The 55117-nt window shown below is 70.9% G+C and carries 59 protein-coding genes and 1 riboswitch (2 of these 60 cut by a window edge); of the genes, 31 read left to right on the top strand and 28 right to left on the bottom strand.

Annotated features, from left to right (window positions below; genetic code table 11):
- The 3 genes from BCF44_RS28505 to BCF44_RS28495 form a co-directional block, all read right to left on the bottom strand.
- Positions 1-681, bottom strand: the 5' portion of a protein-coding gene (locus BCF44_RS28505) for a G1 family glutamic endopeptidase (RefSeq protein ID WP_116177483.1). The gene continues 39 nt to the left of window position 1, outside the view; only the first 681 of its 720 coding nucleotides appear in the window; the start codon lies at positions 679-681; its stop codon lies off the left edge, out of view.
- 221 nt (positions 682-902) lie between these two features.
- Complete coding sequence (locus tag BCF44_RS28500; RefSeq protein WP_246015657.1) at positions 903-1934, bottom strand: DUF2891 domain-containing protein; 1032 nt, start codon at positions 1932-1934, stop codon at positions 903-905.
- A gap of 62 nt (positions 1935-1996) precedes the next feature.
- Positions 1997-4084: a RecQ family ATP-dependent DNA helicase gene (locus tag BCF44_RS28495; protein ID WP_116177482.1), complete on the bottom strand. Its 2088-nt coding sequence runs from the start codon at positions 4082-4084 to the stop codon at positions 1997-1999.
- Between the two features lie 211 nt (positions 4085-4295).
- Between BCF44_RS28495 and BCF44_RS28490 the strand changes: the two genes are divergently transcribed.
- The 12 genes from BCF44_RS28490 (at position 4296) to BCF44_RS28435 (ending at position 15054) form a co-directional block, all read left to right on the top strand.
- On the top strand, positions 4296-5561 hold the full coding sequence (locus tag BCF44_RS28490) for a glutamate-5-semialdehyde dehydrogenase (protein ID WP_116177481.1): 1266 nt from the start codon (positions 4296-4298) through the stop codon (positions 5559-5561).
- Positions 5562-5583: 22 nt separating this feature from the next.
- Positions 5584-6174: a TetR/AcrR family transcriptional regulator gene (locus BCF44_RS28485; protein WP_116177480.1), complete on the top strand. Its 591-nt coding sequence runs from the start codon at positions 5584-5586 to the stop codon at positions 6172-6174.
- A gap of 77 nt (positions 6175-6251) precedes the next feature.
- Positions 6252-7454 (top strand): cytochrome P450, encoded by a 1203-nt coding sequence (locus BCF44_RS28480; protein WP_116177479.1) that lies wholly within the window; start codon positions 6252-6254, stop codon positions 7452-7454.
- Positions 7455-7496: 42 nt separating this feature from the next.
- Entirely contained in the window at positions 7497-7727 is a 231-nt protein-coding gene (locus BCF44_RS28475) for a ferredoxin (RefSeq protein WP_116177478.1), read from the top strand.
- A 124-nt stretch (positions 7728-7851) separates the two neighbouring features.
- A complete protein-coding gene (gene nadD / locus BCF44_RS28470; RefSeq protein ID WP_116177477.1) occupies positions 7852-8442 on the top strand; it encodes a nicotinate-nucleotide adenylyltransferase in 591 nt (196 codons plus the stop codon).
- Positions 8443-8709: 267 nt separating this feature from the next.
- The gene (rsfS, locus tag BCF44_RS28465; RefSeq protein WP_116177476.1) at positions 8710-9090 is read left to right on the top strand and encodes a ribosome silencing factor; all 381 of its coding nucleotides are present in this window, start codon (positions 8710-8712) and stop codon (positions 9088-9090) included.
- On the top strand, positions 9087-9695 hold the full coding sequence (locus BCF44_RS28460) for a histidine phosphatase family protein (RefSeq protein ID WP_116177475.1): 609 nt from the start codon (positions 9087-9089) through the stop codon (positions 9693-9695). The genes rsfS and BCF44_RS28460 overlap by 4 nt, the downstream gene beginning before the upstream one ends.
- On the top strand, positions 9692-10408 hold the full coding sequence (gene octT / locus BCF44_RS28455; RefSeq protein ID WP_116177474.1) for a diglucosylglycerate octanoyltransferase: 717 nt from the start codon (positions 9692-9694) through the stop codon (positions 10406-10408). The genes BCF44_RS28460 and octT overlap by 4 nt, the downstream gene beginning before the upstream one ends.
- 11 nt (positions 10409-10419) lie before the next feature.
- Positions 10420-11280 carry a DegV family protein gene (locus BCF44_RS28450; protein WP_116177473.1) on the top strand — a complete coding sequence of 287 codons (861 nt, stop codon included), beginning with the start codon at positions 10420-10422 and terminating at the stop codon, positions 11278-11280.
- A gap of 561 nt (positions 11281-11841) precedes the next feature.
- A complete protein-coding gene (locus BCF44_RS28445; protein WP_246015655.1) occupies positions 11842-12576 on the top strand; it encodes a ComEA family DNA-binding protein in 735 nt (244 codons plus the stop codon).
- Complete coding sequence (locus BCF44_RS28440; protein WP_116177472.1) at positions 12573-12767, top strand: hypothetical protein; 195 nt, start codon at positions 12573-12575, stop codon at positions 12765-12767. Before BCF44_RS28445 ends, BCF44_RS28440 begins: the two co-directional genes overlap by 4 nt.
- Positions 12760-15054, top strand: a complete 2295-nt coding sequence (locus BCF44_RS28435; protein WP_116177471.1) for a DNA internalization-related competence protein ComEC/Rec2 — start codon at positions 12760-12762, stop codon at positions 15052-15054. Before BCF44_RS28440 ends, BCF44_RS28435 begins: the two co-directional genes overlap by 8 nt.
- Before the next feature lie 7 nt (positions 15055-15061).
- Here BCF44_RS28435 and BCF44_RS28430 read toward each other — a convergent pair whose 3' ends face one another.
- Both BCF44_RS28430 and thrC read right to left on the bottom strand, forming a co-directional pair.
- Positions 15062-16300: an ABC transporter substrate-binding protein gene (locus BCF44_RS28430; protein WP_246015653.1), complete on the bottom strand. Its 1239-nt coding sequence runs from the start codon at positions 16298-16300 to the stop codon at positions 15062-15064.
- A 131-nt stretch (positions 16301-16431) separates the two neighbouring features.
- The gene (thrC, locus tag BCF44_RS28425) at positions 16432-17694 is read right to left on the bottom strand and encodes a threonine synthase (protein ID WP_116177470.1); all 1263 of its coding nucleotides are present in this window, start codon (positions 17692-17694) and stop codon (positions 16432-16434) included.
- A 10-nt stretch (positions 17695-17704) separates the two neighbouring features.
- Positions 17705-17819: riboswitch (SAM riboswitch) on the bottom strand.
- A gap of 109 nt (positions 17820-17928) precedes the next feature.
- On the opposite strand from thrC, the gene holA reads away from it, so the two are divergent.
- A complete protein-coding gene (gene holA, locus BCF44_RS28420; RefSeq protein ID WP_116177469.1) occupies positions 17929-18900 on the top strand; it encodes a DNA polymerase III subunit delta in 972 nt (323 codons plus the stop codon).
- Positions 18901-18951: 51 nt separating this feature from the next.
- On the opposite strand, the gene rpsT is transcribed toward holA, so the two are convergent.
- Positions 18952-19215, bottom strand: coding sequence for a 30S ribosomal protein S20 (rpsT, locus tag BCF44_RS28415; RefSeq protein WP_116177468.1), 264 nt, complete (start codon positions 19213-19215; stop codon positions 18952-18954).
- Between the two features lie 117 nt (positions 19216-19332).
- Positions 19333-21654 (bottom strand): glycoside hydrolase family 3 N-terminal domain-containing protein, encoded by a 2322-nt coding sequence (locus BCF44_RS28410; protein ID WP_147328664.1) that lies wholly within the window; start codon positions 21652-21654, stop codon positions 19333-19335.
- A gap of 390 nt (positions 21655-22044) precedes the next feature.
- Here BCF44_RS28410 and BCF44_RS28405 point away from each other — a divergent pair, with 390 nt between their 5' ends.
- Complete coding sequence (locus tag BCF44_RS28405) at positions 22045-23655, top strand: peptide-N4-asparagine amidase (protein WP_116177466.1); 1611 nt, start codon at positions 22045-22047, stop codon at positions 23653-23655.
- Positions 23656-23724: 69 nt separating this feature from the next.
- On the opposite strand, the gene BCF44_RS28400 is transcribed toward BCF44_RS28405, so the two are convergent.
- Entirely contained in the window at positions 23725-24600 is an 876-nt protein-coding gene (locus BCF44_RS28400; RefSeq protein ID WP_116177465.1) for an SPFH domain-containing protein, read from the bottom strand.
- A gap of 85 nt (positions 24601-24685) precedes the next feature.
- Between BCF44_RS28400 and BCF44_RS28395 the strand changes: the two genes are divergently transcribed.
- From BCF44_RS28395 to BCF44_RS28375, 5 genes are all read left to right on the top strand, one after another.
- Positions 24686-25528, top strand: a complete 843-nt coding sequence (locus BCF44_RS28395) for an ABC transporter ATP-binding protein (RefSeq protein ID WP_246015651.1) — start codon at positions 24686-24688, stop codon at positions 25526-25528.
- 5 nt (positions 25529-25533) lie between these two features.
- Positions 25534-27108, top strand: coding sequence for a V-type ATP synthase subunit I domain-containing protein (locus BCF44_RS28390; RefSeq protein ID WP_147328663.1), 1575 nt, complete (start codon positions 25534-25536; stop codon positions 27106-27108).
- Positions 27109-27204: 96 nt separating this feature from the next.
- Complete coding sequence (locus BCF44_RS28385; protein WP_246015650.1) at positions 27205-28812, top strand: circularly permuted type 2 ATP-grasp protein; 1608 nt, start codon at positions 27205-27207, stop codon at positions 28810-28812.
- A gap of 10 nt (positions 28813-28822) precedes the next feature.
- Complete coding sequence (locus tag BCF44_RS28380; protein ID WP_116177463.1) at positions 28823-29770, top strand: alpha-E domain-containing protein; 948 nt, start codon at positions 28823-28825, stop codon at positions 29768-29770.
- Positions 29767-30609: a transglutaminase family protein gene (locus BCF44_RS28375; RefSeq protein ID WP_116177462.1), complete on the top strand. Its 843-nt coding sequence runs from the start codon at positions 29767-29769 to the stop codon at positions 30607-30609. The genes BCF44_RS28380 and BCF44_RS28375 overlap by 4 nt, the downstream gene beginning before the upstream one ends.
- Positions 30610-30625: 16 nt before the next feature.
- Here the strand turns inward: BCF44_RS28375 and BCF44_RS28370 are convergent, their stop codons facing one another.
- Positions 30626-31051 (bottom strand): type II toxin-antitoxin system PemK/MazF family toxin, encoded by a 426-nt coding sequence (locus BCF44_RS28370; RefSeq protein ID WP_116177461.1) that lies wholly within the window; start codon positions 31049-31051, stop codon positions 30626-30628.
- 87 nt (positions 31052-31138) lie between these two features.
- Between BCF44_RS28370 and lepA the strand changes: the two genes are divergently transcribed.
- Together lepA and BCF44_RS28360 are read left to right on the top strand one after the other, a co-directional pair.
- The gene (gene lepA / locus BCF44_RS28365; protein ID WP_116177460.1) at positions 31139-32980 is read left to right on the top strand and encodes a translation elongation factor 4; all 1842 of its coding nucleotides are present in this window, start codon (positions 31139-31141) and stop codon (positions 32978-32980) included.
- A 169-nt stretch (positions 32981-33149) separates the two neighbouring features.
- A complete protein-coding gene (locus BCF44_RS28360; protein WP_116177459.1) occupies positions 33150-33692 on the top strand; it encodes a Uma2 family endonuclease in 543 nt (180 codons plus the stop codon).
- Here the strand turns inward: BCF44_RS28360 and BCF44_RS28355 are convergent.
- The 3 genes from BCF44_RS28355 to BCF44_RS28345 all read right to left on the bottom strand — a co-directional run bounded on the left by BCF44_RS28355 (position 33680) and on the right by BCF44_RS28345 (position 35119).
- Entirely contained in the window at positions 33680-34159 is a 480-nt protein-coding gene (locus BCF44_RS28355) for a hypothetical protein (protein ID WP_116177458.1), read from the bottom strand. The two genes, BCF44_RS28360 and BCF44_RS28355, sit on opposite strands and share 13 nt — an antisense overlap.
- A 94-nt stretch (positions 34160-34253) precedes the next feature.
- Positions 34254-34646, bottom strand: a complete 393-nt coding sequence (locus BCF44_RS28350) for a DUF3224 domain-containing protein (RefSeq protein ID WP_116177457.1) — start codon at positions 34644-34646, stop codon at positions 34254-34256.
- 35 nt (positions 34647-34681) lie between these two features.
- A complete protein-coding gene (locus tag BCF44_RS28345; protein WP_116177456.1) occupies positions 34682-35119 on the bottom strand; it encodes a bifunctional (p)ppGpp synthetase/guanosine-3',5'-bis(diphosphate) 3'-pyrophosphohydrolase in 438 nt (145 codons plus the stop codon).
- Between the two features lie 13 nt (positions 35120-35132).
- On the opposite strand from BCF44_RS28345, the gene BCF44_RS28340 reads away from it, so the two are divergent.
- Positions 35133-35873, top strand: coding sequence for a M50 family metallopeptidase (locus BCF44_RS28340; protein WP_246015648.1), 741 nt, complete (start codon positions 35133-35135; stop codon positions 35871-35873).
- A gap of 5 nt (positions 35874-35878) precedes the next feature.
- Positions 35879-36931, top strand: a complete 1053-nt coding sequence (locus tag BCF44_RS28335) for an NAD(P)H-dependent flavin oxidoreductase (protein WP_116177715.1) — start codon at positions 35879-35881, stop codon at positions 36929-36931.
- Here the strand turns inward: BCF44_RS28335 and BCF44_RS28330 are convergent.
- A complete protein-coding gene (locus BCF44_RS28330) occupies positions 36912-37886 on the bottom strand; it encodes a zinc-binding dehydrogenase (RefSeq protein ID WP_116177455.1) in 975 nt (324 codons plus the stop codon). The genes BCF44_RS28335 and BCF44_RS28330 overlap by 20 nt on opposite strands.
- A 24-nt stretch (positions 37887-37910) precedes the next feature.
- Here BCF44_RS28330 and BCF44_RS28325 point away from each other — a divergent pair, with 24 nt between their 5' ends.
- From BCF44_RS28325 to BCF44_RS28315, 3 genes are read left to right on the top strand one after another with little or no spacing between them, the layout of a single operon-like run.
- Positions 37911-38159, top strand: coding sequence for a hypothetical protein (locus BCF44_RS28325; RefSeq protein WP_147328662.1), 249 nt, complete (start codon positions 37911-37913; stop codon positions 38157-38159).
- Between the two features lie 9 nt (positions 38160-38168).
- Positions 38169-38615 (top strand): guanyl-specific ribonuclease, encoded by a 447-nt coding sequence (locus tag BCF44_RS28320; RefSeq protein WP_116177453.1) that lies wholly within the window; start codon positions 38169-38171, stop codon positions 38613-38615.
- 5 nt (positions 38616-38620) lie between these two features.
- Entirely contained in the window at positions 38621-38899 is a 279-nt protein-coding gene (locus tag BCF44_RS28315) for a barstar family protein (RefSeq protein ID WP_116177452.1), read from the top strand.
- Between the two features lie 5 nt (positions 38900-38904).
- Here BCF44_RS28315 and BCF44_RS28310 read toward each other — a convergent pair whose 3' ends face one another.
- The 12 genes from BCF44_RS28310 to BCF44_RS58985 form a co-directional block, all read right to left on the bottom strand.
- Positions 38905-39678: an enoyl-CoA hydratase family protein gene (locus BCF44_RS28310; protein WP_116177451.1), complete on the bottom strand. Its 774-nt coding sequence runs from the start codon at positions 39676-39678 to the stop codon at positions 38905-38907.
- A 79-nt stretch (positions 39679-39757) separates the two neighbouring features.
- Positions 39758-40384, bottom strand: a complete 627-nt coding sequence (locus BCF44_RS28305; protein WP_116177450.1) for a cyclase — start codon at positions 40382-40384, stop codon at positions 39758-39760.
- Positions 40385-40544: 160 nt separating this feature from the next.
- Positions 40545-41279: a sirohydrochlorin chelatase gene (locus BCF44_RS28300; protein WP_116177449.1), complete on the bottom strand. Its 735-nt coding sequence runs from the start codon at positions 41277-41279 to the stop codon at positions 40545-40547.
- A gap of 1 nt (position 41280) precedes the next feature.
- Positions 41281-42165, bottom strand: a complete 885-nt coding sequence (locus BCF44_RS28295) for an ABC transporter permease (protein WP_116177448.1) — start codon at positions 42163-42165, stop codon at positions 41281-41283.
- Positions 42152-42937: an ABC transporter ATP-binding protein gene (locus BCF44_RS28290; protein WP_116177447.1), complete on the bottom strand. Its 786-nt coding sequence runs from the start codon at positions 42935-42937 to the stop codon at positions 42152-42154. The genes BCF44_RS28295 and BCF44_RS28290 overlap by 14 nt, the downstream gene beginning before the upstream one ends.
- A gap of 45 nt (positions 42938-42982) precedes the next feature.
- On the bottom strand, positions 42983-44053 hold the full coding sequence (locus BCF44_RS28285) for an ABC transporter substrate-binding protein (RefSeq protein ID WP_116177446.1): 1071 nt from the start codon (positions 44051-44053) through the stop codon (positions 42983-42985).
- Positions 44054-44069: 16 nt separating this feature from the next.
- Positions 44070-45398 carry a sulfate adenylyltransferase subunit 1 gene (locus BCF44_RS28280; RefSeq protein ID WP_116177445.1) on the bottom strand — a complete coding sequence of 443 codons (1329 nt, stop codon included), beginning with the start codon at positions 45396-45398 and terminating at the stop codon, positions 44070-44072.
- A complete protein-coding gene (gene cysD / locus BCF44_RS28275; protein ID WP_246015646.1) occupies positions 45399-46340 on the bottom strand; it encodes a sulfate adenylyltransferase subunit CysD in 942 nt (313 codons plus the stop codon).
- Complete coding sequence (locus BCF44_RS28270) at positions 46333-47019, bottom strand: phosphoadenylyl-sulfate reductase (RefSeq protein ID WP_116177444.1); 687 nt, start codon at positions 47017-47019, stop codon at positions 46333-46335. Before BCF44_RS28270 ends, cysD begins: the two co-directional genes overlap by 8 nt.
- Positions 47016-47162: an Insertion element protein gene (locus BCF44_RS28265; protein WP_116177443.1), complete on the bottom strand. Its 147-nt coding sequence runs from the start codon at positions 47160-47162 to the stop codon at positions 47016-47018. Before BCF44_RS28265 ends, BCF44_RS28270 begins: the two co-directional genes overlap by 4 nt.
- On the bottom strand, positions 47159-48841 hold the full coding sequence (locus BCF44_RS28260) for a nitrite/sulfite reductase (RefSeq protein ID WP_116177442.1): 1683 nt from the start codon (positions 48839-48841) through the stop codon (positions 47159-47161). The genes BCF44_RS28265 and BCF44_RS28260 overlap by 4 nt, the downstream gene beginning before the upstream one ends.
- Positions 48842-48956: 115 nt before the next feature.
- Positions 48957-49046 (bottom strand): putative leader peptide, encoded by a 90-nt coding sequence (locus BCF44_RS58985; protein ID WP_342775651.1) that lies wholly within the window; start codon positions 49044-49046, stop codon positions 48957-48959.
- A 157-nt stretch (positions 49047-49203) separates the two neighbouring features.
- On the opposite strand from BCF44_RS58985, the gene hemW reads away from it, so the two are divergent.
- Entirely contained in the window at positions 49204-50418 is a 1215-nt protein-coding gene (gene hemW, locus BCF44_RS28255; RefSeq protein ID WP_116177441.1) for a radical SAM family heme chaperone HemW, read from the top strand.
- A gap of 61 nt (positions 50419-50479) precedes the next feature.
- Here hemW and BCF44_RS28250 read toward each other — a convergent pair whose 3' ends face one another.
- Positions 50480-50818: a type II toxin-antitoxin system PemK/MazF family toxin gene (locus tag BCF44_RS28250; RefSeq protein ID WP_211353265.1), complete on the bottom strand. Its 339-nt coding sequence runs from the start codon at positions 50816-50818 to the stop codon at positions 50480-50482.
- Complete coding sequence (locus BCF44_RS28245; protein ID WP_116177439.1) at positions 50815-51111, bottom strand: hypothetical protein; 297 nt, start codon at positions 51109-51111, stop codon at positions 50815-50817. Before BCF44_RS28245 ends, BCF44_RS28250 begins: the two co-directional genes overlap by 4 nt.
- Before the next feature lie 145 nt (positions 51112-51256).
- On the opposite strand from BCF44_RS28245, the gene hrcA reads away from it, so the two are divergent.
- The 3 genes from hrcA to BCF44_RS28230 are packed head-to-tail and all read left to right on the top strand — an operon-like array spanning position 51257 to position 54231.
- A complete protein-coding gene (gene hrcA, locus BCF44_RS28240; RefSeq protein ID WP_116177438.1) occupies positions 51257-52279 on the top strand; it encodes a heat-inducible transcriptional repressor HrcA in 1023 nt (340 codons plus the stop codon).
- Positions 52280-52333: 54 nt separating this feature from the next.
- Complete coding sequence (gene dnaJ / locus BCF44_RS28235) at positions 52334-53503, top strand: molecular chaperone DnaJ (RefSeq protein WP_116177437.1); 1170 nt, start codon at positions 52334-52336, stop codon at positions 53501-53503.
- Positions 53500-54231 (top strand): 16S rRNA (uracil(1498)-N(3))-methyltransferase, encoded by a 732-nt coding sequence (locus BCF44_RS28230; protein ID WP_116177436.1) that lies wholly within the window; start codon positions 53500-53502, stop codon positions 54229-54231. Before dnaJ ends, BCF44_RS28230 begins: the two co-directional genes overlap by 4 nt.
- Positions 54232-54443: 212 nt before the next feature.
- Here the strand turns inward: BCF44_RS28230 and BCF44_RS28225 are convergent, their stop codons facing one another.
- A complete protein-coding gene (locus BCF44_RS28225) occupies positions 54444-54971 on the bottom strand; it encodes a hypothetical protein (protein ID WP_116177435.1) in 528 nt (175 codons plus the stop codon).
- A 71-nt stretch (positions 54972-55042) separates the two neighbouring features.
- Between BCF44_RS28225 and BCF44_RS28220 the strand changes: the two genes are divergently transcribed.
- Positions 55043-55117: the start of a TetR/AcrR family transcriptional regulator gene (locus BCF44_RS28220; RefSeq protein WP_116177434.1), read on the top strand. The gene runs 534 nt beyond the window's last position; the window shows 75 of its 609 coding nt (coding positions 1-75); the start codon lies at positions 55043-55045; the stop codon falls past the right edge of the window.

Below are 55117 nucleotides of genomic sequence, written 5' to 3'. Positions count from 1 at the left end.
GATCGCGCCGGGGATCCAGGTGTTGGTGCCGCGGTCGTCCGCGTCCAGCGCGGACGGGTTGGTGGCCTTCAGCGTCTTGCCGTCGAACTTCACGCCGGTGAACGAGATGGTGTTGCCGGCGATCGACGGGTACGAGTCGGTGGGCGACTCGATGATCGCCTCGGCCGAGGAGTGCTTGGCGTTCAGCGACTTGGTGGTGGTCTTGGTCCAGCCCTTGGTGGTGTCGCTGATGGTCAGCTTGTAGCTGTTGCTGGAGCGGGTCACCGTGGCGGTGAAGTGGTCGCCGGCGCTGACGGCGTTGCTGTAGTACACCGGCGCGGCCGGGTACATCTCGTACCACGCCTGGTAGACCGCGTGGCCGCTGGAGCAGTCGGTGGCGACACCGGTCTGCTCGACCGTCGAGGAGCCGTCGCCGTCGATGCCCACCCACGGCGCGAACAGGTCGTTGGTGGACCGGCAGGTGACCGAGGGTTCGGTCCAGCTGGCGGTCGCCGTCGTCCAGCTGCCGAAGCTGGCGTAGCCGCCCCAGTTGCCGCCGGAGAAGGCACTGCCCGCGCCGTGGCCGAACTTCAGCTGGGGGCCGAAGGAGGCCGGGCCGGTGGCGGCGACAGCCGTGCCGGCGAGGCTGGCGGCCGCCAGGGCCGCCGCGACCAGGGCACGGGTGAGACGAGTGGCGTGCATTTCCGATCCTTTCACCGGCGCCTCCCGTTCGCTGATCGGCGATGCGGGGAGCGCCTTGCAGGGGTGGTGGAGGGACAGGCGTCAATTCCCGGAATTCCGCCGGGGAACTGATCAGATTCCCCGGCGGAACCCGTACTGATCTTTCAACGGGGCAACAGCGCGGCGGTAGCTACTTTCGGGGGGTTCCCGCCGGTGATTGATCCCTTTTGCACGGCTTGTCGTCAGGTGAGCAGCAGCACCGCGTAGGTCGCGAGCCAGTGCTCGACCATGTAGTCGGTGCCGCTGGTCAGGTCCAGTTCCGGCACCGCGTGGGCGGCCGCGGCCTCGCGCATCGCGGGGATGCGGACATCGGTCGGCGGAAGGGCTGCGGCCAGTCGGAGCAGGCACCACGCGCGGCTCAGATTCAATCCGTGCAGATGTGCGATCTGGCCGTCGGAGTCGTCGGAAACGACGGCCGGCGTAAACAGCCCGCTGTTCGTGATGTCCGGCAGGAATCGATCGAACCATCGGGTGAACTCGGTTGGACCGAACAGGTTCGCCATCAGTTCCGCCTCGCAGAGCGCGGCCGACAGGAAATCGGCGCCGCCCGGCTCGTACCGGGCCGGATAGTCGGTGTCGTCGTCGAACCAGCGGTGTGCGGCGTCGATGACGGCGGCCAGCAGCGCCGGCTCGCCCCGGTCGGCCAGCGCGCGGGCGTGCGGCAACGCCCGGGACAGCCCGAACGCGCCGTTGTAGTGCATGCCCTGCCGGTCCGGGTAGGTGGCCTTGGGCAGCCAGCTGAGAAACGCGTCCGTGATCGTCTCCGTCAGCGGCGTCAGATTCGCCGCCCAGCGCCGCGCGTCCGGGTCGTCCCAGGTGGACAACTCGTGGTGCAGCATGTGCTCCCAGGCCCACGCGTAGGGCCGGGAGTGCCGGTCGAACTCGTGGAAACTGCGGGTCTCCACGGCGATGTTGTCGGCTGTCAGGTGCTCGTCGAGCACCGCTCGGATCTCGTCCGCCGGGACGCTGTCGGGCACCGTGCGCAGCAGGCGCACGACCGCCCAGTGCATCTCCACGCACGAGTGCCAGTCGAGACAGCCGTAGAACGCCGGAAACACGTCCTTGGGCCGGTTCGGCAGCTCACCGGGCCCCTTCATCATGTGCCTGATGTCGTTCGGGAACTCCCGGCGCACGTTGACCAGAATGACCTTCGCGAATTGCTCGGCCCGGACCAGCAGGAGCTCCTGCCGGTCGGCCTTCCCCAGAGTGCTCACGACTCTCCTCCGTGATGAGCGGATTGTGGTGAGATCGCTCCCGGGGGTTCCTCGCGTTACACCTAGTTCGTGACCGCCAGGGCGAACGGCAGCACCGCGGGCGCGCCTCCTTCCCGGAGCAGTCGTGCGGCGAGCGTCATCGTCCAGCCGCTGTCCACCAGATCGTCCACCAGCAACACCGGCCCGTCGGCGGCGAGCGACTCCGGCGCGCGCAGCCCCTGCCACAGACCGGCCAGCCGCTGCGCGCTGTTGCTGCGCCGGCTGCCCTCGCCGGCCGAGGTGACCTCGCCGAGGTAGGTCAGCCGGCCGATCGACGCCAGCCTCTCACCCAGGCTGGCGACGAGTTTCGGCCGCCGGCGCGAGCCGATCGTCACCACGCCCGACGGCCGTTGCGACCACTTCCAGGCGGCGAGCACCTGCACGCACGCCTGGAACACGTCGTCCGGCACCGGCTGATCCGGGGTGTTCTCCGCGAGCAGGTCGCGCAGGCGATTGCCCCAGCCGATGTCGGTCAGCCGGCCCAGGGCCCGACCCTCCTCGGCCTGCTGGCCCGCCGGGATCTTTCCCGACAGCGGAACGCCCAGGCCCGACATGCCGCTCGGCCACATCCGGCGCGGCGCGATCTCCACGCCCGGCCGGTTGAGCCGGTCCTGCGCCGCCGTCGATGCCTGCCCGGACACCTCGACGCTCCACCGCCGGCCCGTGCAGTTGTCGCACCGCCCGCACGGCGCCGCCGTCGGATCGTCCAGCTGCCGCAACAGGAATTCCATGCGGCAGCCGTCGGTCGCCTGATAGTCGAGCATCGCCTGCTGCTCGGCCCGCCGCGCTTCGCCGAGCCGGCCGTAGCGCTCCCCGTCGTAGTGCCACGGCCCGCCCGTCGACACCCAGCCGCCGCGCACCCGGTGCACCGCGCCGTCCACATCCAACACCTTGAGCACGACTTCGAGCCGGCTCCGCGACAGCTCCACCATCGGTTCCAGTGCCGCTGTCGACAGTGGACGGTCGCTGCCCGCGAGGGCGTCCAACACTTGCCGCACAATGTGTTCCGGCGGGAAGGCCAGCGACGCGAAGTACTGCCAGATGTCCCGGTCCTCGCGTCCCGGCAGCAGCAGCACCTCCGCGCGCTGCACGCCCCGGCCGGCGCGGCCGATCTGCTGGTAGTACGCGATCGGCGACTGCGGCGCGCCCAGGTGCACCACGAATCCCAGGTCCGGCTTGTCGAAACCCATGCCCAGCGCCGAGGTCGCCACCAGCGCCTTCACCCGGTTCGCCAGCAGGTCCGCCTCGGCACGTTCGCGTTCGGCCGGGTCGGTCTTGCCGGAGTACGCCGCCACCTCGAAGCCGCGCTCGCGCAGGAACGAGGCCACGTCCTCGGCCGCTGACACCGTCAGCGTGTAGATGATGCCGGAGCCGGGGAGCTCCGTCAGCTTCTCCGCCAGCCACCCCAGCCGGGCCGCCGGGCTCGGCAGCGTGACGACGGCCAGGTGCAGGCTCTCCCGGTCCAGCGGGCCGCGCAGCACCAACGTCTGCGTGCCGCCGATGCCCAACTGGTCGGCGACGTCCCGGACCACGCGGTCGTTCGCGGTCGCCGTCGTCGCCAACACCGGCACACCTTCCGGCAGTTCACCCAGAAGTGTGCGGAGGCGGCGGTAGTCGGGACGGAAGTCGTGGCCCCAGTCGGAGATGCAGTGGGCCTCGTCCACCACGAGCAGGCCGGCGCTCGCGGTCAGACTCGGCAGCACGTTGTCGCGGAAGTCCGGGTTGTTCAGCCGTTCCGGGCTGACCAGCAGCACGTCCACGTCGCCGGCCGTGACGGCGTCCTGGACCTCCTGCCACTTGCCGAGGTTGGCGGAGTTGATGGTCGCCGCCCGGACCCCCGCGCGGGCCGCCGCCTCCACCTGGTTGCGCATCAGGGCCAGCAACGGCGAGACGATCACCGTCGGGCCCTCGCCGAGGGAACGCAGCAGCGCCGTCGCGATGAAGTACACCGCCGACTTGCCCCACCCCGTGCGCTGCACGACCAGCGCGCGCCGACGCTGCGACACCAGTGCGCTGATCGCCGTCCACTGGTCGTCACGGAGTTTCGCCTCCGGTCCGGCGAGGGATCGGAGGTGCTCCTCTGCCTGCTCGCGCAAGGCCAGGTCGTCCATGCCCCCATGCCTACACCAGCACCCTGACAGTATCTTCGCCGCCCATGCCGGGCGGGCATCGGCCGCCCACGAGGCCGATGCCTTCCCTTGTCAGTTGTCGATCGATGGACAGACTCGATCGACAACTGCCGCGGTCCAGGCATCGGCGGCGGCCGAGCGCTTCGGGGCACCAGCTGTTCTCTGTCGAGCGAGATTGTTCTACAATCCGACAATGACCGACGACCTGCGGGAACAGGTTCACGAGGCCGCCAGGCGGGCCCGAGTCGCTGCCAAGGTACTGGCCACGGCCAACACCCAGCGCAAGAACACCTTGCTGCTGGCCATGGCCGACGCCCTCGAAGCCAACGCCGACGACATCATGGCCGCCAACGAGCGCGACCTGGCCGCCGGCCGCGAGGCGAACATCGGCGACGCGCTGCTCGACCGGCTCGCCCTGAACGAGAAGCGCATCGGCGGCATCGCCGACGGCCTGCGCTCGGTCGCCGGCCTGCCGGACCCGGTCGGCGACGTCCGCCGCGGCTCGACCCTGCCCAACGGTCTTGAGCTGCGCCAGGTCCAGGTCCCGCTGGGCGTCGTCGGCATGATCTACGAGGGGCGTCCCAACGTCACGGTCGACGCCGCCGGCCTCGCGCTCAAGTCCGGCAACGCGGTCCTGCTGCGGGGCTCCTCCAGCGCTGAGCAGTCCAACATCGCGCTGGTGAAGGTGCTCCGCGAAGTGTTGGCGGACAACGACTTCCCGGCCGACGCCGTGCAGCTGCTGCCGTGTCACGACCGTGCCTCCGTGCAGTACCTCATCACCGCTCGCGGCCTGGTCGACCTGGTCATTCCGCGCGGTGGCGCCGGCCTGATCTCGGCGGTCGTGCAGCAGGCGACGGTGCCGACGATCGAGACCGGTGTCGGCAACTGCCACGTCTACGTGGACCGCAACGCCGACCTCGACATGGCGCACCGGATTCTGATCAACTCCAAGGCGCGGCGGCCGAGTGTGTGCAACGCGGCTGAGACGGTGCTGGTGCACGCGGACGTCGCCGAGAACTTCGTGCCGGAGGCGGTCCGTCAGCTCGCGGCCCACGGCGTCACCGTGCACGGCGACAAGCGTGCGGCGGAGCTGGCCGACGTGGTGCCGGCCGTCGACGCCGACTGGGACACCGAGTACCTGTCGCTGGACATCGCCATGCGGGTCGTGGACTCGCTGGACGAGGCCGTGGAGCACATCGGCCAGCACGGCAGCGGTCACACCGAGGCCATCGTCTCCGACGACGTGCGCGCGGCCCGGGACTTCGTCGCCCGTGTGGACGCGGCGGCGGTCATGGTGAACGCGGCGACCTCCTTCACCGACGGCGGCGAGTTCGGCCTCGGCGCGGAGATCGGCATCTCCACGCAGAAGCTGCACGCGCGCGGGCCGATGGGGCTGGCCGAGCTGACCTCGACCAAGTGGGTGGTGTGGGGCGACGGCCACGTCCGCCCCTCCTCCTGACACCGCCGGTACGTTCACGGGCGTGACTTCAGAAGCGCCCGAACACCGCAGACGCGACGCGTCCGCCACCAAGGCGGCCTTGCTGCGCGCGGCACAGGAGCTGTTCACCGAGCGCGGCTACGAGCGGACGACCGTCCGCGACATCGCCGACCGCGCGGGCGTGAACCAGGCGCTGTTGTTCCGCTACTTCGGCACCAAGGAAGAGCTCTTCCACGTCGTGCTGGCCACCGAGAGCCGGGTGCTGATCGCCGAGTCGCCGGCCGAGCAAGTGCTGGCCCGGACACTGGCGAAGATGCTCAGCCGGGACATGGACGCGGCCCAGGACGGTGTGTGGCTGGCCGCGCTGCGCTCCAGCGGTCACGACAGCGCGGCCGACGCCATCCGTAAACAGCTGGGGGAGGACTACACCCGGGTGCTGGGCTCGCTGACCGACGCCGAGGACGCCGACCTGCGCGTCGACCTGGTGCTGGCCTGGATCGTCGGCCTCGGCATGCTGCGCACCGTCGTCCGCAAGGAGCCGCTGGTCAGCGCCGATCCCGGGGCCGTGGCGCGGCTCGTGCTGCGCGCGATGTCCGTGCTGCTCGAACGGGCCGAGACCGAACCGGACTGTTGACGCCTGATAACCAACTGCCTATCGTTCGGTGATGTAAGCGGAGGCTTACATCTCAGTTCGGCTTTGGGGAGCCCGACATGACGACAGTCGACCGCGGCGCGTGTCCGTACCCGTTCAGCGAGGCCCAGGGGCTGGAGCTCGACCCGGAGTACGGCCGGCTGCGTGACAACGGCGAGCTGGCCCGGGTGCGGATGCCCTACGGCGGCGAGGCCTGGATGGCCACCAGCTACGAGGACGTCAAGACCGTGCTGGGCGACCCGCGGTTCAGCCGCGCCGCCACGCTCGGCGCCGACGTGCCGCGGATGATGCCGCTCATCCAGAACGAGACCAACCTGCTCACCATGGATCCGCCGGACCACAGCCGCCTGCGCAAGCTGGTGGCCAAGGCGTTCACCATGCGGCGCATCGAGATGCTGCGGCCGCGGGCGCAGGAGGTCGTGGACGGCCTGCTCGACGACATCGAGGCCCAGGGCCCGCCGGCCGACCTGGTCGAGGGCCTCGCGCTGCCGCTGCCGATCACCATGATCTGCGAGCTGCTCGGCGTGCCCTACGAGGACCGCGACAAGTTCCGCGCCTGGTCGGACGCGGCGCTGGCGTTCAACGCGTTCACCCTTGAGGAGATCCAGGCCGGCCGCGACGGCCTGCGGGAGTATCTGGCCGGCCTGGTCGCCCAGCGCCGCGAGCAGCCCACCGACGACCTGCTCGGCGTGCTGGTGCAGGCCCGTGACGAGGAGGACCGGCTGTCGGAGGCCGAGCTGGTCCAGTTCGGCGTCACCCTGCTGGTCGCCGGGCACGAGACGACCGCCAACCAGACCGGCAACTTCCTCTTCACGCTGCTCAGCACCCCGCACCTGCTGCGCGACCTGCGGGAGAACCCGGAGCTGCTGAACCCGGCGATCGAGGAGATGCTGCGGATGACCCCGCTGGGCACCGCCGCCGGCTTCCCGCGCATCGCCACCGAGGACGTCGTGCTCAGCGGCACCCTGGTCCGGGCGGGCGAGGCCGTGATGACACAGCTGGCGTCGGCCAACCGCGACGGCGGGGTGTTCGACCACGGCGACGAGATCGACTTCCACCGCGAGAACAACCCGCACATCGCCTTCGGCCACGGCGTCCACCACTGCCTCGGCGCCCAGCTGGCTCGGCTGGAGCTCCAGGTCGCCGTCGGCTCGGTGCTGAACCGCTTCCCCGACCTGCGGTTCGCCGTGCCGGTCGAGGAGGTGCCGTTCAAGACCGGGCGGCTCATCCGCGGCCTGCGGGCACTGCCCGTCACCTGGTGATGGAAGATTGAGGCGTTCCTGAACTGGCTGGAGGAGGACACGGTGGCAGACGGCCGCTGGAATGTTGCGATCGACTCGGGCACGTGCATCGGCTCCGGCGTGTGCGCCGGCACCTCGCCGAAGTACTTCAAGCTCGACGGCGGCTACGGCACGCCGGTCGCCGACGAGGTCGACGCCGACGACGAGGTGGTCACCGCCGCCGAGTCGTGCCCGATGGAGGCGATCCTGGTGCGCGAGGTCGGCACCGACAAGGTGATCGCGCCGCTGGACTGAGAGTCGCCCGGGGCGCCCGCTGCCGGCGGGCGCCCCGGTTCACCTCGGCCGCGGGATTAGCCGTTCCTCACACTTCGGCGCGCGCGGCGGCCGTCCGGGTGATGGCTGCCTACGCTGGACCGTTATGACCGACAAGCGCCGGATCGGGGTCATGGGCGGCACCTTCGACCCGATCCACCACGGCCACCTGGTGGCGGCCAGCGAGGTCCAGGCCAAGTTCGAGCTGGACGAAGTCATCTTCGTGCCGACCGGCCAGCCCTGGCAGAAGTCGGGCAGCGGCGTCAGCCCGGCCGAGGACCGCTACCTGATGACCGTGATCGCGACGGCGTCCAACCCGCGCTTCTCGGTCAGCCGCGTGGACATCGACCGCGGCGGCCCCACCTACACCGCCGACACGCTCAGCGACCTGGCCGACCGGTTCCCCGACGACGACCTGTTCTTCATCACCGGCGCGGACGCGCTGTCGCAGATCGTGTCCTGGAAGCGGGTCGACGAGCTGTTCACCAAGGCGCACTTCATCGGCGTCACCCGGCCGGGATTCCGGCTCGACGGCCACCACCTGCCGCAGGGCTCGGTGAGCCTGATCGAGGTGCCGGCCATGGCGATCTCGTCCACCGCCTGCCGCGACCGCGTGTGCGCGGGCCTGCCGGTCTGGTACCTGGTGCCGGACGGGGTGGTGCAGTACATCTCCAAGCGCGGCCTCTACCAGTGCTGAAGACGGGAATCCCCCGATCCGGCGCCTGGATCGGGGGACCCGTACTCGTCAGTCCTGGCGCGCTATCGCGTACGCCCGACGGGACGAAGCGCGAGCGCGCCGAGAGACTTCCCGAGCATTCGCACACCTCCCTTCGGTTGGGCCACCCCTTGCGGCCGTGTGCCGATATCTGATCGCGACGGCGCCCGCCTGGTCAACGGGTTTTTCGCGAGACCGGGGACGGTACCCTTTGCACCCGACCCTCTGGACAAAACCGCAAGGAGTGACGTGGCAGCCACCGACGAGGCACGACGGCTGGCGCTGGTGGCCGCGAGCGCGGCCGCCGACAAGAAGGCGCACGACATCAAGGTGCTGGACGTCTCCGGCCAGCTGGTGATCACGGACTGCTTCGTGATCGCGTCGGCGCCCAACGAGCGTCAGGTCGGCGCCATCGTGGACGCCGTCGAGGAGAAGATGCGCGAGGCCGGCACCAAGCCGGTGCGCCGCGAGGGCGCCCGCGAGGGGCGCTGGGTGCTGCTCGACTTCGTCGACGTCGTGGTGCACGTCCAGCACACCGAGGAGCGGGTCTTCTACGGCCTGGAGCGGCTGTGGAAGGACTGCCCGGAGATCCCCTTCGACGACGGTTCGTCCAGTGAGGACGGTTCATGACCCTGAGCAGAATCCTGCTGTGGCGGCACGGGCAGACCGAGCACAACGCCAGCGGCCACTGGCAGGGACACCTCGACTCCCCGCTCACGGAGATGGGCCGGGAGCAGGCGCGGGCCGCCGTGCCGGCGCTGCTCGCGTACGAGCCGCACCTGGTGGTCGCCTCCGACCTGCGGCGCGCCACCGACACCGCGAAGATCCTCACCGAGGCGAGCGGGCTGCCGCTGCGGCTGGACAAGCGGCTGCGGGAGACCGACATCGGCGACTGGCAGGGACTCACCTCCGCCGAGGTGGACGTCCGCTACCCCGGCGGCATCCGCACCTGGCAGGCCGACCCCACGTGGGCGCCGCCGAGCGGCGAGTCCCGGGTCGAGGTGGCGACACGGGCCCATGAGCTCGTGAACGAGCTGGACGAGGAGCAGTCCGGCACCGTGCTGCTGTGCGCGCACGGCGGCCTGATCACGGCGCTGACCGCGCAGCTGCTGACCATGCCGGTGCCGATCTGGCCGCAGCTGGGCGGCCTGAGCAACTGCCACTGGGCGGTGCTGGCGCGGCGTCCCGGCGGCGACGGCCGCTGGCGGCTGCTCACGTACAACGCCGGCGCGTGAACCTGCTCGTCGTCGGCGACTCGCTCTGTTTCCACGGGCCGGTCGGGCCGCTGGCCGCCGACGATCCGCGGCTGTGGCCGTCGGTGGCGGCCTCGTCGCTGGGTGGCGTACCGGAGCTCATTGCCGGCTTCGGGTGGACGGCGCGCGACGCATGGTGGGCGGTGACGGGGGATCCTCGGTTCTGGGCGGCGCTGGCCCGTGCCGACGTGCTGGTGCTGGCAGTCGGGGGCATGGACACGCTGCCGTCGCCGCTGCCGACGTACCTGCGGGAGGGGCTGCGGTTCCTGCGCCCGGACGGTCTGCGTCGGCGTGTGCGCGGGGCGTATCTGGCGGCCCAGCCGTACCTGTCCCGGCTGCTCGATGGACGGCCCGTGGCGCTGCCCCCGCGGCTGACCGAGCGCTATCTGGGCGACTGTGTCCGGGCCGTGCGTGCGTTGCGGCCGGGGCTGCCCGTGGTCGGCTTCGTACCGCCCGTGCACCGTGCCGCTGTGTACGGCTACGTCCACACCGGCCGTGCGGCGGGGGAGGCGGCGGTGCGGCGGTGGGCGGCGCGGTACGACGTGCCGCTGCTGGACGTGCCAGCGCTGACCGGTGATCATGTGCGCGGCGGGCATGGCAACCCGGACGGCATCCACTGGGGATTCGAGGCGCACCGGGCCGTGGGGCAGGCGTTGGCGGACATGGTCCGCCACGTGGACCGCGTGAACACGTAGGCTGGGCGGCCGTGTCCGTCGCAGTCGTCACCGACTCCACCGCGTACCTGCCGGAAGGCTTCGCCGAGCGTCGCTCGGTACGGGTGATCCCGCTGCACGTCCTGGTCGACGGCACCGAGCGGCTCGACGGCGTGGACTTCGGACCGGTGGAGCTGGCCGGTGCCCTCGGTGACCGGCGAACCGTCACCACCTCTCGGGCCAACCCCGCCGAGTTGGCCGCCGAGTACCGCAAGGCCCTGGACGGCGGCGCCGAGGCAGTGGTGGCCGTACACCTGTCCGGTGAGCTTTCCGGCACGTGGAACGCGGCGTGGATGGCCGCCGAGGAGGTCGGGCCGGACCGGGTGCGGATCGTCGACTCGCGGTCCACCGCCATGGGCCTCGGCTTCGCCGTCCTGGCCGCCGCCGACGCCGCGGCCGCCGGCGCGCCGCCCGCCGAGGTCGAGCGGGCCGCGACCAGGGTGGCCGCGCGGACCCGGGCGTTCTTCTCCGTGGAAACGCTGGAGCACCTGCGGCGGGGCGGCCGGATCGGCACGACTGCGGCCCTCGTCGGCACCGCGCTGTCCGTCAAACCCCTCCTGCACGTCGAAGACGGCCGGATCGTGCCGCTGGAGAAGGTTCGCACCACCAGTCGGGCCATTGCCCGGCTCGTTGATCTCGCCGCGAACGCCGCCGGGCGCGGGCCGGTGGAGCTCGCCGTGCACCACCTCGCTGCCCCCGAACGCGCTGCCGAGCTGGCCGCGAAGCTGGAGTCCCGACTGCCCAACTCGCCCGGCTGCCTGATCTCGGAGGTCGGCGCGGTGATTGGTGCCCACACCGGCACCGGCGTGCTCGGTGTGGTGGTGGTTCCGGGCGGGATGAACCCACCCGCCTGAGATTCGGCCGCGGACCAGCCTCGGCCCCGACCCGGTTGCGCGGCCTGACCGGCCTTGCCGCCTGCCGGGCTCGCGACCTTCTCTGCCGAGCCACCTGCCCCGGCCTGGAACCTGTCCAGGCATTGTCACCTGCTCGGCCGCAGGCCGGCCTGGCCAATTGGCCGGCCTTGCCACGTTGCCGGGCTTGCGACCTGCTCGGCCGCGGACCAGCCTCGCGATCTGGCCAGCCTCGCGATCTGGCCAGCCTCGCGATCTGGCCAGCCTCGCGACCTGGTCGGCCAGGCCGCTGCCGCAACCTGCCAGGCATTGCCACCCGCCCGGACGCGGACCGACCTCGCCACCTGCCCCGGCTCGCCATCTGCCCTGCCCCGGACCAGCCCCGCCGCCTGCTCGGCCGCGCCACCGCCGTGCCGCGGCCCAACCTTCCAGCATGACACCTCGACCACACCACCGGGCCGCCCGAAGATCATCACCGGCCGAGTTGTCCACAGCCCCCGACTTGTCCACATCTCGATCTTGACGCGGCCTCGGGCGCGGCCGCCGCGCCCTAGCGTCGACGGCGTGCTCGATCGACTGCGCCCAGGCGCCTCCAACCACGCGGAACAGGTGCGGCGACGCCTGGCCGAGGTGCTCGGCGGCGCCGTGCCCGAACCGCAGGAGCAGGATCCGCCCGCGAGCCGGGAGGGACCGTCGGTCGAGCGCTGGCTGCCCGGAGGCGCCCGGGTCCGCCGTCCCCGAACGGTGGTACTCGCCCTTGCCGGCGTGGCGTTGCTCGCCGCGCTGGCCGCTGCCCTGGGCATGTGGCTGAGCCGGCCCGTGCTGGAACAGCCACCCGCCCTGCCCGTCTCCGCGTCCCCAACCACCGCGCACACCGCGGGGACGGGCAAGGCCGGGCCGCTGGTGGTCAGCGTCGTCGGCAAGGTCGCCAAGCCGGGCCTGGTGACGCTGCCGGACGGCTCACGTGTGGCGGACGCCCTGCGCGCCGCCGGCGGCGCGCTGCCCGACGCCGACCTGACCCAACTCAACCTGGCCCGCAAGCTGTCCGACGGCGAGCAGGTCGCCGTCGGCGTGCCGCAGCCCGCGCCCGTGCCGGGCCAGCCGCCGGGCAAGGTCAACCTCAACACCGCCGCCGAGACGGACCTGGAGACGCTGCCCGGCGTCGGACCCACGATGGCGCAACGGATTCTCCAGTGGCGGGCCAAGAACGGCCGCTTCCAGTCGGTGGACCAGCTCCGCGAGGTGGACGGCATCGGCGCCACCAGATTCGACCGCTTGAAGGACTTGGTGCAGACATGACCAAAGCTCGGTTCCCGCGTTCGTGCCGGCCGCATCCCGCGCTGCCGGCCGGCTCGCTGGCCTTCGTGTGCGGACAGCGCTTCTGGTGGCCGCTGTGCGCCGCCGCCGTGCTGGCGGCGTTCGAGGTGATCCGCTTCAGACGGGCGCTGCCACGGGCGTTCGAGAAGGAACTCAGACGCCGCCATGACTGACACACGGATGCTGCCGGTCGCCCTCGTGGTGTGGGCGGTCGCGACCGTCGGCCTCGCCTGGGGCTGGCAGTTCAGCTGGCTGCTCGGTGTCCTCGCCGTCGCCACGGCGTTGGTTCTGGCGTTCCGGTCCCTCCGCTGGCGTCCGCACGCGGTGCTGGTGGTGGCGCTCGGGTCGCTGGCGACCTGTTGGATCGCCATGGTGATTCACGCCTCGGCGTCGGATCCGCTGCGGCAGCAGGCCGAGCACGGGGCGATCGTCACGCTGCGCGTCGAGGTGTCGGAACGGCCGAAACCCTTGCGAACACAGGGGTTCGGCAGTCGGCAGGGCGGCGCGGACCGGGTCCTCGTGCCGGCGGGCGACATCGTCGTGCTGGCCCAGGCGTCCGGCTGGGCCGACCTGCTGCCGGGCCAGTCTGCGACCGTCACCGGACGGGCGGCCCCCGCACGTGGCGGCGACCTCACGGTCGCGGTGGTGCAGGCGCGAGGATCGCCTTCCGAGGTGACGCCGGCCCCGGTGTGGCAATGGGTCGCTGCGGCGTTGCGAAGCGGCCTGCGTCGGGCGTCGGCGGTGCTGCCGGAGGAACAGGCCGGGCTGGTGCCGGGGCTGGTCGTCGGTGACACGACGAATCTGTCGCCACGGGTGTCGGACGAGTTCACGGTCGCCGGCATGACGCACTTGCTCGCCGTCAGCGGTGCCAACCTGGCGATCGTCGCGGGTGCGGTGCTGTTCACGATCCGGTTGCTGGGCTGGGGACCTCGTGTCGCCGGCGTCGGCGCGGGCCTGGCGGTGATCGGCTTTGTCATCCTCGCCGGGCCGCAGCCGAGCGTGCTGCGGGCGGCGGTGATGGGCGGCCTTGCGCTGCTGGCCCTGGTCATGGGCCGGGAGAGATCGCTGCTGCCGGCGCTGGCCTGGTCGGTGCTGGTGTTGATGCCGATCGACCCCTCACTCGGCATGAACGCCGGATTCGCGCTGTCGGTGCTTGCGACCGGGGCCCTGGTGCTGGTCGCGCCGAACTGGGCGGCCAAGCTGCGGGCAAAGGGAGTGCCGCCGGGCGTCGCGGAGGCGGTGGCAGCGCCGCTCGCCGCGCACCTGGTGACCGCGCCGGTGATCGCCGGCCTGTCCGGCAAGGTCAGCGTGGTCGCGGTGGTCGCCAACGTCGTCGCCGAGCCGGTCGTCGCGCCCGCCACCGTGATCGGAGTGCTCGCCACCGTGGCCACGCCCGCCAGCCAGTGGCTGGGGGAGTGGTTGGCGCGGGCGACGAGTCCGGAGGCGTGGTGGCTGATTCACGTCGCCCGCTACACGTCGTCGATGCCGTTGGCGACCGTGCGGTGGCCGAGCGGGCTGCTCGGCGCGGTGCTGCTAGCAGCGGTACTTGTCGCCGGATGGGCGGTGCTGCGTTCACGGTGGCTGCGAGTGGTCGCCGGGGTTGTCGTGGTCGGCGCGGTGCTGGTGTTCATACCGGCACGGCTGACCGGATCCGGCTGGCCGCCGACAGGGTGGGCGATGGTGAGTTGCGATGTGGGGCAGGGCGACGCGCACGTGCTGTCGACGTCCCAGCCCGGCCGGGTGGTGTTGATCGACACCGGGCCGGACCTCAGCTCGATCGTGGGCTGCCTGCACCGGCTCGACGTGGTCAGCATCCCGCTGATCCTGCTCAGCCACCTGCACGCGGATCACGTCGGCGGGTTGGCCTCGGTGCTCGACGACTACCCGGTCGGCGCGGTCGGTGTCGGGCCGCTGCACGAGCCGGCGTGGGCGTGGGACCAGGTCCGCCGGCTCACCGCCGCCGCCAACGTCCAGGAGGTGGATGTCGTTGCGGGACAACGGTTCGAGTTACCGGGGCTGAGCCTGGACGTGATCGCGCCGAGGGATGTGCCCAGTCACCTGGGCCCGGACGCCGAGGGCACGCCGGTGAACGACGCCTCGCTGGTGCTGCGCGCCGACACCGCCGCCGGACGGATCCTGCTGACCGGCGATATCGAGTTGGAGGGGCAGGCCGATCTGCTGAGCACCAACCAGGATCTCGCCGCCGACGTGCTCAAGGTGCCGCACCACGGCAGCCGGTACTCGCTGCCGCGCTTCCTGGAACGGGTGCGTCCGCGGGTGGCGCTGGTCAGCGTCGGCGCGGGCAATCCGTTCGGGCATCCCAGTTCGATGATCCTGGACGCGCTGAGACAGGAAGGGGCAACGGTGTTGCGTACCGATGAGGACGGCGACTCGGCGGTCGTGGCGAGCCGGGACGGTCCGCTGATCGCCCGGCGGGGTTCGCCACGGACCGTCCACTAGCGACGGATCACCCCTTGATGTCGGCCCACGCCTGAGTCCACGCGCCGTAGTCCTCGCACTTGACGTCGGTGCGGCCGTCCAGGCACTGGGAGATCGGCGTCGTCCAGTAGGCGATCTTCGACGCGTACGCGGCATCGGCGGCGTGGTAGGTGGCGCAGTGCGTGGGGTCCACGGTCGCCGCACACGCCTTGGCGTTGGCCGGGGCCTCGCCGAAGTACTCGGCGACCTGGGCGTTGACCTTGGGGCTGACGATGTAGTTCAGCCACAGGTAGGCGCAGGTCTTGTGTTGGGATCGGGAGGCCACCATCCAGGTGTCCGACCAGCCGGTGGCGCCCTCGGACGGCACCGTCGACTCCAGCGGTACGCCGTCGTCCTTGGTGACGTTGACCGTCATCTGCCACGCGGTGCCGACGACGGCGCCGGCGGTGGTCAGCGACCGGCTCTCGGTGAGGTAGTCCGACCAGTAGTCGCTGACCAGGGGGCGCTGCTTCTTGAGCAGGTCGACGGCCGCCTGGAACTGGGTGCTGTCCAGCGCATAGGGGTTCTTGATGCCCAGGTCGGGCCGGTGCGCCCGCAGGTACAGGGCGGCGTCGGCGATGTAGATCGGCGAGTCGTAGGCGGTGATCCTGCCCTTGTACTTCGAGTTCGGGTCGAACAGGACCGACCACGAGGTCGGCGCCGGGCTCACCTTGTCGGTGCGCCAGGTGAGCAGGTTCGCACCCCAGCCGTGCGGGATGCCGTAGGGAGTGCCGTCGACGCTGTTCCACGGTTGGTTCTTGAGGAAGCCGAAAACGTCCGCGTAGTTCGGCACGAGGGAGGTGTTCACCGGTTCCACGTCGCCGGCGGCGATCAACCGCAGGGAGGCGTCGCCGGAGGCCGAGACCACGTCGTACTGCCCGGTCTTCATCAGGCTGATCGCGTCGTCGGAGGTGCCGAACGCCTTGACGTCGACCTTGCAGCCGGACTGCTGCTCGAACGGCGTCACCCAGTCGACCTTGGGGTCGTCGGAGCCGTCCTCCGCGTAGCCGGGCCAGGCCAGCACCGACAGCCGGCCCTCCGGTTGTCCGAGCCGGCCCAGCGCGGGCAGCGAGGGCGGGGTGAAGCCCTGGTAGCCGACGGAGGGCACCGGGTTGCCGCCGGCGGTGCCGCACGCGGTGAGCGCCAGTGTGGCCGCGAGCAGGCCGGTCAGCAGAGCCTTGTTTCGTCGACCATGGAACCTGGAGTTCCGGTCGTGAGTGACGATCACCAAGGGGTTGTCGTCACCACCGGGTAGCCGCTTGAGCGCTCTCCGTTACACGAAAGGAGGAAGAGCTACCACACAGCAGAGCGGACAGGCCGGGAAAGGCCTGCCCACTCCGAGAGGACTGGAAGCTCCGGTCAGAGGCCGAGGGCCTCGGTGACGGCGGCGGCGTTCGGGGGCACGACCGCCTTCGGGCCGATGCGATCGGACACGGCGTCCAGCGTCTTCAGGCCGTCGCCGGTGATCAGCAGCACCGTGTCGGCGTCCGGGTCGAGCTGGCCGGTCTCGATGAGCTTCTTCGCGGTCGCGACGGTCACGCCGCCGGCGGTCTCGGCGAAGATGCCCTCGGTGCGGGCGAGCAGCCGGATGCCCTCGACGACCTCCTCGTCGGTGACGTCCTCGACGGCGCCGCCGGTGCGGCGCACGGTGTCCAGCACGTACGGGCCGTCGGCGGGGGCGCCGATGGCCAGCGAGCGGGCGATGGTGTCCGGGCGGACCGGCGTCACCACGTCGGTGCCTCCCTTGTACGCGGTGGCCACCGGCGAGCAGCCGGTGGCCTGGGCGCCGAACACCCGGTAGGGCGTGGCGTCGACCAGGCCGAGCTCGCCGAGTTCGCGGAAGCCCTTGTCCACCTTGGTCAGCTGGGAGCCGGAGGCGACCGGCACCACGATCTGGTCGGGCAGCCGCCAGCCGAGCTGCTCGGCGACCTCGTAGGCCAGGGTCTTGGAGCCCTCCGCGTAGTACGGGCGGACGTTGACGTTCACGAACGCCCAGTCCTCGTGCTCGGCGGCGAGCTGGGTGGCCAGGCGGTTCACGTCGTCGTAGTTGCCCTCGACGGCGATCAGCGCGCCGTCGTAGACCGCGGTGGTGAGGATCTTGGCCTGCTCCAGCGACGACGGGATCAGCACCACCGACTCCCAACCGGCGCGGGCGGCCGCGGCGGCGACGGCGTTGGCCAGGTTGCCGGTGGACGGGCAGGCCAGCACCTTGAAGCCGAGCTGGCGGGCGGCGGCCAGGGCGACGGCGACGACGCGGTCCTTGAACGAGTGCGTGGGGTTGCCGGTGTCGTCCTTCACCCACAGGCTGCGCACACCCAGCGCGGCGGCGAGGCGGTCGGCCTTGACCAGGCGGGTCAGGCCCGGCTCGGTGTTGGGGTGGGACTGCACGTCGGTGGGCACCGGCAGCAGGTTCCGGTAGCGCCAGATGGACTTGGGGCCGGCCTCGATGTCCTCGCGACGGACCGGGCCGAAGTCGTAGGCGACCTCGAGGGGGCCGAAACACTCGCTACAGGCGAATTCCGCGGCGAGCGGGATCTGGTGTCCGCACTCCCGACAGGACAGGGCGCGCGCGGGCCCCAGGTCGAAGGCGGCGGAGGTACGGGCGTCGACGGTCGTCGTCATGGGAGGTGTCTCCTCATCTTTCCCACGTGTGGGTCGGAATTGGCACCGTGATCGACGCACGAAAAAGTGCGTCGCCGGTTGCCGGGGCTTCAACGGGCCGTTCCCTCTGCCCCTCTGGATGAGCGGTGTTCAGTTGTGACAAGCACGGTACGGCACCCCGAGCGGCCGTGGCCAGTTGGCCGCCCACCATGCGGGACCGCATGGGCTGTCAGGGGGACGTGGAAGGATGACGGCGTGAGTGCCGCCCCCGAACCGCTGCTGCTCGTGCTCGGCGACGAGGAACTGCTGGTCGAACGGGCCGTGCGGACCGCGCTGGAGACGGCGCGCAAGGCGGATCCGTCGGCCGACCTGACGCGCGTGCGGGTGACTGACCTCACCCCTCCGGAGCTGGCCGAACTGCTGAGCCCGTCGCTGTTCGCGGAGGGCCGGGTGGTGGTGCTGGAGGGCGCGCAGGAGGTCGGCAAGGAGGTCGCCGACGCGGTGCTGTCCTACGCCAAGGAACCGGCCGACGGCATCGTGCTGATCGTGCTGCACACCGGCGGCGGCCGGGCCAAGGTGGCCAAGGACCTGCCGGGCGCGCTGAAGAAGGCCGGCGCGGCGGTGGTGGAGTGCTCGAAGATCACCAAGCCGGCCGACCGGGACGCGTTCGTGAAGGACGAGGTGCGGCGGGCCGGCGGCAAGATCGACCCGGCCGGGCTGGCCGCGCTGATCGAAACGGTCGGCAACGACCTGCGGGAGCTGGCAGCGGCCGCCTCGCAGCTGGTCACCGACAACGACGGCAAGGTCGACGAGGCGGCGGTGCGCCGCTACCACCAGGGCAAGGCCGAGGTGACCGGGTTCGCGGTGGCGGACCTGGCCGTCGTGGGCGACCGGGCCGGCGCGATGGAGGCGCTGCGCTGGGCGATGCAGCTCGGGGTGCCGCACGTGCTCGTCGCCGACGCGCTGGCCGAGGGCGTGCGCACGGTGGCCAAGGTGGCCTCGGCCGGCCGGGGCGACCCCTTCCGGATGGCCGGCGACCTGGGCATGCCGCCGTGGAAGGTGAAGCGGGCGCAGGGCCAGGCCCGCGGCTGGTCGCCGACCGGGCTGGCCGAGGCGATGCAGGTCGTGGCGGCGCTGAACGCCGACGTGAAGGGCGTGGCCGCCGACGCCGACTACGCGTTGGAGCGGGCCGTGCTCAAGGTCGTCGCCGCGCACCAGATGGGCTGAACGAGAAAAGGCCCCCGGCGGCGCCGGGGGCCTTTCCGAGACGAAGCGTGCTCAGCCGATCTTGTTCACGGCCACGGCGAGCGCGGACTTCTTGTTGGCCGCCTGGTTGGCGTGGATGACGCCCTTGCTGGCGGCCTTGTCCAGGCTGCGAGAGGCGGCACGGGCCAGCTCGAGGGCCTTGTCCTTGTCACCGGCGGCGACGGCCTCGCGGACCTTGCGGATGGCGGTCTTCACACCGGACTTGACCGCCTTGTTGCGCAGCCTGGCGGCCTCGTTGGTCTTGATCCGCTTCTGCTGCGACTTGATGTTCGCCACGCGTGTCTACCTCTCAGTTCACTACGGCTTTGTCGTGTCGCACTTCACACGGCACCCGACCGGACGAGCATCGGGTCTTCCTCCACGACGGAACGCCGCACGACACGAGCAACCAGTCTAACGCACCGTGAACGGCGTCTGTGCGGTGCCCACGACCACGGCGTACGCGCCCTTCTCCACCTCGCGCCGGCCGCTGGCGTCCACGTCGCCGACGGTCACCGCGAGCTTGCCGACGTCGAAGGTCACCTGCACGGTCCGCGCCTCGCCCGGCTTCAGCCCCGCCACCCGGGTGAAGCCGACCAGCCGTTTGTCCGGCACGAGCACCTGGCTCACCGGCTGGTGCACGTACACCGGCACCACCTGGTCGCCTGCGACCGTGCCGGTGTTGGTGACCGTCACGGACACCGTCTCCTTGCCGTCGGCCCGCACGGTGGCGGCGCTCACGGTCGGCGTGGAGGTGGTGAACGTCGAGTAGGACAGGCCGAAGCCGAACGGGAACAGCGGGTCGTAGTTGGAGCTGGTGCCGCCGTTGGTGCCGGGCAGCTGGTCGTAGGACATCGGCTCGTCGCCGACGGTCTTCGGCCAGGACACCGGCAGCCGACCGCTGGGGTTGGCCTTGCCGAACAGGATGTCGGCCAGCGCGGTGCCGCCCTGCGAGCCGGGCAGCCAGTCGGCGAGCAGGGTGGGCGCGCTCGCCACGGAGCCCAGCACCAGCGGCCGGCCGGTCATCAGCACCACGACCACGGGCTTGCCGGTCGCCTTGAGCGAGTCCACCAGGGACTGCTGCGCGGCGGTCAGCGCCGGGTTCTCGTTGTCGTTGGGGCCTTCGGCGCCGGCCTTCTCGCCCAGCACCACCACAACCGCGTCGGCGTCGGCCGCCTGGGCGACGGCGCTCGCCTGGTCGGGCGCGGCGACCACGGTCGCGTTCGGCACGGCCTGCTGGATGCCCTGCAACGGCGTGACGACCGGCGGCGTGGGGCCGCCCGGCGTGACGCCCTGCCAGTTCACGGTCCAGCCGCCGAACTGCTGGGCCGGGTTGTTCGCGCTGTCACCGGCGAGCACGATCTTGTGCACGCCGGTGGACAGCGGCAGCGTCTTGTTGTCGTTGCGCAGCAACACGGTCGACTCGGTGGCGGCCTGCCGCGCGAGGTCGGTGCCGGCGCCGTTGACGATGCCGTCGGCCGCGTTCTCGTCCACGAACGGCTTCTCGAACAGGCCCAGGTCGAACTTGAGCTTGAGGATCCGGCCCACGGCCTCGTCGATCCGTCGCTGGCTGATCAGTCCGTTCTGGACGTCCGCGAGCAGGGCATTGGTGTAGCCGGCGGCGTCGCTGGGCTCCATGGCCATGTCCACGCCGGCGTTCACGCTCATCGCGATCGCGGTCGGGTAGTCCGGGGCCATGTGGTACTTGGTGACCAGGCTGGCCATGTCCGACCAGTCGCTGACGGTCACGCCGGTGAAGCCCATGCGCTGCCGCAGCTCGGTGGTGAGCATGAACTTCGAGGCGTGCACAGGAACGCCGTTGATCGCGCCGGAATTCGCCATCGCCGTCCTGGCGCCGGCGTCGATCTGCGGCTGGAAGGCGGGCAGGAACACGTCCTGGAGTTCGCGGACGGGGATCTGCGCCGGCACGCGGTCGTGGCCGTTGATCGGCTCGGAGTATCCAGCGAAGTGCTTGGCGGTGGCGGTCAGCTTCGCGGTGGCACCCTTGCCGTCGTAGGCCTGCAGACCCGTGACCAGCGACCCGGCCAGGGTGCCGGCCAGCGTCGGGTCCTCGCTCAGCGTCTCGTAGTACCGGCCCCAGCGGGTGTCGCGGGAGATGTCGGAGACGGGCGCGAAGTCCCAGAACACGCCGGTGGCGCGCATCGTCGAGGAGGTGGACTCGCCCATCTTCTCGGCCAGCGCCGGGTCCCAGGTGGCGCCGACGCCGATCTGCTGGGGGAACATCGTCGCCGTCACGAGGTTGTTGTCGCCGTGCACGCCGTCGGCGCCGTACAGCACGGGGATCTTGAGGCGGCTGTTGTCCAGCGTGTAGTGCTGGATGCCGTTGGTGATCTGGGCCCAGCCCTTGGCAGTGTTGTCGACCGGGTAGTCGCCGCCGCCGGACAGGATGGAGCCGACGTGGGCGTCCACCAGCACCTGCTGCTCGCAGGACGCGACCAGCGGGCCGTTGGCGAAGTTGCAGTCCCCGCGGAGCTTGCCGACCCGGATCTGCGCCATCTGGCCGACCTTCTCGGCCAGCGTCATCCGGCGCAGCAGGTCGTTGACGCGGTACTGGGTGGGCACCGCCGGGTTGAGGTAGATGGGTCTGCCGTAGTCGTCGGAGCCGGCCGGGCCGCTGGGGGACGCCTGGCCGCTGGACTGGACCAGGCCGGTGGTGAGCGCGATGGCCGCGCCCACCGCGAGGGCAGCGCGTAAACCGGGGCGGATTCGGGCCACAGTGCCTCCTGTTCTCGCAGGTAACGCAGTTGTCACCTTTGTCCGGGAGAGGCCGTGACCAGTAGCCCCGATCGGGCGATTTGGAAGCGCTCTCATCCCGGGATCTGGGCACGCACAGTGACGTGTTTCAGCGTTTTTTCAGTGCTGCCAACGTCTTCGCTCGTTCGTCGCTGGTCCGGACAACACGTGTGATCGTCACGTGGGAGCCCGTGAGCGGTGCCGGAAGGGGGCGGATCTCCGCAGCTCGAAGCGGGTTCGGCCACGATGCCTGGACGTCCCAGCATCTGGTCACGGATGTGAATCCGCCTCGGCTGAGACGTCCACGGTTGTGAACGATTACCGCCGTCCGGGGGGTCACGCCGACACCCGCTCGGGCGCTAGCGTCCGGAGGTGCGCCGATACCTGATCGCCCTGTTCGCCGCCGTCGCGGCGCTGAGCGTGGTGACCGCCGCGCCCGCGAGCGCCGACACGGTCGTCACCGACTACCAGGATCCGCTGACCGCCCTGCCGCCGGTCAGCAGACCGCCGACCCAGCACTGCACCGTCACCGCGATGCAGCACGTGTTCGCCAACTCCTACGGCCAGCCCTTCGTCGGCACGCTCACGCCGCCGGCCGCGTGCGCCGGGCCGTGGAACAAGGTGGTGCTGAGCTGGACCGGCAAGAGCCGGGGCCGCCAGTTCGACCGGCTGGCCGGGCTGTGGATCGGCGGCGCGGAGGTGCTGCGGACGTCCACGCCGGAGCCGGACCCGTCCGGCATCACGTGGAGCTTCGACCGCGACATCACCGAGTTCTCGCCGCTGCTGCACCAGGCCCAGCCGTTCGTGGTGGACCTCGGCAACATCGTCAACGACACCTACACCGGGCCGTACGACATCACCGTCACGGTCACCTACTACCAGGCCGACCGGGCGCATCCCGCGCCGAAGCAGGCCGACACCGTGCTGCCGCTGGCCTCCGACGCGACCAAGCCGGGCTGGCAGGACCTGTCCGACGGCAAGAACTACACCGCGCAGGTCACCGTGCCGGCCAACACCGCGAAGCTGACCGCCGAGATCTACGCGCGGGGCGGCGGGTGCGAGGAGTTCTGGTGGTCGAACGTGCCGACCGCGCTGGCGCAGGCCAATCCCAACGCCGGCCTGTGCGGCGGCGGCACCTACCGTGAGGTCGAGGTGACCGTCGACGGCAAGCCGGCGGGCGTGGTGTCGCCGTACTCGGTGATCTACACCGGCGGTGTGGCGCCGATGCTGTGGCGGCCGATCACCGCGATCGACTCGATCGTCACGCTGCCGTACACGATCGACCTGAGCCCGTTCATCGGGCTGCTCACCGACGGCAAGCCGCACACCGTGCAGCTGATCCCGCCGAAGGGCATCGTCGACCTCTGGACGCTCGGCGGGAACCTCTTCGCCACCACCGATCCGCACGCCAAGCGGGTCACCGGCAGCCTGCTGTCCGACGACGTCCCCGCGGCCGACGTGCACACGACCACCACCGGCAGCGGCCTGGACGACAAGATCGTCACGCAGGTGAACCGCTCCTGGCACACCTCGGGCGTGCTGCGGACCTCGGCCGGGATCGTGCCGGTGAGCTCGTCCGGGCAGTGGACCTTCGACAACACCACGACGCTGGCCGACTCGGCGAACAAGCAGAACACCGACCAGCGCGTGCTCGGCAGCTACGGCTCGAACGGCCGTGTGGACGGCTTCGACTTCGCGCTGAAGGCCGACGTCACCCAGAACATCGTGGACGACAACAACTACCGGATCACCGCGACCGTCCACCAGGGACGTCGCTTGTGGACGGTCGGCGGCGGTGCGCCGGCGCTGAGCGACGACAGCATCGACACCAGCGGCGGCTTCGGCCGTACGAACGGCGTGCTGACGTTCGCCGACGGTCAGTCGACCGAGAAGTGGCACGGGTTGGCCGACACCGGCCGGTTCTACTTCCGGGACATCGACACCGCGCACGGCTACGTGACGCGGGACGTGCACTCCAGCTAGTAGTAGTTGCCACATGCGCTTCCTATTTGTCGCCTGGACGCAAATAGGAAGCGCATGTGGCAGAAAAGCTCAGTAGATGGTGCCGGCGTTGACGACAGGTTGGGTGGCCCGGTCGCCGCAGAGCACCACCAGCAGGTTGCTCACCATGGCGGCCTTGCGCTCCTCGTCCAGCTCGACCACGTCGCGCTCGGCCAGCCGCGCCAGGGCCAGCTCCACCATGCCCACCGCGCCCTCGACGATGCGCTGCCGGGCCGCTACCACCGCGCCGGCCTGCTGCCGCTGGAGCATCGCGCCGGCGATCTCCGGCGCGTACGCCAGGTGCGTCAGCCGGGACTCGACCACCTTCACGCCGGCCGACTGCACCCGCTCGGCGATCTCCGCCGACAGCTTGCCGGTGATCTCCTCGGCGTTCTCCCGCAGTGACAGACGCTCGTCCTCGCTGTGGTTGTCGTACGGGTAGGTGGTGGCGATGTGCCGCACCGCCGTCTCGGTCTGGATGCCGACGAACCGGACGAAGTCGTCCACCTCGAACACCGCGCGGGCGGTGTCCTCGATCTGCCAGACGACGACCACCGCCATCTCGATCGGGTTGCCCTCGGCGTCGTTGACCTTGGCGACGGCGGTCTCGTGGTTGCGGATCCGCACGGACAGCTTGGTCCGGGTGGTCAGCGGGTTGATCCAGTGCAGGCCCGGCGCCCGGACGGTGCCGGCGTACCGCCCGAAGAACTGCACCACCCGCGCCTCGCCCGGCGCGAGGATGATCAGGCCCCGCAGCAGGATCAGGCCGAGCAGCGCGACCAGCAGCCACAGCGGCTGTTGGCGGCCGGCGGTCACGATCACACCGCCGACCAACAGGACCAGCCCGAGCAGCAGCATCAGGCCGCCCGGCATCCGGCCGGCGGCGCGTTCGCTGATCGTGGGCTGCGGTGTGACGACGGTGGTCATGGCCCCCTCCTTGCCTATCAATGTGATATCAGAACTCTACCACGGTGAAGTGCCCACGCGGCGGCGTTCCGAGGAGCATGATGGGGTGGTTCCAAGTGGCCGGGAGGGGTACGAGTTGGACACGGGAGGGCTGCCCGGGTACGGGCAGCAGTACGGGGCGCAGCCGTCCGAGCAGGCGCCCGCGTTGCAGATGTACGGACTGCGCAAGACCTTCGGCACGACGGTCGCCGTCGACGACGTCCAGCTGGTGGTGCCGCGCGGCTCGTTCTTCGGGCTGGTCGGCCCCAACGGCGCCGGCAAGACCACGTCCCTGTCCATGGCCGTCGGGCTGCTCCGCCCGGACGCCGGCATGGTCCGCATCTTCGGCGTGGACGTGTGGGAGTCGCCCGAACGGGCCAAGGCGCTGGTCGGCGTGCTGCCGGACGGCATGGCGCTGCCCGAGCGGCTGACCGGCCGCGAGCTGCTCACCTACACCGGCCTGCTGCGCGGCCTGGACGCCGCCACGGTCGCCGACCGGGCCAACGAGCTGCTGGGCGTGCTGGAGCTGACCAACGCCGAGCGGACGCTGGTCATCGACTACTCGGCCGGCATGCGCAAGAAGATCGGCCTGGCGACGGCGCTGCTGCACGCCCCGAAGCTGCTGGTGCTGGACGAGCCGTTCGAGGCGGTGGACCCGGTGTCCGCCTCCACGATCCGCACGATCCTCCAGCGGTTCGTGGCCTCCGGCGGCGCGGTGGTGCTCTCCAGCCACGTCATGGACCTGGTGGAGAAGCTCTGCGACCACGTCGCGGTGATCACCCAGGGCCGGGTCGTGGCCAGCGGGCCGGTCGCGCAGGTCCGCGGCGACCAGACGCTGGAGCAGGCGTTCGTGCACCTGGTCGGCGGCCGCACCGGCGGCGGGGAAGGGCTGTCGTGGTTGGCGTCCTGATCCGCATGAAACTGCGGGTGCTCTCGCACTCGCTGGGCGGGGCCAGGGCGGCGAGCTTCGCCGTCGGCGCGTTGGTCGGACTGGCCGCCGGCGCGCTGTCGCTGTTCTTCGTCGCCGCCGGCTTCCACCAGGGGCTGTCGCTCGGCACGACCATCGCGTCGGCGATGTTCCTGCTGTGGACGATCGGTTGGCTCATCGGACCGATCATCATGGGCGGCGGCGACGAGACGCTGCGGCCGGAGAACTTCGCGCTGTTGCCGCTGTCCCCGACCAAGCTCGCGTTCGGCCTGCTGGGGGCGTCCATCGCGGGCGTGCCGCCGGTCGCCACGGTCATCGCGTTCGTGGGTCTGGTGGTCGGCGCGGCCCTGCTGGGCCCGCTGCCGGTGATCGTCGCCGTGATCACGGTCCTGCCGGCGCTGGCGTTCACAGTGCTGCTCTCGCGAGTGGTCATCAGCCTGATCGGCGCGGTGCTGGGTTCCCGCCGCGGCAAGGACCTCGGCGTGCTGCTCGCGGCGCTGGCCGGCCTGTCGTACCTGCCGCTGCGGTACGTGGCGACGGCGCTCGTGCCCGTGCTGCTGGAGAACAACCCCGGCCTCGGGGACACGCTGCGGTGGCTGCCGACCGGCTGGGCCCCGTCGGCGGTCGAGGGCGCCGCGAGCGGCAACTGGCTCGTGGTGATCGGAGCCGTGCTCGGTTTGGCCGTTGTGGACGGTGGGCTGCTCTACGCCTGGGCGCGGCTGCTCCAGTACCGGCTGACCACACCGCAGACCAATGTCGGCCCGGCGAAGGCGCGCAAGAACAAGGCCGTCGGCGTCCGGCGCGGACTGCTGCCGGCGACGCCGACTGGCGCCGTGCTCGGCAAGGAGTTGCGGCTGTGGTGGCGGGATGCCCGCCGCCGCGCGATGCTGCTGACGTCGATGCTGATCGGCATCTTCATCCCGGTGTTCTCGGCCGCCGGCGGTCGGAGCGGCACCGGCGGCGCGGTGATGCTGCCGTTCGCGGCGCTGTGGATCGTCGGCTTCTCCATGCTCCAGGTCAGCAACCTGTACGGCTTCGACGGCACCTCGGTCTGGCAGACCATCGTCACCCCCGGCGCCGCTCGGGCGGACGTGCGCGGGCGGCAGTGGGCGTGGGGGCTCATCGTCGGGCCGATCGCGATTCTGGCCGCGCTGGTCCTGCCCGCCGTCGTCGGCGCCTGGTGGACGTATCCGTGGGTGCTGGGCGTGCTGCCGGCGATTCTCGGCGGCGGCGCCGGTTTCATGCTGCTGCTGTCCGTGTACTGGGCGTTCCCGATGCCGGTGCAGCGCGGCGGCAACCCGTTCAACTCGGGCAACCGGCCGGGCTGCACCCGGGGCCTGGTCCGGCTGGCGTCGATGGTGTTTCTGCTGGTCATCGCCCTGCCGTCGCTGGCGCTGCTGATCTTCGGGCAGGTCGAGAAACTGCCGGTGCTCAGCTGGCTCGCGGTGCCCGTCGGCGTGCTCACGGGGGCCGCGACGGCGTGGTGGCTGGGCCGACTCGCCGAGCACCGCCTGCTGGATCGGGGCCCGGAGCTGCTGGCGCAGGTGAAGGCCTCGTCGTAGAAAACGCTCTCCGTAGCGTTCAGCTGGTGTTTCGTTGAGGTAACCAGTGGTTTGGAGTAGTGCCTTTCGCCACCCCACTGGGTGAAGATGTCGACCATGAGTCCCGCGAGGAACGCGCGAAGCAACGGCCATGTGCCGGGCGAGTTGTTCCGCGGCTACCTCGACCCGGCGCGGCCGCACGCCGGCGCGTACGACGAGATGTTCTCGTCCGATGCGTCCGTGCGGTCCGCCTACCGGGCGCTGCACGAGGTGCTGGCGCCGTCCGATGTGGCCGATCTGAGCGCCCGCTCCGACGCGCTCGGGCGGGCGTTCGTCGACCAGGGCATCACGTTCTCGCTGTCCGGCCAGGAGCGGCCGTTCCCGCTGGACCTGGTGCCGCGGGTGATCACCGCGTCCGAGTGGTCCAAGCTGGAGCGCGGCATCGTGCAGCGGGTGCGGGCGCTGGAGGCGTTCCTCGCCGACGTGTACGGCGACGGGCAGATCGTCCGCGACGGCGTGCTGCCGCGGCGGCTGATCACCTCGTGCGAGCACTTCCACCGCGAGGCGGCCGGCATCGTGCCGCCCAACGGGGTGCGCATCCACGTCGCCGGCATCGACATCGTGCGCGACGAGGCCGGGACGTTCCGGGTGCTGGAGGACAACGTGCGCTGCCCGTCCGGGGTGTCGTACGTGATGGAGAACCGCCGCACCATGGCTCGGGTCTTCCCGGATCTCTTCGCACGTCACCGGGTTCGCGCCGTCGGCGACTACGCCGCGCACCTGCTGCGGGCGCTGCGCAACGCCGCCGCGCCCAACGTCGCCGACCCCAACGTGGTGGTGTTGACGCCCGGCGTGCACAACTCGGCGTACTTCGAGCATTCGCTGCTGGCTCGGCAGATGGGCGTGGAACTGGTGGAGGGGCGGGACCTGTTCTGCCGCGACCACACCATCTACCTGCGCACCACCGAGGGCGAGCGGCAGGTGGACGTGATCTACCGCCGAATCGACGATCCCTACCTCGATCCCGTGCACTTCCGGCCCGATTCGGTGCTGGGCGTGGCCGGGCTGGCCAACGCCGCCCGCGCCGGCAACGTCGTCATCGCCAACGCGGTGGGCAACGGCGTCGCCGACGACAAGCTCGTGTACACCTACATGCCGGAGATCGTGCAGTACTACCTGAACGAGAAACCGTTGCTGCCCAACGTGGACACCTTCCGGTGCTGGCTGGACGACGAGCGGACGCAGGTGCTGGACCGGATGTCCGAGCTGGTGGTCAAGCCGGTCGAGGGCTCCGGCGGCTACGGCATCGTGTTCGGGCCGGACACGTCCGCCAAGGAGCTGAACGCTTTGCGGCGCAAGGTTCGCGGCAACCCACGGGGCTGGATCGCCCAGCCGGTGGTGCAGCTGTCGACCGTGCCGACCAAGATCGGCGACCAGCTCTCGCCGCGGCACGTGGACCTGCGGCCGTTCGCGGTCAACGACGGCAACTTCGTGTTCGTGCTGCCCGGCGGTCTGACCCGGGTCGCGCTGCCCGAGGGCAGCCTGGTGGTGAACTCCTCGCAGGGCGGCGGTTCCAAGGACACCTGGGTGCTGGCGCCCCGCTCGTCCACTGTGGAGAGTGAGCTGTCCGGGCCGGAGCTGGTGCACGCCGGGCAGTTGGGCGGCGTCGCCACCGAGCAGGGGCCCGAGCTGACCGCCGTCCAGCAGCAACAGCAGCAGCAGTGAGGGAGGCGTCGTGCTGGCCAGGAACGCGGAATCCCTGTACTGGATCGGACGTTACGTCGAGCGTGCCGACGACACCGCGCGCATCCTCGACGTGTCCGTGCACCAACTGCTCGAGGACGCCACCGTCAATCCGGACGCGGAAAGCCGGCAGCTGCTGTCGGTTCTGGGCATCGCACCGCCGGAGGGCGCCACGCTCGACGTGTGGTCGCTGACCGAGCTGGTGGCGTACTCGTCGTCGAACGCCGGTTCCATCGTCGCGTCCGTGACCAGCGCGCGGGAGAACACCCGTGGCGCGCGGGAGGTCGTGTCGACCGAGATGTGGGAGTGCCTGAACAGCATGTGGAACGCCGTGCCGGAGCGGCAGCGCTACGCCCGGCAGGTGGGGCCGCACGCGTTCTTCTCCTTCGTGGAGGAGCGGGCCGCGATGTTCGCCGGGCTCGCCGATTCCACCATGAGCCGCGACGACGGCTGGCGGTTCCTCGTGCTCGGCCGGTCCGTCGAACGCGTCGACATGATCGTGCGACTGCTGCTTTCCCGTTCCGGCGACAAGGCCTCCTCGCCCGGATGGATCACCGTGCTCCGCTCCGCCGGCGCTCACGACACGTATCTGCGGACGTATCGCGGGGCCATGGACGCCTCGCGCGTGGTGCAGTTCCTGTTGCTGGACCGGCTCTTTCCTCGCTCCGTGTTCCACGCCCTCTCGCAGGCCGAGCGGTGCCTGGAACATCTGGAGAACTCGCCGTCGAAACGCCTCGGGGCCACCGCGGAAGCCACCCGGTTGCTCGGGAAGGCCCGCAGCGAACTGGAGTTCCTGCGCATCTCCGAGCTGATGGAGGACCTGCCCCGGCGGCTGAAGTCCTTGCAGGCCACCGTTCGTGACGTCGGCGAGGCCGTGTCGCAGCAGTACTTCCACTCCGTGCCGTGGGTCGCCTGGACCAACGCGGAGGTGGGCGCATGAGCTGGCGACTTCGGGTCACCCACACCACGCAGTACCGGTACGCGTCGCCGGTCACCCAGTCGTACAACGAGGTCCGGCTCACCCCGCGCAGCGACCGCCGGCAGAACGTCGTCGTCAGCCGGGTGGAGACCCATCCCGCCACTCGTGCCTACCGGTACACCGACTACTGGGGCACCGTCGTCACCTCGTTCGACCTGCACGCCCCGCACACCGAGCTCACCGTCACCGGCTCGTCCGTCGTCGAAACCGGCGGCGACGTGGCGCCCGTCGGCGGGGCCACGTGGACCGACCTCCGCGACGCCGCCGTCGTCGACCGCTACACCGAGTACCTCGGCTGGACCGACTACGTGCCAAGGAATCGCGAGCTCGCCGCCAAGGCCCGGGAGCTCCGTCGCGGCCTTGCCCCCGTCGACGCCGTCCACGCCGCCGCGTCCTGGGTGCATTCCCAGATGACGTACAAGCGGGGCAGCACCGGCGTGCACAGCACCGGCGTCGACGCGTGGCAGGCCAAGGAGGGCGTCTGCCAGGACTACGCCCACCTCACCCTGGGTTTGTTGCGCGCCATGGGCATTCCCGCCCGGTACGTCTCCGGCTACCTGCACACCCGCGCCGACGGCGCCGCCAAGGAGACCGTCCGCGGCGAGAGCCATGCGTGGATCGAGGCCTGGACCGGCGGCTGGTGGGCGTACGACCCCACCAACGCCATCCCCATCGGCCAGCGCCACGTCTGGGTCGCCGTCGGCCGCGACTACGCCGACGTCGTCCCGTTCAAGGGCATCTACACCGGCGGCGCCGGCGCGGGCCTGACCGTCACCGTGGAGCTCACCCGGTTGGCGTAGCTGTGATCGTGCTCACTCAGCGCCAGCCACGGGCGCGGAGCGCGTCGACGACCCGGCCGAAGCGCTCGGGGGCGAGCACCGCCCCTTCCCGGCGCAGGTCGTTCTCGTGCAGCTCGTACACCCGGTCCAGACGCAGCCAGGACGGGCGGCCGTCGTGGTCCCAGGCGCCGGAGCCCAGGTCGAGCCAGTCCGCCGAGTCGTGCGGCTTGCTGGACAGCATCAGGGCCAGCAGGAAGCGGCCGGCGCGGCCCACCACGAGCAGCGGGCGGTCCTTGCCGACGGCCGGGTCGTCCTCGAACGGCACCCAGGCCCAGACCACCTCGCCGGGGTCGGCCAGGCCGTCCAGATCGGGGGAGTAGTCGAGCCGGGCCAGGCGCTCGACGCCGTGCACCTGGGTCACCGCGCCGTGCGCGGGACGGGCAACCGGACCATGATCGGACACGGTCGCACCCTATTCTGTACGGACCACCCCCGGGCACATGGGACCATTGTGAGTGTCCCCCGTCCGCTTTCCCGAGGAACCGCCCCAGTGAGCACGTTCGCCGACAGCACGTTCACGTCGCCGGAGCTGATCCGGAACTTCTGCATCATCGCCCACATCGACCACGGCAAGTCCACCCTGGCCGACCGGATGCTGCAACTGACGGGCGTGGTCGACGCGCGCGCGATGCGGGCCCAGTACCTGGACCGGATGGACATCGAGCGCGAGCGCGGCATCACGATCAAGGCGCAGAACGTGCGGCTGCCGTGGCAGCTGGACGGCCAGGACCACGTGCTGCACATGATCGACACCCCCGGCCACGTGGACTTCACCTACGAGGTGTCGCGGGCGCTGGAGGCGTGCGAGGGCGCGATCCTGCTGGTGGACGCGGCGCAGGGCATCGAGGCGCAGACGCTGGCCAACCTGTACCTGGCGCTGGAGAACGACCTCACCATCATCCCGGTGCTGAACAAGATCGACCTGCCGGCGGCGGACCCGGACAAGTACTCCAAGGAGCTCGCACACATCATCGGCTGCGAGCCCGAGGACGTGCTGCGGGTGTCGGCCAAGACCGGCCTGGGCGTCAAGGAGCTGCTGGACGAGGTCGTCCGCAAGGTGCCGGCCCCGGTCGGCGAGGCGGACGCGCCGCCGCGGGCGATGATCTTCGACTCGGTCTACGACACCTACCGCGGCGTGGTCACCTACATCCGGGTGGTCGACGGCAAGATCACGCCCCGGCAGCGGATCCGGATGATGTCCACCGGCGCCACCCACGAGCTGCTCGAGGTCGGCATCATCAGCCCCGAGCCCAAGCCGTCGGCCGGGCTGGGGGTCGGCGAGGTCGGCTACCTGATCACCGGCGTGAAGGACGTGCGGCAGTCCAAGGTCGGCGACACCGTGACGTCCGAGCGGCACGGCGCCGCCGAGCCGCTGGCCGGGTACCGCGACCCGAAGCCGATGGTCTACTCCGGGCTGTACCCGATGGACGGCTCCGACTACCCGGACCTGCGCGAGGCGCTGGACAAGCTCCAGCTCAACGACGCCGCCCTGACCTTCGAGCCGGAGACGTCGGCCGCGCTGGGCTTCGGCTTCCGGTGCGGGTTCCTCGGGCTGCTGCACCTGGAGATCACCCGCGACCGGCTGGAGCGGGAGTTCGGCCTGGACCTGATCTCCACCGCGCCCAACGTGGTGTACCGGGTGATCTCCGACGACGGCGGGGAGCACATCGTCACCAACCCGTCCGACTGGGTCAACGGCAAGATCTCCGAGGTCTACGAGCCGATCACCAAGTGCACCATCATCGCGCCCAGCGACTTCATCGGCGCGATCATGGAGCTCTGCCAGAGCAAGCGCGGCCAGCTCCTCGGCATGGACTACCTGTCCGAGGACCGCGTCGAGCTGCGGTACACCATGCCGCTGGCCGAGATCATCTTCGACTTCTTCGACTCCCTGAAGTCGCGGACCCGTGGCTACGCCTCGCTGGACTACGAGGAGGCCGGCGAGCAGTCCGCCGACCTCGTCAAGGTCGACATCCTGCTCCAGGGCGAGGCCGTCGACGCCTTCAGCGCGATCGTGCACCGCGACGCCGCGTACGGCTACGGCACCAAGATGGCCACCAAGCTGCGCGAGCTCATCCCCCGCCAGCAGTTCGAGGTGCCCATCCAGGCCGCCATCGGCTCCCGGGTGATCGCCCGCGAGACCATCCGCGCCATCCGCAAGGACGTGCTGGCCAAGTGCTACGGCGGTGACATCACCCGTAAGCGCAAGCTGCTGGAGAAGCAGAAGGAAGGCAAGAAGCGGATGAAGATGGTGGGCCGCGTCGAGGTCCCCCAGGAGGCATTCGTGGCCGCTTTGTCGACGGAGGATTCGGGCGGCAAGGGCAAGAAGTAGGGGCGCGGGGCTGGGCAAGTAGCGTCCCGAACGTGCCGGGCTTTGTCCCCGAACCGGTGGATCTTGTGGCCTGCTGTCGGTGGTCGGGTTCCGCCTGATGTGGTGAAGCCCGCCCCGAACGGCGGACCGGTGGTCCGAACTGTCAGGGGTCCCTGGTGGGGTGGCTCTCATGCACCCGCCGGCCGTCCCGTTCACCGTCGATGACCTTGACGCGATGCCCGAGCACGGCCGGCGTCACGAGCTCATCGACGGCGTCCTCTACGTGACTCCCGTGCCGGACTCGGCTCATCAGCAGGCTGTGATGAAGCTGCTGATCACGCTCGACCGCTGCTGTCCGGACGGTATGCACGTGCTGCTCGGCCCGCTGGCGGTCCGGTTGTCCGACGACACCGAGTTGCGGCCGGATGCGGTCGTGGCCCGCGATGAGGACCTGACCGAGAAAGGCCTGCCGGTCGCGCCTGCCCTCGCGGTCGAAGTCCTGACGCCGAACACCGAGCTGCTCGACCGCCACACGAAGAAAGCCGCCTGTGAACGGGCCGGCACCCCGAGTTTCTGGATCGTCGACCCTGCTGAGCCACGGCTGACCGTCTTCGAACTCGATGACCATCGTCGATACAGGACTGCCGCGGACGTCAAAGGCGACGTTGCCTTCGACGCCGAGCGACCGTTCCCGGTACGGGTGGTGCCCGCTGAACTGAATCAACCCCGCTGACAGCCGTCGGGCCAGATCACGGTGACGGGGACGCCGTGGTCGCGGGCGTGGGTGACGACGTCGGCGGTGCCGCCGAGGCCGGCGGCGGGTTGGCCGTCCCAGACGGCCACCAATCTGTCCGCGCCGTCAACCATGCGGACGCTGGCTGCCATGTAGGCCTCGCGGCCGGGCCGGTCGTAGTCGAGGGTGACGATCTCAGCGGCGCGTTCGAGTAACGAGTCGAACGTGGGGTGGTAGTCGGCGGGAAGCCGCTCGCGGTAGCGCTGGGCCGGTAGCACGGCGACGAGGGAACCGCCGGAGTCGAGCACGGCCTGGGCGAACAGGGCGTCGGCCCCGTCGGCGAGACAGCTGACGCCGACGAGCGGGGCCTCGCCGTGTCTACGCAGCTCGGCCCGCAGCGCGGCGTCGACCAGCGCGACGGTGTGGGCCGGGAGCCCTCGGTGTCCGGTGATGGCGATCCTGGTCATCACGTCTTCTCCTCGATCGAGGGGCGGCTCCTCGATCGTGCCGTGGACCAGCGCAAATGGGGAATACGGCCATTGGGTGGGTCACGCGATTGGTTCAGACCTCATAGTCGAGCTGGTAACTGTGCGTGCCGTCGGCGTGTCGGTCGATACGGAGCGTGCCGGTGATGCCGGTGAGCTTGCCGGTGCCGGAGTCGGGCACGATCCGCACGCTCATGTCGCCGGACCCGCCGGCCATCACGGCGGAGTGCTGGAGCACGAAGGAGCCCGCCACCCCGTCCAGACTGCCGACGAAGCGCTCGATCGCCACGTACGCGGCGGAGGTCGGCACGGGACCGCCGGCGGTGAGCAGCCGCGCGGTGCTGGTGCCCTCCAGCCCGCCGCGGAAGGCCTTGGTGACGGCGACGGCACCGAGCTGGATGCCGTCGGCGTCCAGATACGTCTCGTCGTCCCAGCGCTCGATGTCGAAGGTGCCCTGAACTGTGGTCATGGCTCCAGTCTGACGGCCATTCCTGCCATCTTCTGTCAGGTACCGGCGAGCTCGTCGAGCAGTCGCAGGGCGGTGTCGTACTTGACCCGCAGCCGGGCCTGGGTGGCCTCGTCGAGCGCGGCGAACCGGGCGGGCGACATGTTGTCGGCGATGTCCGCGTGCTTGACGACCACGGCGATGGGGTCGGCGGCGACCCGCGCGAGGTAGTCGGCCTGCGGCTCGCCGGGGAGGTGGCTCAGGGCGACGACGGCGGTGACGACCCGCTCGGGGCAGCCGGCGGCCCGCAGGTCGTCGGCGGTGACAGGGGTGTCCTCGATCACGTCGTGCAGCACGGCGGCCATCCGCTCCTGCTCGCCGTCGACCCGGTTCATGACCCGCACCGGGTGCCCGATGTAGGGTTTGCCGCTCTTGTCGATCTGACCGTCGTGCGCGTCGGTGGCGATCCGCACCGCGTCCTGAACTGTGAAGGCCATGTCCGGAGTCAACGTGATCGCGACTGGAGCGTCCACCATTGCGATGGACCTGAACGACGTGTGGAACCGGGTGCTCGGCGGCCAGCCGAGCCCGCAGTGGGAGCTGGTGCTGATCGCGGGCGCGGTGGCGCTGCTCGCGGTCCTGCCGTGGCGGGTGTGGCGGATCACCCGCAACGTCGTGACGATCGCCCACGAGGGCGGCCACGCCCTGGTCGCGGTGCTGACGGGCCGCCGGCTGACCGGCATCCAGCTGCACTCCGACACCTCGGGCCTGACCCTGACGAAGGGCCGGCCGCGCGGCCCCGGCATGGTGCTGACGGCGGCGGCCGGCTACGTGACGCCGTCGCTGCTGGGCCTGGGCGTCGCGGCGCTGCTCGGCGCGGGCAAGATCACCCTGCTGCTGTGGGTCACGATCGTGCTGCTCGCGGCCATGCTGGTGATGATCCGCAACGCCTTCGGTGTGCTGTCGGTGCTGGTCACGGGCGGCATCGTGTTCGCGGTCTCATGGTACGCCCCGAGCAACATCCAGGCGGTCTTCGGCTACGTGTTCGCCTGGTTCCTGCTGCTCGGCGGCGTCCGGCCGGTCTTCGAGCTGCAACGCAAGCGCTGGCGCGGCCGCGCCCCGGACTCGGACGCCGACCAGCTGGCCAAGATCACCGGCGTGGCCGGCGGCCTGTGGGTGACGCTGTTCGCGCTGGTGAGCATCGCCTCGCTGGTGATCGGCTCCACCCTGCTGCTGCCGGCACTACCGTGAGTGTGGTGATCGAGCAGCTGCGCGTTCCCGTGATCGTCGCCCCGATGGCGGGCGGCGGGTCCACCCCCGAACTGGTCGCCGCGGTCGTGGCCGCGGGCGGCTTCGGCTTCACCCCGGGCGGCTACCTGGCCGCCGAGGCGTTGGCCGAGCAGATCGTGCGGACCAGCGCACTCACCGACGGCCGGTACGGCGTCAACCTGTTCGTGCCGGGTACGAACGCCCGGCCCGACCTCGCCGACTACACCCGCCGGGTGGCGGCGGAGGCGGCGAAGGTGGGCGCCGAGCCGGGTGAACCCCGCTGGGAGGACGACCAGTACCCGGCCAAGCTGGAGATCGTGCTGGCCCAGCGGGTGCCGGTGGTGTCGTTCACGTTCGGGTTGCCGTCCGCGGCCGACGTGGGCCGGCTGCATGCAGCCGGCACGGAGATCGTCGCCACGGTGACGACGCCCGCCGAGGCCCAGCACGCGGCTCAGCTCGGCGTAGACGCGCTCGCGGTGCAGGGCTTCGAGGCCGGCGCGCACCGGGGCACGTTGACGGACGACGGTGTCTCGCCGGGCGGCGGCGAGGAGTTCGGCCTGCTGGCGCTGATCCGCCTGGTCACGGCCGTCACGGATCTGCCGGTGATCGCCGCCGGCGGTCTGGTGTACGGCGCGGACGTGGCGGCGGTGCTGACCGCCGGCGCGGTGGCCGCCCAGCTCGGCACGGCCTTCCTGCGCTGCCCCGAGGCCGGCACGTCCGCGACGCACCGCGCGGCGCTGGCCGCCGGTGGCCGGCGGACGGCGATCACCCGGGCCTTCACCGGCCGACCGGCCCGCGGCCTGGTCAACCGGTTCCTCACCGAGAACACGGCGGATGCTCCGGTCGGCTATCCGCAGGTGCACCACCTGACCCGGCCGATGCGCGCGGCGGCGGCCAAGGCAGGGGAGACGGACCTGGTGCACCTCTGGGCCGGCCAGACGTATTCGCTGGCCGACGAGGTGCCGGCGGCCGAACTGGTGGCCCGGCTGGACCAGGAGGCCAGGCAAGCAATAGAGAGAGTCAGTCGGCGTTTCGGCTGAGCACGATCTTGCCGGCCACGTCGCCGTCCAGCATCGCCTTGAGGCCCTCGGCGGCCCGCTCGAACGGGAGCTCCGCGCCGATCTGCGGGCGGACGCCGGCCAGGTCGCAGAACTCGAGCAGGTCGCCGAGCTCCTCGCGGGTGCCCATGGTCGAGCCGACCACCCGCAGCTGGAGGAAGAACAGCCGCTGGAGCTCGGCGGCCGAGGCGTCGCCGGTGGTGGCGCCGGAGATGACGACCACGCCGCCGGGCTTGAGCGACTTCATGCTGTGCGACCACGTGGCCTTGCCGACGGTCTCGAACACGCCGTCCACCCGCTCGGGCAGCCGCGCGCCGGACTCGAACGCCTCGTGGGCGCCGAGCTGCTTGGCCAGGGCGCGCTTCTCCTCGCTGCGGCCGGTGACCCACACCCGGTACCCGGCGGCGACGCCGAGCTGGATCAGGGCGGTGGCCACGCCGCCGGAGGCGCCCTGCACGAGGATGGTCTGCCCCGGCCGCAGACCCGACTTCACGAACAGCATCCGGTACGCCGTGAGCCACGCCGTCCCCATGCACGCGGCCTCGGCGAAGGTCAGCCCCGCCGGCTTGGGCAGCGCGTTGCGCCGCGGCACGATGACCGTCTCGGCGAAGGTGCCCTGGTGCTTCTCGGTGAGCAGCGTCCGCTTGGGGTCCAGCGTCTCGTCGCCGCCCCAGTCCGGGTCGCCGATCACGGAGTGCAGCACCACCTCGGTGCCGTCCTCCAGCACGCCGGCCCCGTCGCAGCCCAGGATCATCGGGAACTGCTCGGGCTTGATGCCGACGCCGCGCAGCGTCCACAGGTCGTGCATGTTGAGGCTGGCGGCCCGCACGGACACGCTGACCCAGCCGGCCGGCGACGTCGGGGTCTCGCGCTCGCCGACCACCAGCGACGCGAGCGGGTCGGACGGGTTCGGCTCGGAGGCGTAGACGGCGAACATGCCCCGAACCTATACCCTGGGATGGTGTTCGACTGGATCGCCAACACCTGGGACGGCATCGAGCTGTGGGTCGCGCAGCTGTGGTTCCCGGTCCAGTTCGCCATGGTGATGGTGGTCCTGCTGCCGATCCTGCGGGCGGTGGCCTGGCTGATCGAACGGGTGGTGGACAAGCTGGCGGCCTGGCTGGCGCCGCGCTACCGGGCCGAGCCGACGCTGTGGGGCATCGAGGACAAGGAGCGGGCCGCCGAGGCGGACGCGCGACGCCCTTCGTAGGCTCACGGCGTGACATCGCGCCGACGCATCACCATCGCCCTGGTCGGCCTCGTCGTGCTGGTGCTCGGCGGCTGGCTGGCCAAGGACCTCACCAGCAGCGGCTCGGCCAGGCCCGCGACGACGACCTCGGTATCCGCGTCCTCGGGCACGGTGCCGGGCGCCTCCTCGGGCCTGCCGGTCAAACCGCTGTCCTCCCTGCCCAAGGAGGCGGCCGCGACGTGGAAGCTGATCCAGCAGGGCGGTCCCTACCCGTACCCGAACAACGACGGCGTGGTCTTCCACAACAACGGGAACGTGCTGCCGCGCAACAAGGACGGCTACTACCACGAGTACACGGTGGACACGCCGGGCGCGAAGAACCGCGCGACTCGGCGGCTGATCACCGGCTCCCAACGTGAGCTTTACTACACCGACGACCACTACGACTCGTTCGTCGTGGTGGACCCGACGAAGTGAGCGTCATGCGACACGTCCTGGACGGCACGGCCCTGCACGACCAGGCGTCCACGCTGGACGCCATCGCGGCGCTGCTGGACTTCCCCGACTACTTCGGCCGCAACCTGGACGCGCTGCGGGACTGCCTGGCCGACCTGTCCTGGCAGCCGGCCGGCGAGCACCTGCTGGTGTGGCAGCACCACGAGGTGCTGCGAGGCGACGACCCGACCGCGTACGAGCGGATCGTCGCCGTGCTCGGCCAGGCGGCCGAGGACAACGGCGACTTCCGCTATCAGTTGTCCTGAATAAATCAGTCTTGGGGCACCCAGTACGGCTTGCGCTTCTGCACGAAGGAAGCGATGCCCTCCTGGCCCTCCTCGCCGGCGAAGTGCTTGGCCGACAGCTCCAGCATGTCCTCGAAGTCCTGGCCCATGTCGCCGGTGCGCGGCTCGCGCAGCATCTCCTTGGTCGCCGCCAGCGCGTTCGGCGCGCCCAGCGCCAGCATGCCCGCGTAGCGGTCCACCTCGGCGTCCAGGCCGTCGGCCGGCACCGAGGCGTTGAGCAGGCCGATCCGCACGGCCCGGTCCGCGTCGAAGGTCTCGCCGGTGAGGAACAGCTCGTGCGCCGCCCGCGGCAGCAGCCGGGGCAGGACCGTCACGGAGATCACCGCCGGCACGACACCGATGCGCACCTCGGAGAACGCGAAGGTCGCCGTGTCCGCCGCGACGGCGATGTCACAGGCCGCCACGATGCCGACGCCGCCGGCCCGCGCCGGGCCGGCCAGCTTGGCCACCACCGGCTTCGGGCTGGTCCACAGCTGCTCCAGGATGGCCGGGAACTCGTTGACACCCTGCTGCTCGGTGCTGGCCCCGCCGGCTTCCTTGAGGTCCATGCCGGCGCAGAACACGCTGCCGGTGTGCGCGAGCACCACCACCCGCACGGCGTCGTCGGCGATCGCGGTCGTCAGGTGGTCGCGCAGCTCGCGCCGCAGCTGCGCGGACAGGGCGTTGCGGTTGTGCGGGGAGTCGAGGGTGATCGTCGCGATGCCGCGCCGCACCTCGTAGTGCACCAGCTCGTCAGCCATGCCCCGCACTCTAACCACACGAAAAAGCGTGTGCCCGGCCTCCGCACGATGGCCGGGCACACGCTGTATTCGGACTCCGTCAGCTACCGATGGTCGTGCTCGTCAGCGTCGGGGCCGGGCTGGGGAAGCAGCTGGTCGGGGCGTCGATCGGGAAGCCGAACACCGAGACCGTGGTGGTGAACTTCAGGCCGGCGTCGGTGAAGCTGGTGCCGGCCAGCGTGGTGGTGATCGTGCCGGAGTCGCCGGCGGTCAGGTTGAGCGTCAGGGCCGGCAGCTGGAACTGCGCGCCGCCGTTGATCGGCCCGGTCACCGAGGTGACGATGTTGTTGCCGACCTGGGCGACGCTCGCGCTGCCGATGCCCGAGCCGCCGGACAGGCTGAACGACACCAGGGTGGCGTTCGCCGGGATCGGCACGGCCAGGGTGAGGTTCTTGACCGACTTGACGCTGAACGAGCCGGCCTGGGTCGGCACGGTGTTCACCTCGGGAGCCAGCGTGATGGTCAGCGCGCCGCCGGGAGCCACCGTCGCGGGCGCGGTGGAGTCGACGTTCTGGGACAGGCTCGTGTTGGTCGTCTGCCCGGCCGCCTTGCCCTGACAGGAGTAGTTCACGGACTGGGTGTCGGCCGAGGCCACGCCGGCCAGCCCCAGCAGCGGCACGATCGCCAGGGCCGCACCGGCCAGCAGGCGTGAGCTGGTCTTGATCACGTGGAGCCACCTCGCTGTGGTTGCAGGGACAACGTGAAAAGTGTTTGCGCTCACAGCGTTACCCGCGGGTAACAGGGCGACAAGGGTTAACCGTTCACAGCGAAACCCGCTGTCGCACAAGACAAGTCACGCCGCGCCGGTTGGCCGGCGGGAACAACGATCAGGCCGATCGCGCGCCGATGGCGGCGGGCACTGCCGCCGAATAGCGCTGTAGCACCAGTTCCGCGACGTCGATGTCCGCGCCCAGCGGCTGAGCGATCGTCACGTCGGGTGCGGCCGAACGGGCCTGCGCGATGACCCGGTCCGGCAGTAGACCCGGTGCCAGGAACCAGGATCCGAGCGCGATGTGCTTGGCGCCGGCGGCCCGCAGCCGCTCGATCGCAGCCGGCACACCGGGATCCGCCGCTGCGGCGAACGCCGCTGTCGCACTGGCCCAGCCGGAGCCGCGCGCCCAGCGCCGTGCGACGGAATGCACGAGTGCGTTCGCCGGAGCGTGCGAAGATCCCGCCGCGGCAAGGACAACGCCCACTTCCGGGTCGTCATGGCGTACACCGGCCGCGGCCAAACGGCGCAGTGCGGCCGATTCCAGCCGCGGATCCGGCCCCAGCACGTCGGCGATGTGAATGGACAGTCGCGGGTGCCGCGCGGCTGCCGGCACGTCAACCTTTGCGTGGTAAGCACTTCCGAGCAGCAACGGCACCACGACCGCCTCCCGGTGTCCGTCCCACGCCACTGCCGACAACACGTCAGTCAATCGTGGCGCGGAAAGGTCCAGGAACGCCGCCCGCACGTCCAGGCCGGGCCGCAGCGCCCGCACGACGTCCAGTAGCTCGTGGACGGTCGCGGCGGAACGGGGATCCCGGCTGCCGTGGGCGACTGCGATCAGTGGTGTCACGTCAGAACGCTCCGCTCAGTCCACGCGCCCGCAGCACCGAGCGCTCCAGCGGGCGGAACACCAGCAGCTCGATGCCGATGCCCACGAGCAGGATCAGGAAGATCGCCGCGATCACGGTCGGCATGTCGCTGAGGTTGCGGCCCTCCTCGAGGAAGGCGCCCAGGCCCTTGCCCAGCTGCGGCGAGACCGCGATGATCTCGGCCGCCATCAGCGACCGCCAGGAGAACGCCCAGCCCTGCTTCAAACCGGCCAGATAGCCCGGCAGCGCGGCCGGCAGCAGGATGTGCCGCGCCGAGCCCAGCCGGGACGCGCCGAGCACGGTGCCCACCCGGGGCAGTATCGGCGGGATCTGGTCGATGCCGGCCACCAGGCCGTTGGCGATCGACGGCACGGAACCCATCAGCACCACGAAGTACACCGTGGACGGCGTCACGCCGAACCAGAGCACCGCGGCCGGCACCCAGGCCACCGACGGCAGGCTCTGCAACCCGGACAGCAGCGGCCCGATCGCCGCCCGCACGATCCGCACCTTGGCCACGATCAGGCCCAGCGGCGTGCCGATGAGCACGCCGGCGGCGAAGCCGAGAACCGCGCGGTGCACCGAGTTCCACAGCACGTCGAAGGCGACGCCGGTCTGCACGTTGTCGGTGATGACCTGCCACACCGCGGCCGGCGCGGGCAGTTGGTACTCCGGCCAGAACGCGGCTGCCCACAGCGCCTGCCACACCGCGATCAGCAGCACGATGGCGAGCACGGGCGGGGCCACCACGGCCGCCGCCCGTCGCCACGTGAACCGGCGTCGCCGCTCGGTCGGCGTGTCCAGCGCGTCCAGGCCGGCTTCGACCGCCGCGACGGACTCGTCGTCGACGACGTCAGGCTGCGGCATGGCTGCTGATCACCTCGCGCAGGCTCGTGTTGATCTCCTCGATCGCCGCGGCCTCGGCGCTCGGCTCCAGGTCGCCCACCTGCCACTCGCGCACCACACGGCCGGGACGCGAGGACAGCAGCACCACGCGCTGCCCCAGCCGGACCGCCTCGCGCACGTCGTGCGTCACGAACAGCACGGCGGTGTTGGTCGACCGCCACACCCGCAGCAGCTCGCCCTGCAACACGTCGCGGGTGATCGCGTCCAGCGCGGAGAACGGCTCGTCCATCAGCAGCAGCGCCGGCGAACCGTCCTGCGAGCCCTGCACCGCCGACGCCAGCGCGCGGGCCAGCGCGACGCGCTGCCGCATGCCGCCGGACAGCTCGTGCGGACGCTTGTCGCCGAGACCGCCCAGCCGCACCAGCTCCAGCAGCTCGCCGGCCCGCTCGCGGCGCTGCGTCCGCCGCACACCGGCGAACCGCAGCGCCAGCTCCACGTTGCGGGACGCGGTCAGCCACGGCATGAGCGCGGCCTCCTGGAACATCACCGCCGGGCGGGACGTGCTCAGCGCGATGTCGCCCGCCGTCGGCCGGTCCAGGCCGGCGACCAGGTTGAGCAGCGTCGTCTTGCCGCAGCCGGACGCGCCGAGCAGGCACACGAACTCGCCCGGCGCGACCGACAGGTCCACCCCCTCCAGCGCGGACACCGCGCCGCGGCCGGCGCCGAAGCTCTTGTGCACGCCGGTCAGTCGCACGGCAGTGGTCATGGCGGAGGTCTCCAACGTCGCGGTCATGTCCTCGCCTGCCTTAGGTCCGTCGCCTGCATCGAATCGGTCCGGTCACTTGTGGTCAAGGCCGGCGGCGTCCACCGTCGGCTTGCCCGCCGCCTGCAAGACCTTGTTCAGCACCGTGAAGTCGGCGAAGCCCTGCACGCTCGGCGCGGACTTGACCACGCCAGCGGTCACCTGGTCCTTGGCCAGCTGCGGGAACTGCGCCGCCAGCGGGTCCGTGGTGAGCAGGATCTGGCCCCAAGAGTCGTCGATCACGTTCTGCGCCAACGCCTTGCCGGTCAGCTTCTTGAGCTGGTTGTTGACCGCCGTCTCGGCGTCGGCCTTGTTCTGCTCGGCGTAGTCCACAGCGTCCAGCTCGCCCTTGAGCAGCGCCTGCACGGTGGCCGGGTGCTGCTGGAGGAACTCGGTGCGCACCACCAGCACGGTGGTCGGGAACTTGCCGTTCGGCCACAGGCTGCGCTCGTCCACCAGCACCTTCGCGCCGCCCTCGATGACCAGCCGCGACGACCACGGGGCCGGCGCCCAGGCCGCGTCGATGTTGCCCTTCTTGAACAGGTCGAGCGTGGTGGCGTTGTCGGCGTTGGTCACCTTGACGTCGCCTGCGCCGTCGCCGACCTTGAGGTTGTTGGCGGCCAACCACTTCTTCAGCGCGATGTCCTGAGTGTTGGCCAGCTGCGGGGTGGCCACCGTCTTGCCCTTGAGGTCGGCCGCCGAGGTGATGCCCGCGCGGACGACCAGCTGCGCGCCGCCGGAGGTGGCCCCGGCGACCAGCCGCACGCCCTGCCCGTCGGACTTGGAGAAGGCGTTGATGGCCGGGCCGGAGCCGATGAACGCGGCGTCCAGCGACTTGCCCAGCAGCGCGCCGACCTCGTCCGGACCGGCGTTGTACTGCTGGGTGGTCAGCTTGGTGCTGCCGAGCTCCTTGGCGAAGAAGCCCTTGTCCAGGCCGATCAGCGCGGCCGCGTGCGTGACGTTGGGGAAGTAGCCGAGGTGGATCTCGGCCGCCGGACCCTGGTCGGCCACGGCCGGGGTGGACGGGGTGTCGCCGCCGGCCCGGGAGCAGGCGGACAGCAGAGCTAACGCGGAGACTCCGGCGATCAGGGCGAGGGCTCTACGCATGGCGGTGGGTTGCCTTTCAGGGGCCGGGGGAGACGAGGTCTTGGGCGGCCGGATCGGCCTGGTCGAGCTCGGGCTGGTCGAGCTGGGAGAGCGGGGCGCCGACGAGACCGCCGGCGAGCGTGCTGCCGTCCGCGGGATCGATCACCAGGAACGCCCCGGTGCGCCGGCTGTCCGCATAGTCATCGATCGGCAGCGGCTCGGCGCTACGCACGACGACCCGACCGATATCATTTAGTGACAACGAATCCGGCTCGTCCACACTGGACAGAGTCTGCTCATCGAAGCGTGACCGCAACTCGGTGACCAAGGCCTGGACGGTGCGGGCCCCGTGCTTGACAAGCACGCGCGCGCCGGGTCGCAGCGGCTTGTCGCCGAGCCAGCACAGCGTCGCGTCGAACTCGTCGGACAGCCGCGGCGGGGCGGCGGCAGCGGCGATCAGGTCGCCCCGGGCGATGTCTAAGTCGTTGGCCAGCAACAATGTCACCGACTCGCCGGACTCGGCGGTCTGCTTCGGGCCGTGCGGCGAGTCGATTCCGGTCACCGTTGTCGAGATGCCCGACGGCAGCACCACGACCTCGTCGCCGACGCTGACCTGGCCGGCGGCGATCTGCCCCGCATAGCCGCGGTAGTCCGGAAAATCGGCCGTGCGCGGCCGGATCACGTACTGGACCGGGAACCGGAACGGCGCGTCCTCGGCGTCCGCGTGCACCGGCACCGTCTCCAGGTGCTCCAGCAGCGTCGGCCCCTCGTACCACGGGGTCTTGTCGCTGCGGTCCACCACGTTGTCGCCGACCAGCGCCGACACCGGGATGGTCACCACGTTCGACTCGGGGTAGCCCAGCTCCGCCGCGTGCGCGGAGAACTCCTTGGCAATGCGGCGATACGTCGGCTCGTCGTAACCGACGAGGTCGATCTTGTTCACGGCCAGCACCAGCTGCGGCACCCCCAGCAGCGCCAGCACCGCCGCGTGCCGGCGGGTCTGCTCGACCACGCCGTTGCGGGCGTCGACCAGCAGCACGCCCAGCTGTGCGGTGGACGCGCCGGTGACGGTGTTGCGGGTGTACTGCACGTGCCCCGGCGTGTCGGCGAGCACGAAGGACCGCTTCGGCGTGGCGAAGTACCGGTAGGCCACGTCGATGGTGATGCCCTGCTCCCGCTCCGAGCGCAGGCCGTCCACCAGCAGCGACAAGTCCGGAGTGGACAGTCCGCGGTCGGCGGAGGCGCGGTGCACGGCGTCCAGGGTGTCCGCCAGCACCGACTTGGTGTCGTAGAGCAGGCGTCCGACCAGCGTGGACTTCCCGTCGTCCACGCTGCCGGCCGTGGCCAACCTCAGCAACTGGCTCATTTAGAAGTAGCCCTCCCGCTTGCGATCCTCCATGGCGGCCTCGGACATCCGGTCGTCGGCGCGGGTCGCGCCGCGCTCGGTCAGCCGCGACGCGGCGACCTCCGCGATGACCTCGGCGATGGTGGCGGCGGTGGACTCCACGGCGCCCGTGCAGGAGCCGTCGCCCACGGTGCGATAACGCACGGTCTTGTTGATCAGCGTCTCACCGTCGCGGGGACCACCCCACGGACCCTCGGCGAGCCACATGCCGTCGCGCAGGTACACCTCGCGCTGGTGGGCGTAGTAGATCGCGGGCAGCTCGATGTTCTCGCGCTCGATGTAGTGCCAGACGTCCAGTTCGGTCCAGTTGGACAGCGGGAACACCCGCACGTGCTCGCCCGGGCGGTGCCGGCCGTTGTACAGGTTCCACAGCTCCGGCCGCTGCCGGCGCGGCTCCCACTGGCCGAAGGCGTTGCGCAGGCTGAAGATGCGCTCCTTGGCGCGGGCCCGTTCCTCGTCCCGGCGGCCGCCGCCGAACACCGCGTCGAACTTGTGCGCCGTGATGGAGTCCAGCAGCGGCACCGTCTGGAGCGGGTTGCGGGTGCCGTCCGGGCGCTCGGTGAGCCGGCCGTCGTCGATCCAGTCCTGGACGGCCGCGACCTCGAGCCGTAGCCCGTGCTGGGCCACCACCTTGTCCCGGAACTCGATGACCTCCGGGAAGTTGTGGCCGGTGTCCACGTGCAGCAGCGCGAACGGCACCGGCGCCGGCCAGAAGGCCTTGATCGCCAGGTGCAGCAGCAGCGTGGAGTCCTTGCCGCCGGAGAACAGGATCACCGGCCGGTCGAACTCGCCCGCCACCTCGCGGAAGATGTGGATAGCCTCTGACTCCAGCGCGTCCAGTGCGCCATCCGCTTGCAGGATGGGGCCGGCGTCGTCGCCGGCGATGGCAAGGGTTTCAGCCATGCAGACCACACTCCGTCTTGGACTGGCCGGCCCACCGGCCGCTGCGCGGGTCCGCGCCCGGCGCCGGCTTGGCCGTGCACGGCGCGCAGCCGATGGACAGATATCCCTCGCTCACCAACGGGTTCTCCAGAATGCCGTGATCGGCGATGTAGGCGTTGAACTCGTCGTCGGTCCACGCCGCGATCGGGTTGACCTTGACCAGCCCGTTGCGCTCGTCCCACTGCACGATCGGGGTGTTGGCCCGGGTCGGGGCGTCCACCCGGCGCACGCCGGTGACCCACGCGTCGTAGCGCGCCAACGTGTTCCGCAGCGGCACCACCTTGCGCAGGAAGCAGCAGCGGTCCGGCGCGGTCTGGTTGAGCAGCCCGAACTCCGCCTCCTGGTCGGCCACCGACTGCTCGGCCTGGGCGTTGACGATGGTCAGCTTCGGGTAGACCGTCGCCACCGCGTCCCGGGTGCCGATGGTCTCCGGGAAGTGGTAGCCGGTCTCCAGGAACAGCACGTCCACGTCCGGCTTCACCTGCGCGGCCAGGTCGATCAGCACCGCGTCCTGCATGTTGGACGCGACGATCCACGACTCGCCGAAGTTCTCCGCCGTCCAGGCCAGCGCCTGCGCGGCGGTCGCGTCGGCCAGCTCCGCCGACGCCTTCTCGGCTAACTCCCGGAGATCCGCGCTCACTTGGCCACCGCCAGTCCGACGAACTTCACGGTGAACACCCGGCAGCACGCGGCGCAGCGCCAGGCCGCGTGCGGCTCCTCCTCGGGACGCAGGTCCTCGTCCCCGCAGTACGGGCAGTACATGGGAACGGCCCGTTCGCTCATCGGAGATCCCCCTCCTCCGCGCGAGCGGCCCACTGCGCGAACCGCTCGCCCTCGGTGCGCTGCTCGACGAAGCGGCGCACCACCCGCTCCACGTAGTCGTTCAGCTCGGCCGCGGTCACCTTGTGGCCGCGCAGCTTGCGGCCGAAACCGGAGTCGAGGCCGAGGCCGCCGCCCAGGTGCACCTGGAAGCCCTCGCCCTGCGTGCCGTCCGCCTGCGTGACGATCATGCCCTTCAGGCCGATGTCCGCGGTCTGGATCCGGGCGCAGGAGTTGGGGCAGCCGTTGATGTGCACGGTCACCGGCACGTCCAGCTGCGAGTTGAGGTCGGCCAGCCGCTCCTCGAGCGCGGTGATCAGGTCGGCCGCGCGCTGCTTGGTCTCGACGATGGCCAGCTTGCAGAACTCGATGCCGGTGCAGGCCATCGTGGACCGCCGCCACGGCGACGGGTTGCTCTGCAGGCCCAGCTTGGCCAGGTCGGCGCTGAGTTGCTCCACGTCGCTCTCGGCGACGTCGAGCACGACCACCTTCTGGTGCGGCGTCAGGCGGACCCGGCCGGAGCCGGCCCGCTCGGCCGCCTTGGCCAGCTCGACCAGGATCGAGCCGGACACCCGGCCGGCGATCGGGGCCGCGCCGACGTAGCGCTTGCCGTCCTTCTGCTTGTGCACGCCGACGTGGTCGATCGGCACGGCCGGCGCCTCCGGCGCGGGGCCGTCGATCAGCGTGCGCTTGAGGTACTCGGTCTCCAGCACCTCGCGGAAGCGCTCCGGGCCCCAGTCGGCGACCAGGAACTTGATGCGGGCGCGGTGGCGCAGCCGGCGGTAGCCGTAGTCGCGGAAGACGCTGACCACGCCCTCCCACACGTCTGGCACCTCCTCGAGCGGCACCCACGCGCCGAGGCGCTTGCCCAGCATCGGGTTCGTGGACAGGCCGCCGCCGACCCACAGGTCGAAGCCCGGGCCGTGCTCCGGGTGCTCGACACCGACGAAGGCGATGTCGTTGATCTCGTGCACGATGTCCTGCTGGCCCGAGATGGCCGACTTGAACTTGCGCGGCAGGTTGGAGTACTTCGGGTCGCCGATGTAGCGGCGGTTGATCTCCTCGATGGCCCAGGTGCCGTCGATGATCTCGTCGGCCGAGATGCCGGCGACCGGTGAGCCGAGCACCACGCGCGGGCAGTCGCCGCACGCCTCCGTGGTGGACAGGCCGACGGCCTCCAGCTTCTGCCAGATGGCCGGCACGTCCTCGATCCGGATCCAGTGGTACTGGATGTTCTGCCGGTCGGTGATGTCCGCGGTGTCGCGCGCGTACAGCTCGCCGATCTCGCCGATCACCCGCAGCTGCTCGGTGGTGAGCGCGCCGCCGTCGATCCGGACCCGCATCATGAAGTAGCGGTCGTCCAGCTCCTCCGGCTCCAGCACGGCGGTGCGGCCGCCGTCGATGCCCGGCTTGCGCTGCGTGTACAGCCCGTACCACCGGAAGCGGCCCCGCAGGTCGGCCGGGTCGATGGAGTCGAAGCCGCCGTGCGCGTAGATGTTCTCGATGCGCGCGCGGACGTTGAGCGGGTTGTCGTCCTTCTTGCTGCGCTCGTTCGGGTTGAGCGGCTCGCGGTAGCCAAGGGCCCACTGCCCCTCGCCCCGGCGTGCGTGACCGCGCTTCGGGGGTGCTGCTGGGGGGACCATGCTGGCGTCCTCCGGGGTTCAGGGCACGGGGCACGCTGAACGAGGTCCCGGATGTGGTGGGGGACGCTTCGCCGGCGTGACCCGCGCCGGCGAGGATCGTGCGAACGGCTACGGGCTACGTGACGGAGAGCCCGCACATCGCGCTGGAGACACGCTGGAAGTCGACGTGGCGGCGGACCACGAGACGAAGTTCCAGCGCAGACATGTTTCCTAGCGTGCCACGCGTCCACGGTGTGGTCCACCGCCAACCGGATGGTGGGACGTGGTTCACGAACCGCCTGGTGGAGTGCTATATAGCGGGTTCCGACATATGACCGCTGGTGACATTTCGGTCGCCGTGCGTCGTCGGGGAGACTGGGGGTGTGCCCTCAGCTCTGCCCGTAGCCGATCCCGCCCCCGCCGACGGCTCGCTGCCCGCGTCCGCCCTGGACGGCCTCGGCAGCCGCCCGTTCGGAATGTACGTACATGTTCCGTTCTGCGCCGTGCGCTGCGGCTACTGCGATTTCAACACCTACACGCCGGGGGAGCTGGGGACTTCCGCCTCTCCCCAGAGCTGGCTGGAGGGGCTGCGCCGGGAGCTGGACCTGGCGGCGTCCGTCCTGGGCGTTGCCCCGTTGGTTGATTCCGTCTTCGTCGGCGGCGGCACGCCGTCCATGCTCGGCGCCGACGGGTTGGGGGCCGTGCTGGACGCCGTCCGATCGTCCTTCGGGCTGGCACCCGACGCCGAGGTGACCACCGAGTCCAACCCGGAGTCGACGTCCCCGGAGTTCTTCGCGGGCATCCGTGACGCTGGTTACACCCGGGTGTCCCTCGGCATGCAGTCCGCCGCGCCGCACGTGCTCGCCGTGCTGGACCGCAAGCACACCTCCGGGCGTCCCGTGGCCGCCGCTCGCGAGGCGTTCGCCGCCGGCTTCGAGCACGTCAACCTCGACCTGATCTACGGCACGCCGGGGGAGCGGCCCTCGGACCTCTCGGCGTCGCTGGACGCCGTGCTGTCCGCCGGCGTCGACCACGTGTCGGCGTATGCGCTGATCGTCGAGGACGGCACCGCCCTCGCGCGGCGGGTCAAGCGTGGCGAGCTGCCCGCCCCCGACGACGACGTGCTCGCCACGTACTACGAGATGGTCGACGCCGCCCTCTCGGCGGCCGGCCTGCACTGGTACGAGGTGTCCAACTGGGCGCTCGCCGGGGCCGAGTGCCGGCACAACATCGGCTACTGGCAGGGCGGCGACTGGTGGGGCGCCGGTCCCGGGGCACACAGCCATGTCGGCGGCGTGCGGTGGTGGAACGTCAAACACCCCGCCAAGTACGCCGCCGAGCTCGTTGCCGGCCGTTCACCCGCTGCCGGCCGCGAGACCCTGTCGGCGGAGGACCGTCGCGTGGAACGCGTCCTGCTGGAGCTCCGCCTCGCCACCGGCCTCCCGTCCGACGCCCTGGACCCCGCCGGCCTCTCCGCCGCCGGGGATTGCGCCGCCGACGGCCTCCTCGACCCCGCCCAGCTGGCCGAAGGCCGCTGCGTCCTCACCCCCCGTGGCCGCCTCCTCGCCGACGCCGTTGTCCACCGCCTCCTCCCCTGAACCCCCGCGAGTCACGCTCACAGACACACCGAATGTCGGTTTCAGACAGAAGATCGATGCTTCACAGCGCCAGCGCGTTGCGGAGGGCCTGATTGACCTTCGACATCGTGGCCTGCCGGAGCGCCCCCATGTCGCGAGTCACCTCGTCGCGGTAGACGGTCACCAGGTCGTCGCACAGGACATGGCCGGTCCATGGCGCGTCCGCGGCCCCCAGTTCGACGATCGTGTCCAGCGACGGCTTGGGCGAGGTCGTGAGGCGCACGGCGAGGAAGCTGTCGAGCACGTGATTGCGCTGGTTGTTCGACACCGCCAGGTAGTACTTCTCCGGCAGGGCACCGAGTTCCGCCCCGTACACCCGTCCACGGACGATCCGCGACACGCCACCGTGCGTCCGGGTCACTCGTCACCCCAACTGGCGATCTGCCGCCGGCGGGCAGTCCGGATCTCCTGCTCGTCACCGGCGTCCCACGACGCCTGAAGTTCCCGGTAGCCGTCCTCGCGGGCCCGTTCCCGGACGGCGTCGATGCCGAGGACCAGCAGCGCGTGGAGCAGGGCGGCCTTCGATTCCCCGACCTCGTCGGACAGCTGCTCCAATGCCCGTCTCTCCAGGCTGGAACTCTGCGAGAGGCGTTCCAGCACCGCCAGGTCGTCGTCGGTGAGCGGGATGCTTTCCCGTCGTGCCGCAGCCGTCATGGCATAATTATGCCGCATGATCTGCGGCAGGTATCTGCCCGAGTAAGGCCGAGCTGCGATGTAGGCAACGGGTGACCTTTGAGTCGGCCCCGCTCCGTAAACTTGTCGTGAGCACACTTGTCGACCGGCCCGGAGGTGACGCCGCGTGAACGCTGATGAGCGCCGCTTCGAGGTGTTGCGCGCGATCGTCGCCGACTACGTCTCCAACCAGGAGCCGGTCGGATCGAAGGCGCTCGTGGAGCGGCACAACCTCGGCGTGTCCAGCGCGACGGTGCGCAACGACATGGCGGTGCTCGAGGAGGACGGCTACATCACGCAGCCGCACACCAGCGCGGGGCGGGTGCCGACGGACAAGGGCTACCGGCTGTTCGTGGACCGGATCAGCGAGGTGAAGCCGCTGTCGCCGGCGGAGCGCCGCGCGATCCACAGCTTCCTGGAGGGCGCGGTCGACCTGGACGACGTGCTGCGGCGCAGCGTCCGGCTGCTCGCCCAGCTGACCCGCCAGGTGGCGGTGATCCAGTACCCGACGCTGACCCGCTCCACGGTCCGCCACCTGGAAGTGGTGCAGCTCACGCCGGCCCGCCTGATGCTGGTGCTGATCACCGACGCCGGCCGGGTCGACCAGCGCATGGTCGACCTGGGCGACGTGATCGACGAGGAGGGCACGGCGCAGATCCGGGCCCTGCTGAACACGGCGATGTGCGGCCGCCGCCTGGCGGACGCCTCGGCGCGGGTGGCGGAGCTGCCCACGCAGGTGCCGGCGGAGCTGCGCAACGCCGTCCTGCGGGTGTCCACCGTCCTGGTGGAGACGCTGGTCGAGCACCCCGAGGAGCGCCTGCTGCTGGGTGGCACGGCGAACCTGACGCGCAACGTCGCCGACTTCCCGGGCTCGCTGCGCCAGGTGCTGGAGGCGCTGGAGGAGCAGGTGGTGGTGCTGCGGCTGCTGGCGGCGGTCAGCGACCCGGGCACGGTGACGGTGCGCATCGGCAACGAGAACGAGGCCGAGGACCTGCGCAGCACCTCCGTGGTGTCGATCGGATACGGCGGCAAGGGAACATTGCTCGGGGGCATGGGCGTTGTGGGGCCGACGAGGATGGACTACCCGGGCGCCATGGCGGCCGTGCACGCGGTCGCCAACTACGTGGGTGACATCCTGACCGGGCGCTAGCCCGGCTAGCTGACGGGCCGGGTCGGGGGATCCGGCAGGAGGACTGGAAACAAGGTGGCCAGGGACTATTACGGCACGCTGGGGGTCAGCCAGGACGCGACCCCCGAGGAGCTGAAGCGCGCGTACCGCAGGCTCGCGAGGGAACTGCACCCGGACGTGAACCCGGACGAGCAGGCGCAGGCGCGCTTCCGTGAGGTCACGGCCGCCTACGAGGTGCTGTCCGACCCGCAGAAGCGCAAGATCGTCGACCTCGGCGGGGACCCGCTGGGCGGCGGGGCCGGCGGTGGCGGCGGCGCCCGGATGGGCGATCCGTTCGGCGGCGCGGGCTTCGGCCTCGGCGACATCATGGACGCCTTCTTCGGCGCGGCCACGGGCGGCGGCGCCGGTCGCGGGCCGCGCAGCCGCGTGCAGCCGGGCTCGGACGCCCTGCTGCGCATGGAACTGAACCTGGAGGAGTGCCTCACCGGCGTCTCCCGCGAGATCACGGTGGACACCGCCGTGCTGTGCGACCAGTGCCAGGGCGGCGGCTGCGCCCCCGGCACGAAGACACAGCAGTGCGACACGTGTCACGGCCGCGGCGAGATCCAGTCGGTGCAGCGGTCCTTCCTGGGCCAGGTCGTCACGGCCCGCCCGTGCCCGGTGTGCCGCGGCTTCGGCGAGGTCATCCCGGAGCCGTGCCAGCAGTGCTCGGGTGACGGCCGCATCCGCGCCCGCCGCACGATCACCGTGCAGATCCCGGCCGGCGTGGCCGACGGCATGCGCGTGCGGCTGGCCAGCCAGGGCGAGGTCGGCCCCGGCGGCGGCCCCGCCGGCGACCTGTACGTCGAGGTGGACGAGCTGCCGCACGACACGTTCGAGCGGGAGGGCGCGAACCTGCACGGCACGCTGCGCATCCCGGTGACGACGGCGGCGCTGGGCGCGGTGCTCCAGCTGAAGACGCTGGACGGCACGGAGGAGCTGCGTATCGAGCCGGGCACGCAGCCGAACACGGAGCTGGTGCTGACCGGCCGTGGCATGCCGAAGCTGCGCTCCTCGGGCCGTGTGGACGGCCGCGGCGACATGTACGTGCACCTCCAGGTCGAGGTGCCCACGAAGCTGGACCCGAAGCAGGCGGAGCTGCTGCGCGAGCTGGCAGCGCTGCGGGGCGAGGAGGAGCCGGAGCTGGCGTCGACCAACGGTCGCGGCCACGGCCTGTTCTCGCGCCTGCGAAACTCCCGCCGGTGACGACACTGCCCGTATTCCTCGTCGACAGCCTGCCGACGGGGGACACCGGCGTGCTCGACGGTCCGGAGGGCCACCACGCGGCGTCCGTGCGGCGGCTGCGCGTCGGCGAGGAGCTCATGCTCGCCGACGGCCGCGGCGGCCGCGTGCGGTGCGCCATCGAGGCCGTGGAGAAGGACACCGTTCGGCTTGAAGTGCGTGAACGCACGCTGGAGCCGGCGCCGCAGCCGCGGGTCGTCGTCGCGCAGGCGTTGGTCAAGGGCGACCGTGGCGAGCTCGCAGTGGAACTGGCCACGGAGGCCGGCGTCGACGCGATCGTGCCGTGGCGGGCGTCCCGCTGTGTCGCCCGATGGGATGAAGGACCCCGCGGCGCGAAGGCCCTGGCCAAGTGGCGCAGCACGGTCCGGGAGGCGGCCAAGCAGTCCCGACGCGCCTGGGTGCCGGAGGTCGCCGAGCCCGTCAGCACGGCCGAGCTGGCGGCGCTGGTGGGCAAGGCGGCGAAGGCGATGGTCCTGCACGAGTCGGCGGCGGAACGGCTCCGAGATCTCCCGACGGACGGAGACCTCCTGCTCGTGGTGGGTCCCGAGGGCGGCATCAGCGACGAGGAGCTGGCGGTGCTGACCGACGCCGGCGCCGTCGCGGTGCGGCTGGGGCCGTCGGTGCTGCGCGCTTCTACCGCGGCGGCGGTCGCATTGGGAGCCATCGGGGCGCTGTCCACCCGATGGGGCTGACCAGAGCGATCAAGATGGCGTTGGCCGCAATCCGCTATGGCGCGCAGCCCTGAGCAGGGTCTACCCTTTGGCAACCAAGAATTTCCGACGTCCGAGCCGACGGATATTGGCCAGGATGTTGGTACCACCCGCCGGACACCTCCCCCCTCGGTCCGGCGGCGGCCGTGCCGTAGCGGAGTGACCCCCAGGCTCCGCTACGGCACGGCGTTTTTTTACGCCCTGGTGCGGGGAAACAGCGTGTAGCTGAAGGACCAGAGGAAGTCGACGCCCAGCACGACGGTCCAGAACCCCATGCCGCTGACCAGCTCGGCGCCGCGCGTCGGATCGAAGCCGGTGAGCGCGTAGCCGCCGCCGAGCAGGGCGATCACCGTCACCCACTCGACGGCCCGCCGGTAGAAGTCGACTCGCTGCTGACGGGCGTGGTCCCGGCCGCTGATCCTCGGCTTTGGCTCCCGAGCCAGCTTGCGCCGGACCCACCCGTCCATCGCGTGCAGGTGGTGCCGGCCGGAGACCACCACGATCCCGATGATGATCGCCCCCAGCACGTGCGCGATGTCCGCGGTGCCGCCGCGGGCCAGGTCGATGGCCCCGGCGACCAGCACGATCACGTAGCCCAATGGGGACAACGCCAGCAGCGCCGCGCCGGTTCGCGGCATCTTCAGCAGGTAGCGGGCGACCAGGCCGGCCAGCAGGAAGACGGCGAAGCCGACCTCCGAGCCGATGACGAGCGTGAGCAGCACGACCCCTCCCCCGTTCTGTCACGACTGTATTAGTACGACCGTATTTATATCACCTGTGTTAAAACGGTGTCGTGCCCAAGGTCGTCGATCACCAGGCCCGCCGCCGCGAACTGGCCGAAGCGGTCTGGCGGGTGATCAGCACCGAC

The sequence above is a fragment of the Kutzneria buriramensis genome, assembly GCF_003387475.1.
GTDB classification, from domain to species: Bacteria; Actinomycetota; Actinomycetes; order Mycobacteriales; family Pseudonocardiaceae; genus Kutzneria; species Kutzneria buriramensis.
The sequence above is the reverse complement of the archived record's forward strand: the minus strand, read 5'-3'. Positions and strand labels throughout refer to the sequence as shown.

Excerpts from the sequence above, each read along its gene's own strand:
- BCF44_RS28315 (WP_116177452.1), top strand. The coding sequence starts at position 38,621 with ATGCGACACGTCCTGGACGGCACGGCCCTGCACGACCAGGCGTCCACG.
- cysD (WP_246015646.1), bottom strand. The coding sequence starts at position 46,340 with ATGGCTGAAACCCTTGCCATCGCCGGCGACGACGCCGGCCCCATCCTG.
- BCF44_RS28355 (WP_116177458.1), bottom strand. The coding sequence starts at position 34,159 with ATGACCAGGATCGCCATCACCGGACACCGAGGGCTCCCGGCCCACACC.
- BCF44_RS28385 (WP_246015650.1), top strand. The coding sequence starts at position 27,205 with ATGAGTCCCGCGAGGAACGCGCGAAGCAACGGCCATGTGCCGGGCGAG.
- BCF44_RS28260 (WP_116177442.1), bottom strand. The coding sequence starts at position 48,841 with ATGGTCCCCCCAGCAGCACCCCCGAAGCGCGGTCACGCACGCCGGGGC.
- BCF44_RS28360 (WP_116177459.1), top strand. The coding sequence starts at position 33,150 with ATGCACCCGCCGGCCGTCCCGTTCACCGTCGATGACCTTGACGCGATG.
- BCF44_RS28280 (WP_116177445.1), bottom strand. The coding sequence starts at position 45,398 with ATGAGCCAGTTGCTGAGGTTGGCCACGGCCGGCAGCGTGGACGACGGG.
- BCF44_RS28435 (WP_116177471.1), top strand. The coding sequence starts at position 12,760 with ATGACTGACACACGGATGCTGCCGGTCGCCCTCGTGGTGTGGGCGGTC.
- BCF44_RS28310 (WP_116177451.1), bottom strand. The coding sequence starts at position 39,678 with ATGGCTGACGAGCTGGTGCACTACGAGGTGCGGCGCGGCATCGCGACG.
- BCF44_RS28490 (WP_116177481.1), top strand. The coding sequence starts at position 4,296 with ATGACCGACGACCTGCGGGAACAGGTTCACGAGGCCGCCAGGCGGGCC.
- BCF44_RS28375 (WP_116177462.1), top strand. The coding sequence starts at position 29,767 with ATGAGCTGGCGACTTCGGGTCACCCACACCACGCAGTACCGGTACGCG.
- BCF44_RS28285 (WP_116177446.1), bottom strand. The coding sequence starts at position 44,053 with ATGCGTAGAGCCCTCGCCCTGATCGCCGGAGTCTCCGCGTTAGCTCTG.
- BCF44_RS28460 (WP_116177475.1), top strand. The coding sequence starts at position 9,087 with ATGACCCTGAGCAGAATCCTGCTGTGGCGGCACGGGCAGACCGAGCAC.
- BCF44_RS28480 (WP_116177479.1), top strand. The coding sequence starts at position 6,252 with ATGACGACAGTCGACCGCGGCGCGTGTCCGTACCCGTTCAGCGAGGCC.
- BCF44_RS28350 (WP_116177457.1), bottom strand. The coding sequence starts at position 34,646 with ATGACCACAGTTCAGGGCACCTTCGACATCGAGCGCTGGGACGACGAG.
- BCF44_RS28295 (WP_116177448.1), bottom strand. The coding sequence starts at position 42,165 with ATGCCGCAGCCTGACGTCGTCGACGACGAGTCCGTCGCGGCGGTCGAA.
- BCF44_RS58985 (WP_342775651.1), bottom strand. The coding sequence starts at position 49,046 with ATGTCTGCGCTGGAACTTCGTCTCGTGGTCCGCCGCCACGTCGACTTC.
- BCF44_RS28390 (WP_147328663.1), top strand. The coding sequence starts at position 25,534 with ATGAAACTGCGGGTGCTCTCGCACTCGCTGGGCGGGGCCAGGGCGGCG.
- BCF44_RS28495 (WP_116177482.1), bottom strand. The coding sequence starts at position 4,084 with ATGGACGACCTGGCCTTGCGCGAGCAGGCAGAGGAGCACCTCCGATCC.
- thrC (WP_116177470.1), bottom strand. The coding sequence starts at position 17,694 with ATGACGACGACCGTCGACGCCCGTACCTCCGCCGCCTTCGACCTGGGG.
- nadD (WP_116177477.1), top strand. The coding sequence starts at position 7,852 with ATGACCGACAAGCGCCGGATCGGGGTCATGGGCGGCACCTTCGACCCG.
- BCF44_RS28245 (WP_116177439.1), bottom strand. The coding sequence starts at position 51,111 with ATGACGGCTGCGGCACGACGGGAAAGCATCCCGCTCACCGACGACGAC.
- BCF44_RS28265 (WP_116177443.1), bottom strand. The coding sequence starts at position 47,162 with ATGAGCGAACGGGCCGTTCCCATGTACTGCCCGTACTGCGGGGACGAG.
- BCF44_RS28400 (WP_116177465.1), bottom strand. The coding sequence starts at position 24,600 with ATGACCACCGTCGTCACACCGCAGCCCACGATCAGCGAACGCGCCGCC.
- BCF44_RS28290 (WP_116177447.1), bottom strand. The coding sequence starts at position 42,937 with ATGACCGCGACGTTGGAGACCTCCGCCATGACCACTGCCGTGCGACTG.
- BCF44_RS28345 (WP_116177456.1), bottom strand. The coding sequence starts at position 35,119 with ATGGCCTTCACAGTTCAGGACGCGGTGCGGATCGCCACCGACGCGCAC.
- BCF44_RS28440 (WP_116177472.1), top strand. The coding sequence starts at position 12,573 with ATGACCAAAGCTCGGTTCCCGCGTTCGTGCCGGCCGCATCCCGCGCTG.
- BCF44_RS28330 (WP_116177455.1), bottom strand. The coding sequence starts at position 37,886 with ATGTTCGCCGTCTACGCCTCCGAGCCGAACCCGTCCGACCCGCTCGCG.